This window comes from Burkholderia paludis (genome assembly GCF_000732615.1).
Lineage (GTDB): Bacteria > Pseudomonadota > Gammaproteobacteria > Burkholderiales > Burkholderiaceae > Burkholderia > Burkholderia paludis.
Genome location: NZ_JPGL01000059.1, coordinates 1 through 56,277, shown reverse-complemented (window position 1 = coordinate 56,277; position 56,277 = coordinate 1). Strand labels below are relative to the sequence as shown.

Here is a 56,277-nt window from a genome sequence, read left to right as displayed (position 1 = left end):
GCGGCCGCGACGGCGAGGGCGGCCGATACGGCAACGGCGGCGGGCCGCCGGCGAACGCGCACGGCGATCACGACTTCGCCCCCGCGGCGCCCGATGCGGGCTTGGCGGCCTGCGCGGCCACGATCACCTGGTCGCCGTTCGCGAGCGCATCGCTCGGGTTCGCGACGAGGCGGTCGTTCGGCGTGAGCGGGCCGTCGACTTCGAGCGTCTGCCCGATCGTGCGCACGACCGTCACCGGTTTCAGCCGGACCTGGCCGTTCGCGTCGACCGAGGCGACCGTCGGCCCTTCGGCGCGGAACAGCAGCGTGTTGGACGGCACCTGCAGGCGGCCGACCGGCGTCATCGGCAGCGTCGCCTGCACGTATGCGCCGGGCAGCAGCCGGCCGTCCGGGTTCGGCAGCGTGATCTCGATCTGCAGCGAACGCGTCGCGACGTCGATCGCCTCGGACGTGCGCGTGATCGTGCCGTCGAACGTCCGGCCCGGCAGCTCGGCCTGCGCGACGCTCACGTGCTGCCCGACCTTCACCTGCTGGGCGTACGCCTGCGGCACCTGCACGTACAGCCGCAGCCGGTCGGCCTGGACGACCGTGAACAGCGAGCGGCCCGCGTTGCCGGAGCTGACGAGATCGCCGACGTCGACGTTGCGCTGGGTGACGATCCCGTCGATCGGCGCGACGATCCGCTGGAAGCCCTTCAGCTCGGTGAGCCGGCGCATGTTCGCATCGGCCGCGGCGAGGTTCGCGGTGCCCTGGTTGAACGCGCCTTGCCGGTCGTCGAGTTCCTGCTGCGATACGGCGTCGCGCTGGCGCAACTGCTGCGCGCGGTCGAACGACGTCTTCGCGAGCGCGAGCGAGGCCTGCGCCTGTTGCCGTTGCGCGGTGGCCTGCGCAAGCTCCTGGTTCAGCTCGGGCGTGTCGAGTTCGGCGAGCAGTTGCCCCTGCTTCACGTGCGCGCCGATGTCGGCCTGCCAGCGCAGCACGTAGCCGTTCGCGCGCGCGAAGATCGGCGCCTCGACGAAGCCGCGCAGCGTGCCGGGCAGCGTCAGCTTGCCGCCGGTGGCGGCGTCGACCGGATGCACGACGTTGACGTACTGGCGCGTGTTCTGCTCGGCGATCGCGTCGAGCCGGTTGCGATTCAGCAGATCGACGACGATCGTGCGGGCGGCGCCGGCGGCCAGCAGCACGCCGATCACGATCAGCACGACCCGGCCGCGCCGCGACACCGACGTGCGGGTCGGCAGGTGCATGCCGTGTTCGTCCACCTGGATGCCGACGGAGCTGTGATGTTTCTCTTCCATGAATTCAACCAATTCAACCGGGTAATGGGGCGAAAGTCAGTGTCCGGCCTGGCGCGCCCGCCGGCGGGCCAGCCGCGCGTGCACGCCGCCGAACACCAGCGGCACGAACAGCAGGGTCGACACGGTCGCGAACAGCAGGCCGCCGATCACCGCGCGGCCGAGCGGCGCATTCTGCTCGGCGCCTTCGCCGAGACCGAGCGCCATCGGCACCATCCCGATGATCATCGCGAGCGCCGTCATCAGCACCGGCCGGATCCGCGTCGCGCCGGCTTCCAGCGCGGCCGTGAGCGGCGGCGCGCCGGCCGCGAGACGCTGGCGCGCGAACGACACGACCAGGATGCTGTTCGCGGTGGCGACGCCGACCGTCATGATCGCGCCCGTCAGCGCCGGCACGCTCAGGTGCGTGCCGGTGACGAACAGCATCCACGCGATGCCGGCAAGCGCGGCCGGCATCGCGCTGATGATGATCAGCGGATCGAGCCACGACTGGAAATTCACGACGATCAGCAGGTAGACGAGCACGATCGCCATCGCGACGCCCGCGCCGAGGCCGATGTACGACGTGCGCATCGTCTCGACCTGCCCGCGCATCGTCAGGTCGGTGCCCCGCGGCAGCGTCGCGCGCGCGTCGGACACGATGCGCTCGATCTCGCCCGCGACCGAGCCGAGGTCGCGGCCCTCGACGCTCACGTACAGGTCGATCGCCGGGCGGATGTTGTAGTGCGTGATCACGGCCGGATTCGCGGCGCTGTGCACCTGCACGAGGTTGCCGAGCAGTTGCAGCGGCGTGCCCGCGCGGCCGCTCGCCGAAATCGGCGTGCCGAGCAGATCGTCGACCGACGCGATGTTGTATTGCGGGGTCTGGATCTGCAGCGGGTACTGGACGCCGGTTTTCGGGTTGATCCAGAACGACGGCGTGGTCTGAGAACTGCCGGACAACGAGATCAGCATGTTCTGCGCGACGTTCTGCGCCGAGAGGTTGAGCTGCTGCATGCGCGTACGGTCCATGTCGGCCAGCAGGGTCGGCTCGTCGTTGCGCTGCAGGACGTGCACGTCGACGGCGCCGGGGATTTGCCTGACTTTTTTCATCAGGCTGCTCGCTATCGCCATGTTACTCGCGAGATCGTTGCCGAGCACCTGCACGTCGATCGCGGCCGGCTGCCCGAAGTTGAGGATCTGCGTGATGATGTCCGACGGCTGGAAGAAGAACTCGACGCCCGGGAAGCGTTCGGGCAGCAGCGTGCGCAGCGTCTGCACGTAGTGCTGGGTCGCGCGGTGGCCGGGCTTGAGCGCGATCAGCAGCTCGCCGTCGAGCGTGCCGATCGTGCCCGCGTTGCTGTACGACAGGTTGATGCCGCTCACCGGCAGCCCGAGGTTGTCGACGATCGTGCCGAGTTCGTCGGGCGGCACGACCTCGCGGATCGTGCGTTCGACCTGGTCGGCGAGCCGTGCGGTTTCCTCGATCCGGTAGCCGGTCGGCGCGCGCATGTGCAGCCGGATGTTGCCGGAATCGGCGTTCGGGAAGAAGTCGCGGCCGAGCACGAACACGAGGCCGGTCGACAGCACGCAGAAGCCGAGGAAGCAGGTCGCGTAGAAGCGCCGCCGCACCAGCAGGATGCTGAGCAGCACGATGTACCACGCGCGCAGCCGCTCGAACGAGTTGTTGAACGCATGATGCACGCGGGCGAAGTGCGACGTCGAATGATCCGGGCCGGTGCTCGCCTGCTGCGGGCGGAACAGCAGCATCGCGAGCGTCGGCACCAGCGTGCGCGACAGCACGTACGACGCGAGCATCGCGAACACGACCGCTTCCGCGAGCGGCACGAACAGGAAGCGCGCGACGCCGGTCAGGAAGAACATCGGCACGAACACGATGCAGATGCACAGTGTCGACACGAACGCGGGCACCGCGATCTCGCCCGCGCCTTCGAGGATCGCGTCGTGCAGGCCGGTGCCGAGGTGCAGGTGGCGCTCGATGTTCTCGATCGTGACGGTCGCGTCGTCGACCAGGATCCCGACCGCGAGCGCGAGCCCGCCGAGCGTCATGATGTTGATGGTCTCGCCGAGCGCGGCCAGCACGATCAGCGACGTGAAGATCGACAGCGGAATCGAGATCGCGATGATCAGCGTGCTGCGCCAGTTGCCGAGGAACAGCAGGATCATCATCGCGGTCAGCACGGCGGCGATCAGCGCCTCGTGGATCACCCCCTGCACGGCGGCGTCGACGAACACCGACTGGTCGAACAGCGGCGTGATCGTGAGCCCCTCGGGCAGCGTCGGGATCACCTTCGGCAGCAGCGCCTTCAGGTCCGATACGACCTTCAGCGTCGACGCGTCGCCGGTCTTCAGGATCGACACCAGCACGCCGCGCTGGCCGTTCTGGCGCACGACGTTGGTCTGCGGCGCGAAGCCGTCGCGCACGGCCGCGACCTCGCGCAGGTAGGTCGTCGCGCCGTTGACGGTCTGGATCGGCAGGTTGTTGATGTCGGCGACCGTGTCGGCCGACGCGTTGGTGTCGATCCGGTATTCGGTCGGGCCCATCTTCGCGGTGCCGGTCGGCAGCACGAGGTTCTGCGCATTGACCGCGTTGACGACGTCGGCCGGCGTGAGGCCCTTCGCGAGCAGCGCCTGCGGATCGAGGTCGATCGCCACCACGCGCGTGCGGCCGCCGTACGGGAACGGGATCTGCGCGCCCGGGATCGTGATCAGTTGCGGCCGCAGGAAGTTGAGCGCGATGTCGGCGAGCGACTGCTCGCTGAGGGTCGTGCTCGACAGCCCGAGCTGGATCACCGGGATGCTCGACGCGGAATAGGTGATCACGAGCGGCGGCGTGGCGCCCTGCGGCATCTGCCGCACGATCGCCTGCGCGGACGAGACCGTCTGCGCGATCGCCGTCTGCACGTTCGCGCCCGGCTGCAGGAATACCTTGACGACCGCGATGCCGGGCAGCGACGTCGACTCGATGTGCTGGATGTTGTTGACGGTCGTCGTCAGGATCCGCTCATGCACGGCCGTGATGCGGTTCGTCATCTCCGTGGCGGAGAAGCCGGTGTAATTCCAGATCACGCTGATCACGGGAATGTTGATCGCGGGCAAGACGTCGACGGGGGTGCGCATCAGCGCAAGCGGGGTGGCCAGCACGATCATGATGGCCATCACGATGAACGTGTAGGGGCGCCTGAGCGCAAGATTGACGATCCACATGGAGGCAGCGGGACAGGCGGTGATCAGGCGTCGGTGAACGGAACCCGAATGATAGGCGTCGGGGCGGAACGGGTTACTGGCGCGAAACTGGCAGATTTGTCAGGTAGGGGCGCGACCGCCGGACAACGATTCGGCAGAGGAAATGCACGGCGTCGCGGCGACCGGAAAACGGCCGCGATACCGGACGCAGGCGCTGCAGCGGCGACGCTTCCGTCCGTCGGTCCGCGCCGCGCTCAGATCTGCTCCATCCCGACGCGCGCGAGCGCCCCCAGGTCGACGACTTCGATCTGGTTGTACGCGAGCCGCAGCGCGCCGAGCTTCTCGAGCTGCTGCAGCGCCTGGTTGATCCGCTGCCGCGACACGCCGACCAGCATCCCCAGCTCCTCCTGCGAGATCGACAGCGACGGGCCGGTGTCCGGGTACAGGTCGGGGTTGAAGAGTTGCACGAGCGCCTGCGCGACGCGCGCGTCGACGTCGAGCAGCCGGCTGTTCTGGATCGACGCGATGAACTCGCCCATCCGGTTGTTCAACTGGTGGATCACGAAGCGCGTGAACGGCAGGCTCGTGTCGAGCAGCGCATGGAACGTGTCGACCGGCACGAACAGCACGGACGAGCGCTGGATCGCGACGACCTCGTACTTGCGCAGTTCGCGCTTGATCACGCTGCCTTCGCCGAACCAGCCGCCCGACGGCACGCCGGAAAACGTGCAGCCGCGCCCGGACACGTTGAAGATCGCGAGCTTCAGCAGCCCGCGGTGCACGCCGATCCAGTACTCGGACGGCGCGAGCCGGTGCGCGATCACGTCGCCGGCCTCGCATTGCGTGACGTGCGACTGTGCGAGCACGAGCGCCTGGTGTTCGGGCGCGAGTGTGCGGAACCACGCGCACTGGCCGAACAGCGTCGACAGCGCCGGCAGCGGGTCCGGTTCGGAGACGGCGACGGCCGGGCGGGCGGTCGGGTCGGGCGGGGCAACGAGAGGGTCGTGCATGGACGAGGGTTTGCGAGGATAGGGATAACGCGCAGCGCGCAGGCGGCACTCTGTCGTTTCGATGACAGACGGCTCACAATAGCGCCCGTTAGGCTGTCGGCAATTGAACCACATCAAAACGATCCGGGGTGGAGGCGCTCCGGTCGACGGAACATGGGAGACACGATCATGACGCAGATGTTCGAGGCCGGACTCGGCCGCCGCGACGCCAACTACGTACCGCTTACCCCGCTCGACTTCCTGGTCCGGACGGCCGAAGTCTACGGCGAACGCCTCGCGATCGTGCACGGCGACGTGCGGCGCACCTGGGGCGAGACCTATGCGCGCGCGAAGCAGCTGGCGAGCGCGCTCGCGCGGATCGGCGTCGAGCGCGGCGACACGGTCGCGGCGATGCTGCCGAACATCCCGGCGATGGTCGAGGCGCACTTCGGCGTGCCGATGGCCGGCGCCGTGCTGAACACGATCAACACGCGGCTCGACGTGCCGTCGGTGCTGTTCATGCTGCGTCACGGCGAGGCGAAGGTGCTGATCGTCGATACCGAATACGCGGAATTCGCGCATCGCGCGGCGCTGGAGATTCCGGGCCTGAAGATCGTCAGCGTGGCCGACGCGATGCCGGCCGATCCCGCGCGCTTCGCGGGCGCGACCGACTACGAGGCGTTCGTCGCCGGCGGCGACGCCGACTACGCGTGGACGCCGCCCGCCGACGAATGGGACGCGATCGCGCTGAACTACACGTCCGGCACGACCGGCGACCCGAAGGGCGTCGTGTACCACCATCGCGGCGCGTATCTCGCGGCGATCAGCAACCTCCTCGAATGGGACATGCCGAAGCACGCCGTCTACCTGTGGACGCTGCCGATGTTCCACTGCAACGGCTGGTGCTTTCCGTGGGCCGTCGCGGCGCGCGCGGGCGTGAACGTCTGCCTGCGCCGGTTCGACGCGAAGACCGTGTTCGACCTGATCCGCCGCGAACGCATCACGCACTACTGCGGTGCGCCGATCGTGCAGAGCGCGATCGCGAACGCGCCGGCCGAATTCCGCGAGGGGATCGACCACACGGTGCACGCGATGGTGGCGGGCGCGGCGCCGGCGCCGGCCGTGATCGCGAAGATGAAGGAGATCGGCTTCGACTTGCTGCACGTGTACGGGCTGACCGAGGTGTACGGCCCGGCGACCGTGTGCGCGAAGCAGTCGCACTGGGACGCGCTGCCCGACGACGAGCGGGCGCGCCTCAACGCGCGCCAGGGCGTGCGCTACCACCTCGAGGCCGGCGCGACGGTGCTCGATCCCGACACGATGGCGCCGGTGCCGGCCGACGGCGAGACGCTCGGCGAGATCATGTTCCGCGGCAACATCTGCATGAAGGGCTACCTGAAGAACCCGAAGGCGACCGACGAGGCGTTCCACGGCGGCTGGTTCCATACGGGCGATCTCGGCGTGCTGACGCCCGACGGCTACATCCGCATCAAGGATCGCCGCAAGGACATCATCATCTCCGGCGGCGAGAACATCTCGAGCATCGAGGTCGAGGATGCGCTGTACCGGCATCCGGCCGTCGCGGTCGCGGCCGTCGTCGCGATGCCCGACCCGAAATGGGGCGAAGTGCCGTGCGCGTTCGTCGAGCTGCGCGAAGGCGCGAGCGCGACCGAGGAGGAGATCGTCGCGCATTGCAGGCAGCTGCTTGCCGGCTTCAAGGTGCCGAAGGCCGTGCGGTTCGGCGAGCTGCCGAAGACGTCGACCGGCAAGATCCAGAAATTCCAGCTGCGCACCGCGGTCGGATCGGAGAAGGCGATCGACCTGGCCGGCGGCGATACGCCGGGCGGGAAGACGCGGTAAGCCGCAGCCCGCGGGTTGCATGCGCGCCGCGGCGGCCGGCCCGGGTCAGGCGCGGATCGTCATCAGCGCGGGCAGCGTCGAGACGTCCGGCTGCACGTCGAGGTGCCACAGCCAGTCGAGCGTGCGGCGGGTCTGCGCCGTCTTCCAGTAGGGCCGCACGCACCGGGCGAACTTGGTTTCGAAATCGGCGCGCGTCATCGGATGGTGCGGGAAGCCCGGCAGGTCGTCGACTTCGCGTGCGAACCGGCGCCCGTCGTCGGTCACGACGGTCACGCGGTTCGGCGCGTACTGCGGATAGCGCGCGGTCAACGCCGGATCTTCCACGACCGTGATCCGTTCGATCAGCGCATGCAGCTTCGGGTCGCGCAGTGCGGCCGGCGTGTAGCTCGCGGTCGTGATGTCGCCGTCGAGCATCGCACGCGCGACCACGTACGGCAGGCTGTGATCGGCGGTCTCGCTGGTCTCGGGCGCCCATTTCTGCCGGTCCTTCCCCGCGGTGACGTAGCCGACCTGCGTCGTCGCGATCTCGATGCTGCGAATGCGTCCGAGGTCGCCGACCTGCGCGGCGACCTCGATCGCCGCCGGAATCGACGTCTGCGTGAGCCCCTGGGCCGGGTAGTACTTCACGATGCAGTCGTTGATGCGGAAACGCCCGCCGCGTCCGCCGAACTGCGTCAGGTCGACGTCGAAGGCGCCCGAGATCTGCTTGAAGAAGCCGGCATTGCCCTCGAAGATCGGCGACGGCCCGGTCAATCCCTCGCGCGCCAGGCGCGTCGCGAAGATCGCGTTGCGCGCGGCGTCCGCGTCGGCCAGCGCCTTCCAGTTCGACAGTTCCTGGATGCGCGTCTGGTTGAGCGCCATGTGCCCGTTGATCGAGAGATTCACGGCCTGCACGAGCTGCGGCCGCGTCAGCGCCATCAGCCGGCCGGTCGCGAGCGCGACGGCCGGCAGGCTGTAGCAGGTGTGATCCCAGCCGCGCGGGCTGATCGCGGCCGCGTCCATCAGGCGGCAATTGATCTCGTAGGCCAGCGCGATCGCGAGGATCAGGTCGCGGCCGCTGCTGCGCTGCGATTCCGCCACGGCCAGGCACGGCGCGACGTTGTCGCTCGGGTGGCCGGTTTCCTTGCCCGCATACGCGTCGTTCAGGTCGAAATAGCGCAGCGCGGCGCCGTTCGCGAACGCCGCGAGGTCGGGCGTCGTGCGCTGCGCGGTGCCGAGCAGGGTCGACGCGCCGCCGCCCGTCGCAAGCGCGACCTGCCGGGCGATGCGGACCGGCGCTTCGTCGTGGGCGGCGATCGCGCAGCCGAGCGCGTCGATGAAGTGCGACTTGACGGTTTCGACCGTGGCCGCGTCGAGATCCTCGTAGCGCAGCGAGGCGGCGTAATCCGCCAGCCGCTGGGCGAGGGTGTCGGGCGTCGCGAGCGTCTGCGCGCGGGCGTGCAACGGCACGGCGGCCGCGACGGCGGCGCTCGTCAGGGTGGACAGGAAGTGGCGTCGGTTCATGGTGTGGATCATCGTGAAGAAAGGTCGTGAAACGGGCGGACGGAAGCCGGGCGGCGCTAGAACAGCTTGCGCATGCCGACGGCGACGCCGAGCGAGCTGTTGCGGTTGCTCGCGAGCGAATAGTTGAGGATGTGGTAGTTGTAGTCGTCGAAATCGAGTGCGGCGCGCCATGCGTAGCCGCCGGTGACGTAGAGCGTGGTGGCCTTCGACAGTGCGTAGTTGAGTTGCACCGTGACCTGCTTCGGGTTGTCGGGGTCGGGCGCCGGCTGGCCGGCCGCGGGATTCTGCTTGCCGATGTCCTCGTAGTAGAACGCACCGATCACCTGCAGCGCGGGCGTGACCATGTAGCGCGTGCCGAGCCAGTAGAAATTGAAGCGCGTGACGACGCCGGGCGTGGTGACGTTGCCGTTCGCATGGGCGAAGCCGGCGACCAGCTGCGCGACGCCCACCGTGTAGATCGCGGAGGCCGCGTAGCGCCGGAAATGGGTGATGTCGGCGGGCAGCGTGCCGTTGACGTTGTCGTAGGCGGCGGCCACCGACAGCGCCGGCCCCGCGTACTCGAAGCCGAACCCCGAGGCCGCGCCGCTGCGAAACGATCCCGGCGTGCCGCCGAACGAGTAGTGCGCCTGGATCGCGACCGGCCCGTAGGTCACGCGGTATTTCGCCATGTTGTTCTCGCGGAAGTTCTGCCCGACGATCGCGCCGGCGGGCTCGTAGATCGTCGAGTACGCGACGGTCGGCGAGTAGTGTTCCATCACGTCGAAGAGCGTCGTGTACTGGCGGCCCAGGCGCAGCGTGCCCCATGTGTCGTGCTGCAGGCCGACCCAGGCGGCGCGGTCGAAGCCGCCGGAGTTGGTGCCGTTGTTGAGGTTGATCGTGCTTTCCAGCCGGAACACGGCCTGCCAGCCGCCGCCGAGCGCCTCCGCGCCCTTGATGCCCCAGCGCGAGCCGCTTTTGCCGCCGGAGCCCATCCGCACGAGCGAACCGGAGCCGTCCGGCGTGGCGGCGCTCTGGTGCGTGAGGTACTCCATGTAGATATCGGCGACGCCGTACAGCGTCAGGCTGCCTTGCGCGCTCGCGGTGGCCGAGGCCATGCCGAGGCCGCACAGCGCGACCAGCTTCTTTTTCATCGTTGTCTCCTGATTTTCGGTGTTGTTGTTTGGGTGTCGGTCATGCGGATCTGCGCGACAGCCGGCGTGCGACGCGCCGTGCCGCGCCCGCGACGCGCATCGCCGCGGGGCCGCGCGGCCGCCGGCCGCGTGCGGCCACGAGGCCGTGCCGCGTGCGAACCGGTGCCTAGCGCGGCGCGGCCTGCGCGCGGCTCATGACCGCCCGGCGCCGCGCAAGCACGCGCCGCGCGCGCTCGACCACCGGCGCGTCGACCATCTTTCCGCCGACGCGCAGCGCGCCGAGCCCGTCCGCGCGCGCGGCGTCGTATGCGTCGACCAGCGTTTGCGCGGCCTGGATCTCGTCATCCGTCGGGGCGAAGGCGTGGTTGAGGATCGGCACCTGCGCGGGATGGATGCAGGTGGCGCCGGCGAAGCCCATGGCCTTCGAGCGTTGCGCCATGCGTGCGAACGCATCGAGATCGTCGAGCGAGTCGGGCGTGCCGGCGAGGCCCAGCGGCAGCACGCCGGCCGCGCGCGCGGCGATGACCAGCAACTGCTTGGGCACGTTCAGCACGTCCGCGCTCGCGTCGCTCTCGCAGTGCAGCGCGAAATCGCCGCCGCCGAGCATCAGCGCGGCGATGCGCGACGATGCGCGGGCGATCCGCGCTCTTGCCTCGAATGCGCCCGGCGTCTCGATCATCGCGATCACGCGGGTCGCGCCGTGTGCGATGGCGTGTTCGTCCTCCAGTTCGCCGAGCAGCGCGTCGACGGCCTCGAGGTGCGACGCGCCGAGAACTTTCGGGATCGCGACGCCGCCGGCTCCGGCGGCCACGGCCGCGCGCAGGTCGATCGCCAGGTGTTGTAGCGACCCGTTGACCCGCACCAGCACGTCGCTGCCCGCCGCCTTCAGGCGCGGCACGGCCGCCGCCAGCGCGTCGCGCGCGAGCGCCTTCCGGTCGGCCGGCACGCTGTCTTCGAGGTCCAGCAGCAGCGCGTCGGCGCCGCACGTCGCGGCCTTGTCGACGAAGCGCGGGACGTGGGCCGGCACGTACAGCAGCGAGCGCCAGTCGGGTGCGTGGGTGGCGAGGTTTTTCATAAGCGATCTTTAAAAATGAAAGTGACTTTCATTTTTTCGTGGATCGTGATGGTTCGTCAATATCGATGTTTACCCGGAAAAACAAGGCGATTGGGGGCGGGTTCAGAGAGCGACCTGTTTCGTTCCCTGTTGACACGGAGGTCGGCATCCATAAAAATGAAAGTCACTTTTGTTTTTTGTGCGGATGTGCCGCGGCGCCGTCCGGCCCGGTTTTTCTTTGCGAGGTAGGTATGAATGCTCAGGCAGATGGCGGCGTCTCGGCCGTCAATCGCGCGTTGTCGGCGCTGCTGGCGTTCGGCGATGCGCCGAACGGGTTGATGCTCGCGCAGGTCAGCGACGCGACGGGGCTCAACATGAGCACGTTGCTGCGCCTGTTCGAATCGCTCGAGATGTTCCAGTTCGTCAAGCGCATGCCCGACGGCCGCTATGTGCTCGGGCCGGCCACGTTTCATCTCGGCATGATGTACCGCGAGTCGTTCCAGTTGCGCGAACACGCGGTGCCGCTGCTGACGCGGCTGTCGGAGGAAACCGCCGAGACCTCGGCGTTCTACGTGCGCGACGGCAACGAGCGCGTCTGCCTGTTCCGAGCGTATGCGCAGCGCGCCGTCCACACCTACGTACGCGAAGGCGATCGCTTCCCGCTGGAGGCCGGGGCGGCCGGCCGGATCCTGCTCGCGTTCTCCGGCACGCGCGGCGGCGACTACGACAAGGTTGCCGAGCAGGGCTACGCGGTGTCGATCGCCGAGCGCGACCCGGAGAGCGCGGCCATCGCCTGCCCGGTGTTCGGCGTGGGCCGCTCGCTGGCCGGCGCGATCTCGCTGGGCGTGCCGCGCTACCGCTTCAACAAGAAGGTGCTCGCCGATTACCTGCCGCGCGTGCAGGCCGCGGCGAGCGAACTGACCCACACGCTGGGCGGCGATTTGCCGGTATCGGGCAGCGTGCCCGCGGCGATCGGCCCGCAGGGCGAATTGCAGGATTAATCCACCAGGAGAATCGTAATGTCGGAACCCTTGGCGCAAGCCGAAACCGAACCAACCGGCCACGCGGGCCGGATCGGCCCGCTCCACGGCCGCCAGTTCGACGTGGACGCCGAAGGCCCGCTGGCGGGCGTGCGCGTGGTCGACCTGTCGCGGCTGATGGCCGGCAACATGCTGAGCGTGCAGCTCGCGGATTTCGGCGCGGACGTCATCAAGGTCGAGCCGGAGCAGGGCGATACGCTGCGCGCGGTCGGCGCGGGCGGCATCAGCACCAACTGGAAGGTGTACGGGCGCAACAAGCGCAGCGTGTGCGTCGATCTGCACACGCCCGAAGGCATCGACATCGTCTTGGCGCTGGTGCGTGAGGCCGACGTGTTCATCGAGAGCTTCAAGCCCGGCGTGCTCGAGCAGATGGGTCTCGGCCCCGACGTGCTGCTGGCGATCCGGCCGAAGCTCGTGATCGCGCGCATTTCCGGATGGGGGCAGACGGGGCCGTACCGCCATAAGCCGGGTTTCGGCACGCTAGCGGAAGGCTATTCGGGTTTTGCCGCGATCAACGGCTTCGCCGACCGCGAACCGGTGTTGCCGCCGATGTTTCTCGGCGACATGACGGCGGGCCTGTCCGGCGCGATCGCCGTGATGGTCGGATTGTGGGCGCGCGACGCGAACGACGCGCCGGGCCAGGTGATCGACGTGTCGCTGTTCGAACCGCTGCTGTCGATCCTCGGGCCTTCTGCCGCGAACTACGCGATGACCGGCAAGGTCAAGCCGCGCACGGGCAGCCGTTCCACCAACACCGCGCCGCGCAACGCCTATCGCACGCGCGACGACCGGTGGCTGTGCCTGTCGAGTTCGACGCAGACGATGGCGGAGCGCCTGTTTCGCGCGATCGGGCGGCCCGATCTCGTGGACGATCCGCGCTATCGCACCAATGTGCTGCGCGTGCAGCATGCGCAGCGGCTCGACGAAATCGTCGGCGAATTCATCGCCGCGCGCGACCTGGCCGACAATCTCGCGTTCTTCGAGGAGGCGGGCGTGACGGCCGGACCGATCCACGATATTAGCCAGGTTGTTCAGGACCACTACGTGATTGAGCGGGAAGCGCTGGTGAATGTACCGGACGAGGACGTCGGCACGCTGCCGATGCACAACATCGCGCCGCGCTTCTCGCGCACGCCGGGCACGTTCCGGCGGCCGGCGCCGCGGCTCGGCGAGAACAACCGCGACATCCTCGAGCCGTTGCTGGGCGAACGCGAATTCGAGCGCCTTGCCGAACGCGGGGTGATCCGTCACGGATGAGGATGACCGGGCCCGCGCGTCAGCGGCCCGCGACAACGACAATCGAGGAGACTTTCGACATGAAACCGCGCTGGACACACCGGCCGCCCGGCTCGAACTGGGGCGATTTTGGCGACGACGACCAGAAGGGGCGACTGAACTGGCTCACGCCGCAGAAGACGCTGGAGGGCGTGCGCGAGGTGCGCGAGGGGCGCGTGTTCTCGCTCAGCCTGCCGCTCGACGTGCCGCACGGCGGGGGGCTCAACGCGCGGCGGCGGCCGCCCGCGATCATGCCCGCGCTGCTGCACGGCAAGCCGTACTTCGGCTATCGCGCGGACGAGCAGGTCGCGCATGCGACGGACGTCGTATGCGACGACGCATTCTGCCTGCATTCGCAATTCTCGACCCAGTGGGATGCGCTGTCGCACGTCGGCAGCCTGTTCGATGCGGATGGCGACGGCGATGCGGAAGCCGTGTTCTACAACGGCTACCGGATGGGCGAGCACGTGCGGGTGCCGGAGGACGGCGCGCCGGTAGGCGGCGCCCGCGCGCTCGGCATCGAGCACATGGCGGCGAGCGGCGTGCAGGGGCGCGGCGTGATGATCGACCTGCGGCATCATTTCGGCGATGCGCGCCGCAAGGTCGGCTACGCGGATCTGATGGCGGCGATGCGGGCCGACGACGTCGTCGTCGAGCGCGGCGACATCGTCTGCCTGCATACCGGCTTCGCCGACCTGCTGCTCGAGGCCCGGGGGCCGGGGCCCGCGCCGGACGTGCACGGCGCCTGCTGCGTGCTCGACGGCGACGATCCGCGGCTGCTCGAATGGATCGACACGTCCGGGCTCGCGGCGCTGGTCGCGGACAACCACGCGGTCGAGGAGCGTCCGCGGGCGCCGCTGCCGCGCGCCGAACGCGGGCCGCTGATGCCGCTGCACGCACTGTGTCTCTTCAAGCTCGGCATCCATCTCGGCGAGTTGTGGCACCTCACGCCGCTCGCGCGCTGGCTGCGCGAGCACCGGCGCAACCGCTTCCTGCTGACGGCGCCGCCGCTGCACCTGCGCGGCCTCGTCGGCTCGCCGGTCAATCCGGTCGCGACCGTCTGAGCGCGGCGCGACGCCCGAATTCCTTTCCGGAGACAGCAGCATGTCCAACTCAACCGCGCTTGCCGTGACGGCGCGCATCGACCGTCTGCCGCCGACGGCCAGCATCTGGGGCCTCGTGCTGATGCTGAGCGTCGGCGGCTTCTTCGAGGTCTACGACCTGTTCCAGATGACGTACCTGCCGGCCGGCCTCGTTAGCGACGGGATCTTCCACGTCGGTGCGAAGGGCCTGTTCGGCCTGTCTGACCAGGCGACGCTCGGCGCGGCGACGTTCATCGGCCTGTTCATCGGCGAAATCGCCGTGGCGCGGCTGGCCGACCGTTTCGGGCGGCGCGCCGTGTTCACCGGCTCGCTGCTGCTCTATACGCTGGCGAGCCTCGCGATGTGCGTGCAGCAAACCGCGATCGGCATCCACCTGTGCCGGCTGGTCGCCGGTATCGGCGTGGGCGCCGAGCTGATCACCATCGGCGCGTACCTCACCGAACTCGTGCCGAAGGGCATGCGCGGCCGCGCCTTTGCCGTGTGTTTCGCGATCGGCTATCTCGCGATGCCGGTGCTCGCGCTCGCGTCGTGGCTGCTCATCCCGCGCGCGCCGCTCGGCCTGTCCGGCTGGCGCTGGGTGATTCTCCTGGGCGGCAGCGGCGCGGTGATCGTCTGGTGGCTGCAATCGCGCATTCCTGAATCGCCGCGCTGGCTCGCGATGCACGGCCGCGCGGACGAAGCCGAGGCGGTGCTGGCGGCGATCGAGGCGCGCGTCGCGCGCGAGCACGGCCGGCCGTTGCCCGAGGTGCCGCCCGTCGCGGCGGGCGAGGCGGGCGCAGCGCGCGCGGTGTCGATGTGGGATGCCGGCCTGCGCGGCCGGACGCTGATGCTGATCGCGTTCAACGCGTGCCTGAGCATCGGCTTCTTCGGCTTCAGCCAGTGGCTGCCGAGCCTGCTGGCCGCGCGGGGCACGCCCGTGACGCAGAGCCTGCTCTATGCGTTCCTGATCGCGTTCGCGTATCCGCTTTCGCCGCTCGCGGCAGGCCTGTTTTCCGATCGCATCGAGCGCAAGTGGCTGATCGTGGCGGCGGCGTTCGGCGTCGCGCTGTTCGGGACGGCATTCGCGATGTCGTCGTCGGTCGCCGCCGTGATCCTGTTCGGCATCCTGATCACGTTCTGCAACACGACGCTCGCAAGCAATGCGACCGCGTATCAGGCCGAGGTCTTCCCGACCGCGATCCGCAGCCGCGCGCTGGGGTTCGTCCATTCGTTCGGGCGGCTGACCGGCGTGGCGAGCAGCTACCTGATCGCGCTGATCCTCGCGCATCTCGGCGTGCCGGCGGTGTTCGCGCTGATCGGCGCGAGCATGCTGGTCGTGATGCTGTCGATCGGGATCTTCGGGCCGCGCACCAACCGGCGTTCGCTCGACGAGATCGCGGCGCCCGCGGAAGTGTCGTCGGAGGCGTCCGGTGCGCCGGGCCGGTATCGCGGGCCGGCCGTGCGCGTGAGGCAGCGGTAGTCGGGCTGCGTGGGCTTGTGCACGCGTGTTGCGGGATCGGGTTCGCGTTCGGGCTTGAGATCGGACTCGGACTCGGACTCGGACTCGCGTTCGGAATCAGGCGCGCATTCAGCTCATGCTCAGGCGTAGCGCGTCAACCTGGAACGAGCCACACGATCACCAGATACCGGGCGACTTTCGCGACGGTGACGATCGCGAGGAACGACGGCAACGGCTCGCGCAGCACGCCCGCGATCATTGTCAGCGGATCGCCGATCACGGGCGCCCAGCTCAGCAGCAGCGACCAGCGGCCGTAGCGCGCATACCAGCGCTCGGCGCGCGCGAGGGCGGCGGGCTTGACGGGAAACCAGCGGCGTTCGCGAAAGTGCTCGATGCCGCGCCCGAGCGCCCAGTTGATCACGGAGCCGGCGACGTTGCCGATGCTCGCGACGAGCACCAGCGCCCACGCAGGCTCCCGCCCGGCGAGCAGCAGGCCGGCGAGCACGGCTTCGGACTGGAGCGGGAACAGGGTCGCGGCGACCATCGACACGGCGAACAGGCCGCCGTAAGTGAGCAATTCGGACATCGTGCGATTGTACCGGGCGTGCACCCGGCGCCCTGGCGCGCGGCACCACGAATGCGTCGATCGCGAGGCGGGCGGGACAGCCGCGCAGGCCGACTGGCGCGAGCAGGCGTTGCAGGCGTTGCAGGCGGCGCGTGACAAACTTCGTCAGGCAGACCGGCAGGCCGGCAGACCGGCGAAACGGCAGACCGACGAAACGACGAAACGACGAAACGACGAAACGACGAAACGACGAAACGGCCGCGAACCTCGCGCATTCGGCGATCGACTGCTTGTTCAAGGCACCTGACGGCTGCCGGGAAAAAGCCCGTTGATCCGGCCGTTCAGTTCCAGCCGACCATGATCGCGCCCATCCCGACCAGCAGCCCGCCGGTCACGCGATTCATCGCGCGCATGCGCGCCGGGCGATCCAGCGCGCGGCTCAGTCGGTGCGAGAACAGCGCCATCGACGCCACGCCGCCGGCGAACAGTACCGCGAACGTCGCCGCGAGCAGCAGGAACTGCTGGTTCAGGCTCCAGCCGGCGCCCGGGACGATGAACTGGGGAAAGAACGACGGAAAGAACAGCAGCGTCTTCGGATTCAGGCCCGAGGTCGCGACGCCGCGCCAGAACAGCGCGCGATGCGACTCGGTTGTCGGCGGTAGCGCGTCGGCCGGCCGGGCCGAGTTGACCGAGTTGACCGAGTTGACCGAGTCGGCTGAGTCGGCTGAGTCGGCTGAGTCGGCTGAGTCGGCCGACGCGACAGGGCCGACGGCCGGTGCACGACTGAGCCATTGCTTGCAACCGAGCCAGACGAGGTAGGCCGCGCCGGCCCAGCGCAGCACGGTCAGCGCGCGCTCGTCGAGAACCACCAGGGAATTGAGGCACAGCGCGGTCAGCGCGAGTTGCAGCAGCACGGCCAGCGTGCCGCCCCAGACGCATGGCAGCGCGCGGCGCCAGCCGGCGCGGAGCGCCTGGTTCATCGTGAGCAGGTTGACGGGGCCGGGGGCGTAGACGAGAACGGCGGAAGCCGCGAGGAACGAGAGGTAAAGCCTGAACGACATGACGGGTAGGGCAGGAACAGGAACACGGGCGCCGAGGCCGCGCGGCCGGATAGGCGCGCGGGCGGCGGGGAATCGCATGCCTGCTGGCCGGCTCCGCAACTCGTGATTGCGGTCGGGCGTCCCGGTGCGAAGGGGTTGTCGCGGGGAGCGTGCCGGGCAACGGGCATGGGAAAAATATATCAAGGGGTCGGATTAAAAGGCTTCCGCTTTTCCACACAAACCGACACAAATCCGGAATGTCGTTCAGATAGAATCCGGGTTTTCAGTAGAAAGTTCTTCTCGTCATGGCCACACGCGAACGCTCGCCGAAAACACTCGACAGCCAGGACCGCAAGATCCTCGGTGCACTGCAGAAGAATGCGCGCCTGTCGAACGCCGAACTGGCCGAACAGATCGGCATGTCGACCACCGCGTGCTGGAACCGCACGCGGCAACTGGAAATGGACGGCTACATCGACGGTTACGTCGCGCTCGTCAACCAGCGGAAGCTGGGCTATGCGGACATCGTGATCCTCGAGGTCACGCTCGATCGCCACGAGGACGACGCGCTCGCGCGCTTCGGCGAGGAACTCGCCGCGCTGCCCGAGGTGCTCGAGGCGTATCTGGTGTCGGGGGAGTACGACTACTGGATCAAGGTCGCGGTGGACGGCACGGCCGGCTACGAACGTTTCCTGCGCGAAAAGTTGTACAAGATTTCGAGCATCCGCCACAGCCGCTCGATGTTTGCGCTGCGGTGCATGAAGGACGTGCCGTCGATTCAGGTGTGATGCGGGCGGGAGCGGGTACGCGGCCGTTGTCGGAACGACGGCGCATGGAGGGCGATGGCGCGGCCCAAGCAGACGGTTTGCCGGGAGGCAACGCGCAGGATTGCGCGCTCCGGCGTCAGGGCCGGTAATACGGATGAATCTTCTTTGGGAAACGAGCCGACGCAACCGTTCGGCGGCCGATGACGGTGCGTAGCCCGCCCGGTCGAGCGGGGAACGAAGCCGCGCCGATGCCGATCGGCGTCGGCATCGACTTCAAGACGGTCCTGGCGTTACGCCCGATCGACTCCGACGCGCTCCAGACACTGCGAGCGCCGTCAACCGGGACGACTCCTGCCTGTTTTCACGTGACTTGCCCGTCATGCCGATGCCCGGACGCGGCGGCCTCATGGCGCGCGTTCGTGCAAGCGGAACCGGATGCTGGCCCGTGCCGCCGGCCGGCGGCCTGTACCGCTCAGTGCGGCAGACGTGCGTGTGCTTCGGCGATGACTTCGCAGTTCTCGAGGTGGAGCGCCCAGGCTTCCGCAAGCAGCTCGCCCATACGTGCGAGCCAGCCAGCGGATTCGGTGGAACGGTCGGAAATATTAGACGTTTTCATGACGAAGCCCCGTATAGGTGGCGAGTTAGGGATAACCCTAATCATAGCGAAACGTCTCCGCTTTGTGAAATGCGATTTCGTTATATGGGAATTACTGACACTTTATGTTGCTGCTTCGCAACATGAGGGCCAGATGCCCTTGCGCGATGCCCAGGCGCGACGAGGCCGCGCCGGCATGGCCTCGCATGGAATCGTCTAGGGAGTTCACGCCGCGCGGCGCGGCGCGACCGTGGTGACGGGTAGCGCTTAGCCGCCGATCCACCCGAACCGCCACGACAGGCGGCGCGTCACGGCGAGCAGGGTCTGCGCGAGTGCGCTGTCGGGCCCGCGCGGGAAGCCGCGCGACGAGCCGATGATCGCGATGACCAGCCGGATGCTGCCCGTGTGGTCGAACACGGGGGCGGCGACCGTCCCGATACCCGGCACCGGCGCGTCGAAGGCGAAATCGAGTCCGTCGGCGCGAATCGTCGCGAGCCGGGCGCGGAACGCGTCGTCGGCCAGCGCGGCGGCGTTGCCCGCGAGGCGCACGGGTTCGTCGGCGAGCAGGTCGGCCAGCACGTCGTCGGACATGCCGGCCGCGAAGATGCGTCCGATCGCCGTATTGACGAGCGACATCACCGTGCCGACCTGCAGGCTCACGTGCTGCGGCCGCGCCGATTCCTCGAGGCGGATCACGGTCGGGCCGAGCGGCCCGAGCGTCGCGGTCGCCACGCTCATGTCGGTCGCGCCGGCCAGCGCGACGATCTCGGCTTCCGCATCGCGCGTCGGCGACACGCGCTGCATCGCGATCAGGCCGAGCGCCTGCCCGAGCGGGCCGCCGCCGAAGCAGCCGGCGTCGTCGCGGCTCAGCAGGCCGATCTTCTGCAGGCTGACGAGATGCGGAAAGGCTTTCGCGGCCGGCATGCCGGCCGCCGCCGCCAGATCGCGCAGCGGCAGCGCGCGGCCCGCCGACACCAGGGCGAGCAGCAGCTCCCCGGTGCTGTCGAGCGCATGGATGCCGCGCTGCGCCTTCGCATCGTCGGCGAGCGCGGGCGGCACGCGCAAGGCGGCCGGAGCCGGGGCGGGCGCGGGCAGCCCGGCGTCGTGCGCCGCGCCGAGCGACGCGGTGGCCTGCCGTGCCGCGTCGCGCAGCGCCGCCGCGATCGGGCCGTCCCAGGCGACATCGATCGAGCCGGTCGAGCCGATCGCCGTCAGCGCAAGCTGCAGCCTGCCCGCCGCGTCGAACACCGGCACGCACATCGCACTGACACCGGGGCTCGGCAGGTCGACGCCGCGCTCGATGCCGCGCGCGCGGATCGCGTCGAGTTCGGCGGGCGGCACGCCGGCGTCCGGCACGGGCTGCTCCGCGCCGGCAAGCGTGTCGCCCGCGCCGGCCTGGCTGGCCGCCATCGCGTCGCATTGCGCGGGATCGCCGAACGCGCGGAACACGCGGCCGGTCGCCGTCGTGTCGAGCGACATCACCGAGCCGACGTGCAGGTTCACGTGCAGCGGATAGCCGCCGTGCTCGATGCGCACGATCGTCGGCCCGAGCGCGCCCGGCACCGACAGCGCGACGCTGAAGCCCACCGTTTCCGCGAGCCGCGCCGCGTGCGGCAGCGCCGCGCGATAGGCCGGCTGTCGCTCGATCGACATCAGCCCGAGCCGCAGCGACAACGGGCCCGGCTCGTAGTTGCCGGTGATCGCGTCGCGCTTCACGAGCGCGAGCCGCGTCAGGCTGACGAGGTAGGTGTGCGCCTGCGCGGTCGACAGGTCGGCCGCCGCGGCCAGCTCCGACAGGCCGAGCGGCTTGCGCCGGCGCGCGAGCGCGTCGAGCAGCCGGCCGCCGACCTCGACACTCTGGATGCCGCGCTGCGCCTTGGGCGGCGCGTCGTCCGCGCTGACTTCGTGATTCTGCACGCGATGATTCTTCCGTTGACGAAACCCCGCATGGTATCCGACGCCATTTCTCGCGCCAGCCCGCAGGTTTACCCGTATTAGACAATAGCAAGTGACTTTGTCATTGACAAATAATCGACGCGGGAAGATGATCCGCTCACTCCCCTCAACACATGGCTCGCAGCCACGGAACGCAACATGGCCAAAGCATTTGCCTCTCAAGCCGATCTGGAAGAGAAGAAAGTCACCTGGACGCAACTGTCCGAGAACGCCTACGCGTACACCGCCGAAGGCGATCCGAACTCGGGCGTGATCGTCGGCGACGACAGCGTGCTGATCGTCGACACGACCGCGACGCCCGCGATGGCGCAGGACCTGATCGCGAAGATCCGCAGCGTGACCGACAAGCCGATCAAGCATGTCGTGCTGTCGCACTACCACGCGGTGCGCGTGCTCGGCGCGTCCGCCTATTTCGACGAAGGCGCGCAGCACGTGATCGCGAGCCGCGGCACCTACGAAATGATCGTCGAGCGCGGCGAGGCCGACATGAAGTCGGAGATCGAGCGTTTCCCGCGCCTGTTCGCCGGGGTCGAGACGGTGCCGGGCCTGACCTGGCCGACGCTCGTGTTCGAGCGCGAGATCACGCTGTTCCTCGGCAAGCTCGAAGTGAAGATCATGCATGTCGGCTCGGGCCACACGAAGGGCGACACGATCGTCTGGCTGCCGTCGCAGAAGGTGCTGTTCTCGGGCGACCTCGTCGAATACGACGCCGCGTGCTACTGCGGCGACGCCCAGCTCGAACAGTGGCCGGCCACGCTCGAGGCGCTGCGCGCGCTCGGCGCCGAGAAGCTCGTGCCGGGCCGCGGCCCCGCGCTGCTGAATCCGGCCGACGTGAACAAGGGCCTCGACTACACGAAGGATTTCGTGACGACGCTGCTCGCGCAGGGCCGCAAGGCCGTCGAACAGAAGCTCGACCTGAAGGCGTCGATGGCGCTCACGCGCGAAGCGATGGATCCGAAGTTCGGCCACGTGTTCATCTACGAGCATTGCTTGCCGTTCGACGTGTCGCGCGCGTTCGACGAAGCGAGCGGCATCACGCACCCGCGCATCTGGACGGCGCAGCGCGACAAGGAAATGTGGGCCGCGCTGCAGGACTGACCGGCTGGCGCACGCGGGGCGTCCGGCACGGCGTCCCGCCGGTTTCCTGAAGCGGCGAGCGGCCGCGGCTTTCCGCCGTCATCCCGCTCGCCGTATCCGATCTCACAAGAAAGCAGGGCGCACGTACGCCCTGGGAGACGGCTGCGCGCCCGAATCGCGCGGCCTGTTTGGAGAGAGACATGCCCCAATCGCTTCCCGCCGAAGCGGCGCTCGCGCACGCGAGCGCTTCGGCCGGCGCGTCCGCCGCAACGGACGACGCGCTGCTGTTCCGCAAGATCGCCTGGCGGATCGTTCCGTTCCTGTTCCTCTGCTACGTCGTGTCGTTCCTCGACCGCATCAACATCGGCTTCGCGCAGTTGCAGATGAAGCACGACCTCGGCTTCAGCGATGCGATGTACGGCCTCGGCGCGGCCGTGTTCTACGTCGGTTACGTGTTCTGCGAAGTGCCGAGCAACATGCTGCTCGCCCGTTTCGGCGCGCGCCGCACCTTCACGCGGATCATGCTGCTGTGGGGCCTCGCGTCGACCGGGATGATGTTCGTGTCGCAGCCGTCGCATTTCTACGTGCTGCGCTTCCTGCTCGGCGTGTTCGAAGCCGGCTTCTTTCCCGGCATCGTGCTGTACCTGACCTACTGGTTTCCCGCGAATCGGCGCGCGGCGGCGATCTCGGTGTTCTTCGCGGGCGTCGCGGTGGCCGGCGTGCTCGGCGGCCTGATGTCGGGCTGGATCATGCGCGACATGAGCGGCGTGCTCGGGATGCACGGCTGGCAGTGGATGTTCGCGATCGAAGGCGCGCCGGCGATCCTGCTCGCGTTCGCCGCGTTCACGTTCCTGGTCGACCGGCCGCAGGACGCCGCGTGGCTCACGTCCGATGAAAAGGCGCGGGTCGCCGCGCTGTGCGCCGACGGCCGCAGCCACGGCAACGCGCACGATACTCGCAGCCTCGCGGCCGCGCTCGCGAACCCGCGCGTGTACCTGTTCGCGTTCATCTATTTCTCGCTGACCTGCGCGTCGCTGACGCTCAACTTCTGGATGCCGCTGATGATCCGCGACTTCGGCGTGACCGACGTCGTCGCCGTGAGCCTCTACACGGTGGTGCCGAACGCGGTCGGCGCGGTGGGGCTGGTCCTGATCGCGCGCCGTTCGGATCGTACCGGCGAGCGCCGCAGGCACTTCGCGTGCTGCACGATCGGCGGCGGGCTCGCGCTCGCGGCGCTGACGCTGCACCTGCACAGCTTCGCGGCGATGCTCGCGTGCCTGTCGATCGCGGCGACGCTGATCTTCGCCGCGCTGCCGATTTTCTGGGCCGTGCCGACCCGCTACCTGTCGGGCAACGCGGCCGCGGCCGGGATCGCGCTGATCAGCAGCATCGGGATCACGAGCGGCATCGTCAGCCCGTGGGTGATCGGGATGATCCGCACGCGCACCGGCAGCATGGATCTCGCCGTGTATCTGCTGGCCGCGCTGCTGGTGGTGAGCGGTATCGCGCTGATGCTCGGCGTGAAGCCGGAGCCGGCCGGCCGCGACTGAACCCCGGCCGGGCGCCGCTCGCGGGTGGCGGCGCCTGGCACGTCACGTTTCATCCCGCCTGCCAGACAATCCATCGAGGAGACGATCGATGTCAGCCCCTCTTCAAGCGGACGCGGCGCATGCCGTCGCGTCCGGCGCGGCGTCAACCGGCGACGATGCGCTGTACCGCCGTATCGGCCTGCGGATCGTGCCGTTCCTGTTCATCTGCTACATCGTGTCGATCCTCGACCGCAGCAACATCGGCTTCGCGCAGTTGCAGATGCGGCAGGATCTCGGCCTGACCGACGCGATGTACAGCCTCGGCGCGGTGCTGTTCTTCGTCGGCTACGTGCTGTTCGAGGTGCCGAGCAATGCGCTGCTGCGCCGCTTCGGCGCGCGCCGCACGTTCGCGCGGATCATGTTCCTGTGGGGCGCCGTGTCGGTCGCGATGATCACCGTCGACAGCGCGAAGCATTTCTACGTGCTGCGCTTCCTGCTCGGGCTGTTCGAGGCCGGCTTCTTTCCGGGCGTGGTGTTCTACCTGACGTACTGGTACCCGGCGCGGCGCCGCGCGTCGGTGCTGTCGATCTTCTACGCGGGCGTCGCGGTGGCGGGAATGGTCGGCGGGCTGCTGTCCGGCTGGCTGATGCGCGGGATGTCGGGCGTGCTCGGGCTGCACGGCTGGCAATGGATGTTCGCGATCGAGGGCGCGCCCGCGATTCTGCTCGGCGTGATCGCGTGGTTCTGGCTGTGCGATCGTCCCGAACAGGCGCACTGGCTGTCGGACGCCGACCGTCAACGGCTCGCGGCCGACCTGTCCGCCGACCGCGCCGCTGCCGAGGCGCACGCGCCGCGTTCGCTGCGGCAGGTGCTGGCCGAACCGCGCACGTACCTGTTCGCGTTCATCTATTTCTCGCTGACCACCGCGCTGCTGATGCTGCTGTTCTGGATGCCGCTGATGATCCGCGAATTCGGCATTCACGACGTCGTGCAGATCAGCCTGCTGTCGGTGGTGCCGAACGCGATCGGCGCGGCCGGCCTGATCGTGATCGCGCGGCGCTCCGACCGCAAGCGCGAACGGCGCCGGCACTTCGCCGCGTGCGCGTTCGGCGGCGCGGCGGCGCTCGCGCTGCTGACGCTGCATCTGCCGAGCATTGTCGCGATGATGGCGCTGCTGTCCGTCGCGGCGATGCTGATCTTCGCCGCGCATCCGGTGTTCTGGGCCGTGCCGTCCGCGTATTTCTCGGGCGCCGGCGCGGCGGGCGGGATCGCGCTGATCAGCAGCATCGGCGTGTCGAGCGGGATGATCACGCCGTGGCTGGTCGGGTTGATCCGAACGAAAACCGGCAGCATGGACCCGGCGATGCTGATGATCGCCGCGTTGCTGGCCGCGTGCGCGGTCGCGATGCTGCTGGGCGTGCGGGCAGCGCCGCGTGCGCAAGCGGCGTGACGCCGGCGGTGACGGCGCGGTTCAATGGAAGGACAGAAACAGCCCGGGCAGGACCAGCAGGCCGTGCAGCACCAGCGCTCCGTGGATCACGCCGCCGCGCGCCTGCAGGTCGATCGACAGGCAGGCGATCGCCGAGATGAGCCCGATGGCGGACAGGCCTGCCGTCCAGAACAGCGCGGTCATGAGCACGCGAACGCCGGTGTACGGATCGTCCATCGAACTGGCGTACAGGTAGCCGACAACAAGCGCCAGCAGCTCGACGAGCGCGACGACGAGAAGGCCTGACGCGATTCGCGCGGTTCGTTTGGCATTGTCCATGGCAAGTCGAGGTGAGCAGGGCCCGGGGCGCGAGCCTACACGATCCGGCGCGCAACGGGTGGGGCCGGAAGCAGAGAGCGGGAAGCCGGAAGCGGCCCGCCCGAGATCGCGCCGGCTACGCCCGATAGACCTCGATCCGGTTGCGGCCGCGTTCCTTCGCGAGATAGAGCGCCTTGTCGGCGCGCGACAGCGGCTGGTATGCGCCGAAGTCCGACGCCCGCATCGCGTCGATGCCGATGCTGACGGTCAGCGTCACCTGCTGATCCTCGTGCATCAGCCGCGCCTGGATCGCGCGTTGCTGCACGCGCTGCGCGAATGCCAGCGCCATGTCGAGATCCGACCTCGGCAGCACGATCGCGAATTCCTCGCCGCCGACCCGGCCGACGATGCCGTCCGGCCCGGTTTCCGCGAGCAGCAGCCGTGCGAAATGGCGGAGCGCGCGGTCGCCGACCGGGTGGCCCCAGCGGTCGTTCAGCGCCTTGAAGTGATCGAGATCGAGCATCAGCACCGCGGCGGTCCGGCCGGTCGTGCGCACGTCGCGCAGCGCGGCTTCGCTTTGGCGCATGAACGCATGGCGGTTCGACAGGCGCGTCAGATGGTCGGTCGTCGCCATCCGGTGCAGCTCCGCCTCGATGTGCTTGCGCTCGGTCGCGTCGGTGATGAAGCCGTGCCATACGGTGCCGCCGTCGGCCGTGCGCTGCGGGCGCGCGTCGCCTTCGCGCCAGCGCAGGCCCTGGCCGGGCAGCAGCACGCGATATTCGAGGCGCCACGGCGTCAGTCGCGCCGACGATTCGTGCAGCGACTGCCGGTACGCGGCCAGGTCGGCGGGATGGATGCGCGTCTCGACGGCTTCCGCGCCGCGGGCAATCTGCTCGGGCGTCAGCTCGTAGATGTCGCGTACTCCCGCGCTTGCGTAGGAAAAGAAGCGGCGCCCGTTGGGCGCCTGCTGCAACTGGAACACGAGCCCGGGCACGTGGTCGGTGAGGTCCGTGACGAGCGCGGCCGCGTCGCGCAACCGCGCGGCCAGCTCGCGCAGCGCGGTGATGTCCGTGGTCGTGCCGACCATGCGCAGCGCGCGGTCGTTGCGGTCGCGGCTGATCACCTTGCCGCGGCTGCGGATCCACTTGTACGTACCGTCCTTGCAGCGGACGCGATGCTCGACCTCGTAGCAGCCGGTGCGGCGCTCGAAGTGCGCGAGCATCGCGGCCTTCACGTCGTCGCGGTCGTCCGGATGCAGCCGCTCGTACGCATCCTCGATCCGCGTGCTCAGCTCGTGCGGCGCGTAGCCGAGCATGGCCTTCCAGGCCGGCGAGTAATGGATCTCGCCGCTCTCCACGTTGCGATCCCATACGCCGGTGCCGCTTTCGGTGAGCGCGAGCGTCATCAGCGAGCTGTGCTCCTCGACGGCGGCGAGCCGTTCGCGCAGTGCGGCGGCTTCGGCGGTACGGGCCAGCGCGGCTGCGGCCAGCGCGGCGAGGTCGCGCAACTGCGCGCATTGCGCGGCGTCGAGCGGCGCGCGCGCGCCGTCGACGATGCACAGCGTGCCGAGGTGCGCGCCGTCGGGCGCGGCCAGTTCGCACGATGCGACGATTCGCGGAGCGTCCTGCGTGCCGCCGTTGCGCCGTACGTTCCCGTTGGCCTTCCGTACGACGAGCGGACTGCCGGTGGACGCTCCGCATGCGTCGTGCGGCGGCGGGCACCCGTCGGGAAGCCGATCGGGAAGTGATTCGACAGACGGTTCGAGATGCGGATCGGGCAGCGTGCCGTCGGCCGCGAGCACACGTTGCGCACCGGCCGCGGTGCGCGCGACGAACGCGCCGGCGGCGCCGAAATGCGCGCGCGCGAGACGGCAGACGGCTTCCAGTTCCGGCAGTGGCGGGAGCGTCGGCTGACGATCGGCCGGCGCGTGCGCGGAGGACGGCGCATCGCCGGTCTCGGTGATGAACATACGGACCCGCATGGTCGAATTCCGCTACGGACGATGGCCCTCGTGACCGGACGCATGCCGGTCGGACGAGGCGGCTTGAGGACTGCAATCGCAGAGCTTACTGTCGCGCGGAATGCATGGCAAGCCGGCCGCAATCGGCTGGCGGCCCACGTCATTTGCGCCGGTCGGGAAAGAATCCGGTGGCGTCTTTCCGCAGATGAATGACGCGATCGATGCCCGCCCGGAAGCGGGCGGCGGAGCCCCGGATGACGGCGGCCGACCGGCCGCGCGTCATCGTGTCGTACCGCATGTCGCCAGGCGCGCGGGTTGCGTTCGAACGACGGGGCGATCCGTGCTCAGCGTGCGGGCGCGTAGCGCGGCGCGGGCGTGGCGGCGGACAGGTGCGGCATCATCGTGCGGCGTGCGGCCTCGTACGCAGCCCATTCGTCACCGGCATGCAGCGACGGGATCGTCACGAGTTCGCCGCGATCGAAGCCGACCAGCGCCGCGTCGACCATGTCGGACGCGGGCATCACGATTTCCTTCGGCAGATGCGCGAGCGGCAGGCCGCCGGTCTGCCAGAAATCGGTGGCCGTCGCGCCGGGCAGCACGGCTTGCACCTGCACGCCCTTGTCGGCGAGCTCGTGATGCAGCGACTGGCTGAACGCGAGCACGAACGCCTTGCTGCCGCCATAGACGCCGTTCAGCGTTTCCGGCGAGATCGCGACGATCGACGCGATGTTGATCACGGCGCCGCGGCCGCGCGCGACGAAGCCGGGCACCGCCGCATAGGTGAGGCGCGTGAGCGCGGTCACGTTCAGGTCGATCAGCCGCGTCATCGCGTCGACGTCGCTGTCGAGCAGCGGCGTGTGCGTGCCGACGCCCGCATTGTTCACGAGCAGCGTGATGCTCGCGTCTTCTTTCAGCTTCGCCTCGACGGCGGCGAGCGCCGCGCGGTCGTTGAGGTCGGCGTCGACGATCTCGACGCTGCGCTGCGTGTCATTGGTGATGCGGTCGGCGAGGGCGGCCAGCCGGTCGCGGCTGCGCGCGACCAGGATCAGGTCGTAGCCGCGGCGCGCGAGCCGGTCGGCGTAGATCGCGCCGATGCCGGACGAGGCGCCGGTAACGAGGGCGGTACCGCGATGTGCTTGCGTCATGATGTGCTCCGTTTCGATGTAGATGGCCGGACGGCGTGAAGCCATTCTGGTCCCGGTTCGTCGCGACACAAATGACGTAGATGGGTATGATTCAGGCCATTGGCATGGCCGACGGGCCCGGGACGGGAGAACACGCATGCATCGAATCGGTTTTCTGATCAGCGACGGGTTCCAGATCATGGCGCTCGCCGCGCAGTCGGTGTTCGAATACGCGAACCTGGGCGCGGCCGGGCCGTTTTACGCGATGAACAGCTATTCGGTCGACGGCGGCGAGGTGCGCTCGTCGCTCGGGCTGCCGGTCGCCACGCGCGCGCTGCGCGGGCGGATCGACGTCGATACGTGGATCGTCGCCGGCGTCAACGATCCGCTCGCGTCGCCGGCGCCGGCCGGCGTCGTCGCGTTCCTGCGGCGCGCGCATGCGCGGGCGCGGCGGGTGGCGGGCATCTGCACGGGCGCGTTCGTGCTGGCCGAGGCGGGGCTGCTCGCGCAGCGCCGCGCGACGACGCACTGGGCCTACGGCCGCGACATGCAGCGGCATTACCCGGAGATTCGCGTCGAGGAAGACCGGATCTACATCGTCGACGGTCCGGTCTGGACCTCGGCCGGGATGACGGCCGGCCTCGATCTCGCGCTCGCGATGGTGGAGAAGGATCTCGGCGCGGACGCCGCGCGCTCGGTCGCGCACAAGCTCGTGATGCCCCAGCGGCGGGCAGGCGGCCAGTCGCAGCATTCGGAAATGCTGGATCTCGCGCCGAAATCCGACCGGATCCAGAACGCGCTGAACTACGCGCGGCAGAATCTCGGCCAGGCGCTGACCGTCGAGAGTCTGGCCGAAGCCGTGCACCTGAGCCCGCGTCAGTTCAGCCGCGTGTTCACGCTCGAAACGGGGCAGTCGCCCGCGAAGGCGATCGAGCGGCTGCGGCTCGAGTCCGCGCGGCTGATGATCGAGCAGAGCCGCCATCCGCTCGACGTGATCGCGAAGGAAAACGGCTTTCGCGACCGCCGGCACATGCGCGAGGCGTTCGTGCGCGGGTTCGGCGTGCCGCCGCAGGCGATGCGGCGCGATGCGCGGGCGGACGAACGCGAGCTGGCCTGAACGCGTCAGGCGCAGCCAATCGGCAGATGGGCATGGAACTGCGTACGACGATGATCCGGGCGTCGGTGAACGCGCAGGTCACGATCGGCGCGGCCATCCGCGCGACGGTCGCGGCGGCGATGCGGCAGTCGGCAGCGACAACCTGGGGTTGTGCGCGGGCCGGCTTTCCGGAAGGCGGGGATGCAGCGGCGGATGGTGTCGGCGCGTGTCGGTGGGCACGGCATGCCGCCGGCAAGGTTTGCCGCCGGGGCGATCGGGACGATCGGGGCGCGTGCCGTCAATCGCGCGGTTCGCCGGCCGACTTGGCGGCGCGGGGTGCGATGCGGCAAGCGGATGAACGCGTGCGCCAGCGGCGCCCGGATACCCGGCCGACGCTCAGCGTGTGACGAACGGCGCGGCGTCGCCCGGCGCCGTGCGCGCGTGCTTGCGCTGCCGCAGCAGTGCGACGCGGCAGTTCTCGCGCGCGGTTTCGCGGCCGTCGTCGTCGAGCAGCACGAGATCGCCGCGCATCACGTTGAGCGTGATCACGTCCTCGCCCGGTGCGCCGAGCGTTTCCGGCGTATGCACCGAGCCGGCCGGTTCGAGCACCGTCGAGCCGGCGTGCGCGACCCAGTCGTATTCGAGGTAGCGCCACGCGCCCTGCAGCGTATGGACGAACACTTCCCCGTCGTGACGATGGCGCGGCAGCGTGCCGCCGGCCGGCATCTTCAGCAGCGCGGTCAGCGTGTCCTCGGCCGCGTTGATGTGCAGGTACTTGATCGCCAGCCCCGGCAGCCCGTCGCTCATCGGCAGCCACGGCAGCGCTTCGCCGGGCAGGCACGAGATCGGCGGCAGGTCGGTGGGGAGCGGGGCGGACGGCTGCGTCATGGCGGGAGCGGAGCGGAAATGAAGAGCCCGCATTATCGCAGAGCCCGGTTGCGCGGCCGAATGAGGGACGTTTTGCACCGGTCGTCGGCAGGGGGCGCTTCGGTAACCGCATGCCGGTTGCTCATCGATATCTACAGTAAAACTGTACAGTTTTTCTGTAGATGAACTATCATCCAGCCATGAATACGCCATCCCCGCCCCCCGAAGCGCTCCCCCTGGCCGTTCTCGCCGGAGAACTCCGCATCTCGGTCGGCAAGCTGATGCGGCGCATGCGGGAGCAGACCCACCCGAACGACCTCACGTCCTCGCAGAAATCGGTCCTGCTGCGGCTCGATCGCGACGGTCCCGCGACCGTGTCGGCGCTTGCGCGCGCCGAAAGCGTGCGCCCGCAGTCGATGCGCGTGACGGTCGCGACGCTCGAGTCGCTGGGCGCCGTCAGCGGCGCACCCGACCCGAGCGACGGGCGGCAGACGCTGATCGCGCTCACCCCCGCCTTCCGCAAGGTGCTGCAGGCCAACCGCGCGGCCAAGGACGACTGGCTGTTCCGCGCGCTGCACGCGCAGTTGTCGGCGCGGGAACAGGCCGAACTCGGCTCGGCCGTGAAACTGCTGCAGCGGCTCGCCGAATTCCAGGAAGCCGCGCGTCCGTAACCCCCTCGATCCGCCTGACGGAAGGAAAGCCCGTACATGAACCTCCTGCATCTCGCGTCGTACTTCCTCGGCGGCGCGTTTCTCACGAACGCCGTGCCGCATCTCGTGAGCGGGCTGCGCGGCGAGCCGTTCCAGACGCCGTTCGCGAATCCGCCGGGGCGCGGGCTGTCGTCGTCGACCGTCAACGTCGTGTGGGGCTGCGTGAATCTCGCGATCGGCTATGTGCTGGTCGGCCGGGTCGGCGCGTTCGACCTGAAGCTCACGGCCGATGCGGCCGCGCTCGGCGCCGGCATCCTCGCGTTCGGCCTGTTCATCGCACGGCGCTTCGGCGCGCTGCACGGCGGCAACGATCCCGAGCGGGAGCGGCCATGAGCGTGCCGGCGGCAGGCGTGTTCCGCTCGCTTCGCAGCTTCAACTACCGCGTCTGGGCGATCGGCGCGCTGGTGTCGAACATCGGCACGTGGATCCAGCGCACCGCGCAGGACTGGCTGGTGCTCACGCAACTGACGCATCACGACGCGTCCGCGGTCGGCACGGTGATGGCGCTGCAGTTCGGGCCGCAGCTCCTGCTGTTGCCGTGGACCGGCTATGCGGCCGATCGTTTCGACCAGCGCAAGCTGCTGATGGTGACGCAGGGATTGATGGGCGTGCTGGCGCTGGGGCTCGGCGTGCTGACCGTCACCGGCGTCGCGCGGCTCGAACATGTCTACGTGTTCGCGTTCCTGTTCGGTTGCACGTCGGCGTTCGACGCGCCCGTGCGGCAGACTTTCGTCGCGGAACTGGTCGGCGACCGCGAGCTTGCGAACGCGGTCGCGCTCAACTCGACGTCGTTCAACGCCGCGCGGATGATCGGCCCGGCGGCGGCCGGCTTCCTGATCGCGTCGGTCGGCACCGGCTGGGCGTTTCTCGCGAACGGGCTCAGCTTCTTCGCGGTGCTGGCGTCGCTGCTGCTGTTGCGCGAGGACGAGCTGCGACCGAACCTGCGCGCGGGCCGCTCGCGCGGCGGCCTGCTCGACGGGTTCCGCTACGTGTGGCGGCGCGACGACCTGAAGGCGATCCTCGTGATGCTGTTCCTGATCGGCACGTTCGGGCTCAATTTCCAGCTGTTCATCTCGACGATGGCGGCCAGCGTGTTCCATGTCGATGCGCGCGGTTTCGGCGTGCTGTCGTCGATGATGGCGGTCGGCACGGTGTCCGGCGCGCTGCTCGCCGCACGCCGCGAGCAGCCGCGTTTCCGGCATCTGTGGTTCGGCGCGGCGCTGTTCGGGCTCGGCTGCACGCTCGCCGCGCTGGCGCCGGGCTACTGGCTGTTCGGCGCCGCGCTCGTGCTGACCGGGATTGCCGCGATCACCTTCATGAACTCGACCAACAGCCTGATGCAGCTGTCCACCGAGCCGGCGATGCGCGGTCGCGTGATGGCGCTGCGCCTCGCGGTCGCGCTTGGCGGCACGCCGCTCGGCGCGCCGGTCGCGGGCTGGGTCGCGAACCATCTCGGCCCGCGCTGGGCGCTCGGCGTCGGCGCCGCGTCGGGCTTCGCGGCCGCGCTCGTCGCGACGCATTTCGTGAAGCGCAGCCGCGCACAGGCCCAAGCCGACGGCGCGCTCGACCGGTTTGACGGCGGCTGAACGGTGACCCGGCAGGGCCGCCGCTGCGCTTGCCTGTTCCGTCACCGCGCGTAGGCTGCCGCACCGGCCACCGGCCACCGGCCACCGGCCACCGGCCACCGGCCATCGGCCATCGGCCATCGGCCATCGCACCACGCACCACGCACCACGCACCACGCACCACGCACCGCCAGGGCACCGGATGCCTCCCGCGAATCGCCTACGCTCCCGGCTGCACCGTCGCCGCATGCGCGGCTTCCAGGCACGACTGGAACAGCAGCGCGGCCCGCGACGGCCGCGGCGAGCGCCGCAGCAGGCTCACGAACCGGCACCGGTAATTGAACCGGTGCGGCGCGATCGGCTGCATCAGCCCCTTGTTTTCGAAGCTTTCCGCGTAATGATCCGGCAGGAAGCCGAGGTAGCGGCCGGACAGGATCAGCGTCGCGATCGACTCCTGATCCGACGCGGTCGCGCCGCGCGTGAGCTTCGCGCGATGGCTCAGCTCCATGTTCGGCGAATGGAAGCCGAGCCCCGCGAACGCATGGTGACGGATCGTCGTCCACGTGAGCTTGCCGTGCGGCGCATCGTAGAGCGGATGCTGGCGGCCGCAGTAGAGCAGCATCCGCTCGTCGAACAGCTCCGCATACACGAGGCTGCCCGAACTGCGGTGCGCGGGAATGATCCCGACCTGATAGCTGCCGTCGATGATCCCGCGCTCGACCTCGTTGATCGACGCGACATGCAGGTTCAGCGCGACGCCGGGCGCCTCGTCGGCGAACCGGCGGATCGCGTCGCCGAGCCGCGCATTCGCGTTGGTGGCCGTCTTGTCGAATACCGCGATGTGCAGTTCGCCGCCCATCCGGTCGTGAATGCCGTCGATCCTGCTGCGAAATGCCTCCATCGACGCGAGCAGCCGCAACGTCTCCTCGTACACCGTCTGGCCCTCGGGCGTCAGCGTGAAGCCCGCGCGGCCGCGCCGGCACAGCACGAGGCCGAGGCGCGTTTCGAGATCCTTCACGTGCCGGCTGATCGTCGAGATGCCGATATTCAGTTCCAGTTCGGCCGCCGCCATCCCGCCGCACTGCACGACGCCCTTGAAGACCCGCAGCAGGCGGAGATCCATGTCGCTGAGCTGCCCGAGCAGCGCGCGGCTCTTCGGTTTGATTGCTTGCATAGATGCGCAAGTGAACATTGATATTGCGATATTGAAGAGACTAATTGGCCTCCCGACAATGCGCAACATCATCACAAGAAGGAGGGGCGCGCCGCGCCGACCGACATGACCGACATCACCACCGCCGCGCAGCAGGACGACACGACCATCCGTACCGACGCCGCGTGGCTCGACGCCCACTGGATGCCGTTCACGGCCAACCGCCAGTTCAAGGCCGATCCGCGCATGATCGTGTCGGGCAAGGGCGCGTATTACACCGACGCCGAAGGCCGCAAGATCTTCGACGGCCTGTCGGGCCTCTGGTGCACGGGCCTCGGCCACGGCCGCACGGAGATCGTCGAGGCGGTGAGCCGCCAGGTCGCGCAGCTCGACTACGCGCCGGCATTCCAGTTCGGCCACCCGAAGTCGTTCGAGCTCGCGAACAAGATCAAGGCGCTGACGCCGGCCGGCCTCGACTACGTGTTCTTCACGGGGTCGGGCTCGGAAGCGGCCGACACGTCGCTGAAGCTGGCCCGCGCCTACTGGCGCGCGAAGGGCAAGGGCACGAAGACGCGCCTGATCGGCCGCGAGAAGGGCTACCACGGCGTGAACTACGGCGGCATTTCGGTCGGCGGGATCGGGCCGAACCGCAAGCTGTTCGGCCAGGGCATCGAGGCCGATTTCCTGCCGCACACGCAACTCGCCGAAAACAAGTTCTCGCGCGGGATGCCCGAGCACGGCGCCGAGCTGGCCGACCGCCTGCTCGACCTGATCGCGCTGCACGACGCATCGAACATCGCGGCCGTGATCGTCGAGCCGTTCTCCGGTTCGGCCGGCGTGGTCGTGCCGCCGAAGGGCTATCTGAAGCGGCTGCGCGACATCTGTACCGCGCACGACATCCTGCTGATCTTCGACGAGGTCATCACGGGCTTCGGCCGCGCCGGCGCGATGACGGGCGCCGACGCGTTCGGCGTGACGCCGGACATCCTGAACTTCGCGAAGCAGGTCACGAACGGCGTGCAGCCGCTCGGCGGCGTGGTCGCCACGAAGGAAATCTACGACACGTTCATGGCAGTAGGCGGCCCCGAGTACATGCTCGAGTTCCCGCACGGCTATACGTATTCGGCGCACCCGGTCGCCTGCGCGGCCGGCGTCGCGGCGCTCGACCTGCTCGTGCAGGAAGACGCGGTGGCGCGCGTGCGCGATCTCGCGCCGCATTTCGAGGCCGCGGTGCACGGGCTGAAAGGCCAGCGCCACATCACGGACATCCGCAACTACGGGCTGGCCGCCGGCCTGACGATCGCGGCGCTGCCGGGCGAGCCGGCACGGCGCCCGTACGAGATCGCGATGCGCTGCTGGGCGAAGGGCTTCTACGTGCGCTACGGCGGCGACACGATCCAGCTCGCGCCGCCGTTCATCTCGGAGAAGCGCGAGATCGACAATCTCGTCAACGCGCTGTCCGACGCGCTGAACGAAGTGGATTGAGCCGCGGCTCGTCCTCACGCGACCACCGAATTCACGAAAGAGCCTCAACGATGAAACACGACAGCAATGTGACCTCCACCGTCGGCCACCTGATCGACGGCAAGCGCGTCGACGGCGGCAGCCGCGTGCAGCCGGTGTTCGACCCGGCCACCGGCGAATCGAACAAGAGCGTCGCGCTCGCCGACAAGCCGACCGTCGAAGCCGCGATCGCGTCCGCGCAGGCCGCGTTCCCGGCGTGGCGCAACACGCCGCCGCTGAAGCGCGCACGCGTGATGAGCCGCTTCAAGACGCTGCTCGAGGAGCACGCCGACGAGCTGTGCGCGCTGATCACGGCCGAGCACGGCAAGGTGCTCGCCGATGCGATGGGCGAACTGCAGCGCGGGATCGAGAACGTCGAATACGCGACCTACGTGCCCGAGCTGCTGAAGGGCGAGCACAGCAAGAACGTCGGCCCCGCGATCGATTCGTGGAGCGAGTTCCAGGCGCTCGGCGTCGCGGCCGGCATCACGCCGTTCAACTTCCCGGTGATGGTGCCGCTGTGGATGTGGCCGATGGCGGTCGCGTGCGGCAACACGTTCGTGCTGAAGCCGTCGGAGCGCACGCCGTCGTCGACGCTGCGCATGGCCGAACTCGCGCTCGAAGCCGGACTGCCGCCGGGGGTGCTGAACGTCGTGAACGGCGACAAGGAAGCGGTCGACACGCTCCTGACCGACCCGCGCGTCAAGGCCGTGAGTTTCGTCGGCTCGACGCCGATCGCGGAATACATCTACTCGACCGGCTGCGCGCACGGCAAGCGCGTGCAGGCGCTCGGCGGCGCGAAGAACTTCGCGGTCGTGATGCCGGACGCCGACATCGGCAACGCGGTGAACGCGCTGATGGGCGCCGCGTACGGCTCGTGCGGCGAGCGCTGCATGGCGATTCCGCTGGTCGTCGCGATCGGCGACGAGACCGGCGACCGGGTCGTCGCGGGGCTGAAGGCCGAGATCGAGAAGATGAAGGTCGGCCCGGGCAACGGCGCGGGCGTCGACATGGGCCCGCTCGTCACGCAGCAGCATTTCGAGAAGGTGACGGGCTTCGTCGAGGCGGGTGTGGCGGCGGGCGCAACGCTCGTCGTCGACGGCCGCGGCGTGAAGGTCGACGGCCACGACGGCGGCTACTACCTCGGCCCGTGCCTGTTCGACAACGTGAAACCCGGCATGCCGATCTACCAGCACGAGATCTTCGGGCCCGTGCTCGGCGTGATCCGGCTGAAGTCGCTCGACGAGGCGATGGCGCTGATCGACGCGCACGAATACGGCAACGGCACGTGCCTGTTCACGCGCGACGGCGAGGCCGCGCGCTGGTTCAGCGACAACATCCAGATCGGCATGGTCGGGATCAACGTGCCGCTGCCGGTGCCGGTTGCCTACCACTCGTTCGGCGGGTGGAAGCGTTCGCTGTTCGGCGACCTGCATGCGTACGGTCCGGACGCCGTGCGCTTCTACACGAAGCGCAAGACGATCACGCAGCGCTGGCCGTCGGCCGGCGTGCGCGAGGGGACGGTGTTCAGCTTCCCGTCGAGCCGCTGACGCGTCCCGGCCGCCTGCCCGAACCCTGCGGCGCGGCCGGCGCAACGCCGCGCAAGCCCGCCCCGATCGGCGATCCGGGCGGGTTTTTTCATGTCCGCGCGCAATGCGCGGCAAACGGCGGCCGGCTACTTACGGCATGACGACGTGCCACATGTCCTTGAAGTTGTCGCCGTTGCGGTCGCCCTGTTTCATGTCCTTCGAGAAGAAGTACAGCGGCATGCCCTTGTACGCCCACTGCGGGCTGCCGTCGTCGCGCTTGACGATCGTGTAGGGCCCGACCGGAACGTCGGTCGCGCTGGCCTTGTAGGGCGGCCAGAAGGTTTCGCACGGGCCGGTGCACGCGCTGGTGCCGGCGTTGGCCTTGTCCTTGTCGAACGTATAGACGGTCATCCCGTTCGCGGCGACGAGCGAACCGTTTTCGACTTTCGTGATCGAGTCCTGGGCCGACGCCGACGCGGATGCGACGACGAGCAGGGCAGAGCTGACGAGCAGCGCGGCTTTCATGAGTGCCTCCTGATGATCCGGTGGGCGGCCGCGACCGGGCACGGGCGAGCGTGCGCGGGGATCGCGGTGAAGGGGGCCGGAACGCGATGCCGCTGCCGCCGGTGCGAGCGACGCAGGGTCGAATGACGGCAGACGGAGCGCTTCATTCACGATAGGCGGTTTTTGGCCGTGCTGCGAGAAGATCGGGGGCGCATCGGCCGGGCGCCGCCGTCGTGCAATCGCGCGGCGGGCGCTGCCGCGATGCGGGAACCGGTATCCGTCCCCGGGCGCAGCGCGCGTGCCGATGCGTCAGCGCCGCGCGCGGTTGGTCAGCGCGACGCCCGCGATCACGAGTGCGCCGCCGGCCAGCATCGACGGCGACAGCGGCTCGCCGAGCAACACGACCGACAGCAGCACGCCGAACACCGGTACCAGGTTGGTGAATACGGCCGCGCGGGCCGGCCCGAGTTCGCGGATCCCCTGCGAATACCAGACGAACGCCACGACGGTGCCGATCGCGCCGAGGTAGATCATCGACGCGACGGCCTGCCACGTCAGCGGCGCTGCGCTGCTCGCGTGCGTGTCGAACAGGTTCGCGACGAGCAGCAGCGCGAGGCCCCACAGCGTCGCGTAGGTCGTGGCCGTCAGCGGCGACAGCCCGTCGAGCGCGCGCCGGCCGATCACCGTATAGGCGGCCCAGCTCAGGACCGCGCACAGCATGTAGCGCTCGCCGGCGCCGAACGTGTTGCCGAGATCGGTGAGCACCCGCAGCAGCTCGCCGCGGCTGATCACGACCAGCGCGCCGAACAGGGCGACGCCGATGCCGCCCCAACGCGCCGCCGACAGCCGTTCGCCGCGCACGAGGAGCGACAGCAGCACGGCGGTGGCGACCGGATTCAGCGCGACGAACAGCGCGGTGCGGCCGGCCGGCATCCGCGCCAGCGCCGCGAAAAAGCACACGTTGTACAGGAAGATGCCGGTCGCGCCGAGGCCGAACGTCGCGACGATCTGGCGCCCGTTCAGCTTCGGCAGGCCGCCTTCGATCTTCCACGTCAGCGTGACCAGCAGCAGCGCGGCGATCGCGAAGCGGCCGGTGGCCGCGGAGGTCGCGGCCATCGTCGCGGCGAGGATCCGGCCCGCGATGAAGGTGCCGCCCCAGAACAGCGCGACGAGCGTGAGTTTCACGTAGATGGCCGCGTGCGGGCGGGCGGCGACGATGCCGGCGGAGGAAGCGGGAGCGTTCATGTAACGGGGTGTCTCGTAAGGCGCCTGCGGCAACGCGTGCGCGACCGCGCACGGCTGACGGTACGGGACCCGCGCAATGGCCGGCCCGCAGGCTGATTCAGGGGAGAGGAAGCGGGCGCGGCGCCGTCAGCGAAACGCGGGCGCCGCCGCGAGCGCGGTGAGCACGACCGGCATCGCGAGCGCCGCGGCTATCGTCTGGAACGCGGTGATGCCGGCCATCAGCGGCGCGTCGCCGCCGAGCTGGCGCGCCATGATGTACGACGCCGACGACGTCGGCAGCGCCTGGAACAACAGCGCGACCGTCAGCGCCGCGTCGCCGAGCCCGAGCAGGCGGCCGGCCGCGAGCGTGATGAGCGGCATGGCCATGAACTTGAACGCCGACGCGACGCAGACCGGCTGCAGCCACGCACGCGCCGCATCGAATTGCAGCGCCGCGCCCACGCACAGCAGGCCGAGCGGCATCGACGCGAGCCCGAGCGCGCGCACGGCCGGCGCGACGGCCGCCGGGAAGGCGACGCCGCCGACCTGCATCGCGATTCCGAGCGAGCACGCGACGACGAGCGGATTCGACAGGATCTGGCGTGCGAGCGCGCCCGCGCCGAGCCGCGTGTCGCCGTAGCGTGCGAACACCAGCACGCACATCAGGTTGACGGTCGGAACGATCGCCGCGACGCACACGGCCGCGAGCGCGACGCCTTGCGCCCCGAACAGCCCGGCCGCCAGCGCGGTGCCGACATAGTTGTTGAAGCGCACGGCGCCCTGGAACACCGACGTGAAGCCGGCGCCGTCGACCCGCACGAACGGGCGGACCAGCAGGAGAAGCGCCGCGGCGAGCGCGGTCGAACCGACCAGCGCCGCCGCGAGCGGTAAAACGGGCAGCGCCTGCAGCCGTGCATTCGCGAGGCCGTCCGCGAACAGCGCGGGCAGCAGCACGTAGTAGCACAGCCGCTCGGCCTGCGGCCAGAACGCGCCGGCGATGAAGCCCGTGCGCCGCAGGCCGTGGCCGAATGCAACCAGCAGCGCGACCGGCGCCAGCGCGAGCAGGACCGGGCCGATCATCGGCGCGCCTTCAGGCGGGCTGCGCGAGAGGCACGGCGGGGCCGGCAGGCAATGCAGCGGAACGAGGCGGGAATCCATCCGGCGGGCAACATGGCGGCACGCAATCGAAAGAGTGACGATGGCACCAAGTTAACACGCGCAAGCAGCAGGAATAATTGTTAATTATCGGGTGTTCAATGAGAAATTCTTATCGATGACGCGGTGATTTCGGCGGCCAGCGCGCGTGCGAAACGTTCGGCCGGACGCGACTGGTGTTCGAGCAGCACCACCGCGCGCCCCATCTGCGGCTGGCCGAACGGCAAGCGCGTGACGGGCGGCAGGCGCGCGAGCGTCGCGTCGGGGAGCGCGACGATCGCCGCGCCGAGCCCTCGCGCCACCATGCGCGCGATCGTCTCCGCGCTGTCCAGCACCATTTCCTCGCGCACGCGCACGCCGATGCGGCGCAGTTCGGCGGCGATCATGCGGCCGGCCCACGCCTGCGCATCGAAGCGGATGAACGGCAGCGCGTCGAGCAGTGCGACCGCGTCGCGTTCCGCGTGGTCGGGCGGAGCAAGCAGCCAGAAGCGATCCTCGTACAGCGTGGTCCACGTCAGTTCCGCCGGATGCGGGCGCACCGGGCGTGTCGTGATCGCCGCATCGAGTTCGCCGGCCGCGACGCGGTTCGCCAGTTCGGCCGACATGCCGGCCGACACGTGCACGCGCAGCCCCGGATGCGCGGTGCGCAGCGCGAGCAGCGCGTCGGGGAGCGGGCCGGACAGCGCGGTCTGGATCGCGCCGATCCGCAGGCGGCCGACGAGCCGCTTCTCGTCGCTGAGCGCATCGGGAATCCGGTCGACCATCGCGAGCACCTGCTCGGCCTGCGCGAGCAGGATGTTGCCGGCCTCGGTGAGCACCGGCTGCCGGCGCGAGCGGTCGAACAACTGCACGTTGTATTCGCTTTCCAGCGTCTTGATCTGCAGGCTCACCGCCGATTGGGTGAGGCCGACGGCTTCGCCGGCGCGCGCGAAGGTCCGGTATCGGGCGATCGCGACCAGCGTTCTGAATGCGCGTAGTGACATGAGCGGACGGAAGTAGGCAACGGCGGCCGTACGCGAAGCGTCTCCCGGCCGGCACGGGGGCCGGTGCGATTCGGGAAACGGTCCGCACGGCCGCCGTCGGGGTTCGCGACATCATGCCCGCGCGCCTCGAATCGGGCAACCGGCCGGCGGGCAAGCGCCGCCGGCCGCGCGACCATTCGCCGGGCGATGCCGGGAGCGATCCGGTCGCGAAGCCGGCGCCGGTCGGTCGCTTCGAACATGTTTCCGCATCGGGACGACGCCCGATCGGCTGTCGCGCTCGGCATTCAGCGAGGGGGTATCCGGGGCCCGGTTGCGCCGTGACACGGGACTTCGCCACCATGACGCAGCCATCGCCGCATCGGCGGCATACGCGAAGCGGCGGGGCGCTCAGAGGCGTGCGTGGTTCGTCACACCCACAGTCGATACATCCAGAACGATTCGTCCTCGATGAAACGTTGCGTGAATTCGCTCGGCGAGAATCCGGTGATGCGCTTGACCTCGCGGCTCAGGTGCGCCTGATCGGCAAACCCTTCGTCCAGCGCGAGCGAGGCCCAGTTGACCGCGTTGCCGGCTTCGAACCGGTCGCGCGCCGCAAAGAACGCGCTTTCCGTTCTGACCAGCGTTTGCCATTCGCGCAGCGATCGGCCGCTGTAGGTCTTGATCCGCCGCTCGACCTGCCGCGGGCTGTACGTGTGCCGCCATTCGCGGGCCTGCAGCGCGAGGCGTTCGACCCAACCGCGCCCCGCGTTGCGGAGCGACGACAGCGGCGTCGGCGGCCGCAGCGCCCGCCAGCGCGGCGCGAGATGACGCTCGATCGCCGCCAGCGCGTCGGTGTCGCGATCCGCGGCGAGCAGCGCATCGAGCAGCGGCCGCCAGTCGTCGCCGAGGCAGGCGTACGCGTCCTGGACGCGGTCGTGGAGGTCGGCCAGCGCGATGCCGAACAGCACGCGCGCCGCATCGGCGGTGAAACAGATGATGCCGATCTGCCCGCTGGTCGGCGTCCAGGCGACGGAGGGCGCCGAGTGACTGCCCGCCAGCGTTGCCGCCGCGCCGAAGGGGCGCCATCGCGGGCCGTCGGCGGTGTCTTCGATCAAGCCGGCGTCGAGACCCCGAAACCACGACAGGGACACGAGCGGCGTAGCCGGAAAATGCGAGAGTCGCTGGGCGTCGCTCAGCACGAAACCGCGCGTGTCGGACAACGCGATCGCGACGACCGCGCCCTGCAGCGCGGCCGGCGCGGCGTGCAGCCGCGTACGCGGCGACCGGCCGCCGACGACCGCGCGCGGCGCGCGCGCAAGCGGATGGGGGCACGACGACGGAATGGGAGGCGGGCCGGAGCACATGACGCCGGAGTATAGGGACGGTCCGCAGGCCTGTCGATGTCGTTTGCGTTCAAGACGGCCCGCGGGCCGGCACGGACAATCCTGCCCATGAACACGCGATCCACTTCCCAATGTCCATTCCATGCGGACGCCGCGGCTTCGGCGCCCGTGCTTCACCCGCCCGGCGTGTGGCCGCCGGGGCCGCCTGCCGGCCTGACGGGTTGGGGGCTGTTGCGCGCGATGTCGCGCGACCTGCTCGGTACGCTCGCCGGCTGGCAGCGCACGTACGGCGACGTCGTGCACTTGCGCATGTGGCCCGAGCACGCGGCGGTCGTGACCGATCCCGCGCTGGCCCGCGAGCTGCTGGTCACGCATCACGATGCACTCGGACGCTGGGAGCGCGGCGTCCGGGTGTTCGAGCAGGTGCACGGCCATAGCGTGCTGGTTGCCGAGGGCGACGCGTGGCGCGACAAGCGGCATGCGCTGCAGCCGAGCTTCATGCCGAAACCGGTGCAGGCGTTCGTGCCGTCGATCGCGGGGGCGGCCGGTCGCGGGCTCGGGCAGTGGCCCGCGCGCGATCGGGACTGGCCGGTCGAAAGCGCGCTGACGTCGCTGGCGATGGACGTGATCATGCGCACGATATTCTCCGATGCGATCGGCGACGATGCGCGCGCGGCGGAGGATGCCGTGCGCGTGGTGAGCGCCGCCGCCAACGCCGCGTTCTACCAGCCCGCAAGCATGCCCGACTGGATGCCGTGGAAGCGCGGCAAGGTGCGCGCGATGGCGATGCTGAACGGGCTGATCGACCGGCAGTTGCATGCGCGTCTCGATCAACCCGAGCGCGGCTGGCCCGACGACCTGCTGTCGCGCCTGCTGCGGCTGCATCGCGCCGATTCGCGCGCGTGGCCGCTGCAGGCCGTGCACGACGAATGCATGACGGCGTTCCTGGCCGGGCACGAAACGGCCGCGGCCACGCTCACCTGGTGGGCGTGGTGCATGGCCGCGAATCCGGCCGCACAGGCCGCCGCGCGCGACGAGGTCGTGCGCGTGCTGGGCGGGCACGCACCGACCACCGACACGCGTCCGGCGCTGCGCTACCTGACGCAGACGATCGAGGAAACCATGCGGCTGTACCCGGCCGCGCCGATCCTGATCAGCCGGCGCGCCACGCGGCCGATCGCGCTGGGCGCGTGGCAGTTTCCCGCGCGGACGCTGTTCATGCTGCCGGTGCAGCTCATGCATCTCGACGAGCGATGGTTTCCGCAGCCGCATGCGTTCCGGCCCGAGCGCTTCGCCGACGATGCGCCGGCGTTGCCGCGCGGCGCATACATGCCGTTCGGCACGGGGCCGCGCGTCTGCCTCGGGCAGCATCTGGCGATGACGGAGATGACGGTCGTGGCCGCCATGGTGCTGCAGCGCTACGTGCTGTCGGTGCCGGCCGGGGCGGTGGCGCCGAAGCCCGTCCTGAACGTCACGCTGCGGCCGGATCGGCCGTTGCACCTCGAGATCGAGCCGGCCGGCGCGTCGAGACCCTGAGCGCGGCGGCGGTCGTGCTGCCGGCCGGTCGGGCGGTCGGCCTTGCCGGCGCGCGACGCGGGCCCGCCGGCAGCGGGGAGGGCGGCATGGCGGGCAAGCGGCTGCCGGCTACCGCACGGACCGCGACGGTTCGGCGTCCGCCGCTTTCCCGTCTTTCGGCCGAAGCAGCAACAGCAGGCCGCACACCGCGGCCGCGCCCGCGAACACGAAAAAACACCGTTCGTTCCATTGATGCAGGCTGTCGGGCGCCACGCCGCCCGCATTGCCGGCCGCGGCGCCGGCTTCCAGCAGGAACGTGAAGACCGCCGGCACCGGCGCCGATCCCAGGTAGGCCAGGAACGCGAACTGCAGCCGGCCGCGGGTCAGCATCGTCCAGACGTTCTTGCCCATCAGGCAGGCGACCAGCACCACGGGCGGCACGAGCACGATCGACGCGGCGCTGAGCGCGCACAGCAGCAACCAGCCAAGTCCGACGAGCGGAATGAGCGACATGGATCGGGATTCCTGTTTCCGGGCAGCGTTGTAGTCGACCGCGCATCCGCGCCTGCGTCAACGGACGAGTGCGGGGCGCGGCGCTACCCGGATAGTGCCCGATTCCGCGCCCGTTGCCATCCGCGCCGGGGCCTGGGCGGGGCGCGCTCATCCGGCCGGATTTTCCCCCAGCGCCTGGATGAACCGCGAAAACAGCTCGGGCTGCGACGCAATCCCGAGCTTGGCATACAGATGCCGCCGGTGCACTTTCACCGTTTCCGGTGAAATCGCGAGCCGCTCGGCGATCGCCTTCGACGAGTTGCCGCGCAGCACCATTCTCGCGATCGACATCTCGCGATCGGTCAGCACACCCGCGCCGAAGCGGGCGAGCGCCTGCTCGACGCGCGCGCCGAGATCCGCATCGGGCGTCGCGCGCGCGGCGTCGCCCACCAGCCGCCAGTGCTGCCGGATCGCCGCGAGCACCCACGGCATCGCGGCCGTCAGCTTGCCGAGCGGCTCGACCTCGAAGCGCGTGCCCGCGCCGAGCGACAGCGACAACAGCGTGTCGGCGTTCGGCCGCACGAGGATCTGGATCTCGTCGTCGCCCACCGCGTCGCGGAAGTAGCTCAGGAAATATTCGCTCTGCCGGAACAGGTCGGGCGCGACTTCCTCGAGCCGATAGCAGCCGTCGGCGAGCCCGTCGTGCGCGGCCTGCAGGAACGGGTCGAGCAGATATAACCCGTTCAGGTAAAGCGGCACCGGCGAGGCGGCGTCGGTGCCGCCCGTATCGTATTCGTCGAGCACGAGCGGCACGCCGTCGCGCCCGATCGCGGTCGCGAGCGCGTTGTCGAACGGCGCCATTTCATTGAGCAGCAGCACCAGGAACCGCCAGAAGCGCGGCTGGCCGAGATGATCGATTGCGCGGCCGAGCGCCTGGTGCATCGCGATTTCGGAAAAGAGACGATCCATACCACCACCGGAAGGGCGTAACACGAAGGGGGAATAGCGGTCCTGAAATTGGCTTCCTAGACTGCCACGCAATCAATCGGGCCCGAGTATGGGCGTTCAAAAAAAACCCGGATAGGAGCACAGGAGAACGAAATGGCGATGATGTCGGAATCGACGGGCACGCTGCAAGCGGCGCCCGAAACGCAAGACGCGCCGCGCGCGCTGTCGCAGACGCTCAGCGTGCGCGATGCGGTGATGATCACCGTATCGGGCGTGACGCCCGCGAGCTCGATCTTCGTGATCGCGCCGTTCGCGATCCAGCAGGCCGGCAGCGGCGCGGTGCTGTCGTTCCTGCTCGGCGGCGTGCTCGCGCTTGCATTCGCGCTGTGCTACGCGGAGCTCAGCGCCGCGCACCGCAGCGCGGGCGGCGAATACGTGATGGCCAAGCGCGTGTTCGGCACGCTGCCCGGCTACCTGACCTTCGTCACGGTGCTGTCCGTCAGCGTGTTCATCCCGGCCGTACTCGCGAGCGGCGCCGCGCCGTACCTGAACAGCGCGCTCGGCACGCACTTCGGCAACCAGTCGGTCGCGTTGACGATCGTGCTGCTCAGCTACCTGCTCGGCATGCTGAACATCAAGACGAATGCGTGGATCACCGGCGCGTTTCTCGTGGTCGAGATCGGCGTGCTGATGCTGATCGCGGGCCTGGGCTTCGGTACGCCGCATCGCGGCGCCGACGCGCTGATCGCGCCGGTCGTCGCGAGCGGCAACGCGCTGGTGCCCGCAACGCTCGCGGCGATCGTGCCCGCGATCGGCACGGCGATCTTCTGCTACAACGGCTTCGGCTCGGCCGCCTATCTCGCGGAAGACCTGCGCGGTGGCAACCGCAACGTCGCGAAGGCGGTGATCTATTCGCTGCTCGTGATCCTCGTCGTCGAACTGGTTCCGCTCACCGCGATCGTGCTCGGCGCTCCGTCGCTGACGGAGCTGACGAAGAGCGCCGACCCGATCGGCTATGTCGTGCGCTCGCTGAGCAACCCGGCCGTGTCGCGCGTGGTCAGCGGCGGGATCTTCCTGTCGGTGTTCAATGCGATCATCGCGATCGTGATCGCGATGGGCCGCCTGCTGTACAGCAGCGGCCGGCACGCGCTCTGGTCGCGCACCTGCAACCGCGTATTCTCGACGATCCATCCGCGCTTCGAATCGCCGTGGCTGGCGACGCTCGCGCTCGCGGTGCCGTCGGCGGGGCTCGTGTTCGTGTCGAGCCTCGACGAGCTGACCGCGTTCACCGTCGACCTGCTGCTGCTGATCTACCTGGTCGTCGGGCTCGCCGCGCTCGCGAGCCGGCTCGTGCGCCGCGACGTCGAGCATCACTACCGGATGCCGCTGTGGCCCGTGACGCCGCTCGTCGCGGTCGCGGGCGCCGGGTATACGCTCTATACGACGCTGGCGACGGCAACCAAGCCGACCGACCTGATCATCATCGCGGGGCTGCTGGTTGCCGCGCTCGTGATGTATGCGGTCTGGGCGCGCCACAGCGAAGCATTCCGCACGCTCTGAGCGCCGGATCGTCACCATGCAGCACCGAAACACCGAACCATTGAAACACTGGAGGAATTGCATCATGCGCACGAGGGATCTCGGCATCCGCATCGGACTCGGCACGCCGGGCCGCTTCAACGCGATCACGGACGTACCGGGCGTGCGGGTCGGGCATTGCACGCTGAACGTCGCGAACGGCGACGCATCGGTCCGCACCGGCGTTACCGTCATCGAGCCGCGCGCGGGCGCGGCGCACGATTCGCCCTGTTTCGCGGGCGTGCACGTGCTGAACGGCAACGGCGACGCGACGGGGCTCGAATGGATCCGCGAGGCCGGCCTGCTGACGACGCCGATCGCCTATACGAACACGCACAGCGTCGGCGCGGTGCGCGATGCGCTCGTCGCGAACGAGCGCGATGCGGCGGCCGGCCGCGTGTACTGGTGCATGCCGGTCGTGATGGAAACCTACGACGGGCTGCTGAACGACATCTGGGGGCAGCACGTGAGCGCCGCGCACGTGCAGCGCGCGCTGGCCGCCGCGCAGTCGGGGCCGGTCGAGGAAGGCGGCGTGGGCGGCGGCACGGGCATGATCTGCCACGAGTTCAAGGGCGGCATCGGCACCGCGTCGCGCGTGCTCGCGGCCGAGGCGGGCGGCTGGACCGTCGGCGCGCTGGTGCAGGCCAACTACGGCGTGCGCGAGATGCTGCGGGTGGCCGGCTACCCGGTCGGCGAAGTGCTGCGGCACGTACCGTCGCCGTTCCGCGCCGCGCAACCGCAAGGCGAGGCCGGCATGGGCTCGATCGTCGTGACGATCGCGACCGATGCGCCGCTGCTGCCGCATCAGTGCACGCGCCTCGCGCAGCGTGCGAGCGTCGGGCTCGCGCGCGTCGGCGGCGGCACGGAGGATTCGAGCGGCGACATCTTTCTGGCGTTCGCAACGGGCAACGACGGCGTGCCGGCGGCGAACTACGGCACCCGGGGCGCACCGGTCACGGCCGTAAAGATGGTCAACAACGACCATATTTCCGCGCTGTTCGTCGCGGCGGCGGAAGCGGTGGAGGAAGCGATCGTGAATGCGCTCGTCGCGGGCGGCGACGTCGAGTCGCGCGGCGTGCGGGTCGAAGGGCTGGGGCAGGCGCGCTTGCTGGATGCGTTGCGCGAAGTGGGCTGGCGGCCGGGGCGCGGCGCCTGAAACGGCATGCGCCGCTTCAATCGAAGCGGCGTGGATCGGAGCGGCGATGCGGCGATCGGCCGGCGCGCCGCTCGCCCGCGCATGCAATGCGGGCGACGCGGGCCTGACCGTGACGACGCGGCGTCATGCTCAGCTGCCGAAGTAGATGTTGCAGAAGCTGACCGGGCCGACACAGGCGTTCGGGTCGTCCTGCTTCGATTGCGCATGATCGACGCGGCCGGCGGCCTGCACGGCTTCGGCGCGGTTCGCCTGTTGCTGGGCGGCGTCGGTCTGCGCCGGCTGTGCATGGGCGACAGCGGCGGTGAGCGACAGGGCAACGAGGGCGAGGTGCAGCGGCTTCATTTCGGTTTCTCCTGGTGAATGCCAGTCTCGCTGGCAGTGAGGAAACTATAGGCTCGCACTGCTTAAAGATTAATCACCGGGTCTGTAGAGCATATTTCCATCCGGAACAAGGATCCCGTTGCGGGCGCATCGATCGTCAATGACGGTGGCGGTTGAACGGCGCGTCCTTGTCCAGCAGCGCGCTGCGCATGAAGTGCAGGCAGCCGACGATCCGCTGCATGCTGCGGCGCGCGTCCGGCACCGCGTACCACGCCTGCAGCGTGTGCTGCGCCGCGCGGATCGCGAGATTCACCGATTTCAGCGTGCGCGCGTGATGGCCGGGCGTCGGATCGTCGAAAAAGCGCGGCAGCTCGTGCAGCACCTCGTCGATCGAGCCGGTCCAGCGCAGCGTCTGGGGCGGCTTCGATGCACAGAACGCGTCCAGCTCGTCGCGCAAATCGATCACCGCGTGGCCGACCTCGAGCGTCGACAGCATCCAGCGCATCGCGTCGCGATGCTGCCGCGTGCGCCGGACGAGCAGCGTGCGCAGTTGCGCCATCAGGTCGTGCGTGCTCGACTGGAAGCGCTGCGCGAGGCCGTCCCGCGCGCCTTCGCACGCCAGTGTGACCTGGCGGCGCAGGTCGTGCGCGATACGGCCGGTCAGCCAGGGCATGTGGGTGGGGAACACGACCGCGAACACGATCGAGCAGGAGAGCAACGCAACGACGATGGCCAGCCCGTTGTTGATCAGCACCTCGGGCGTGTACGCGATGGTGTTGTCGGGGCCGGCGAGCAGGCAGAAGAACACCGCGAAGCCGATCCCGTAGCCGGACAGGCCCGGCCGCATCGCGAGGAACGCGCCGATGCCGAGCACCGGCGCGAGCGCCGCGCACAGCAGCGGGAAGCCGTCGATGTTCGGATACACGTAGCACAGGAACAGGTAGCCGACGGCGGTCGCGAACGCCGCGCCGACGCCCATCTGCGCGACGAACTTCGGTGCGCGCGGCGACGTCGAGCTGAGCGCGCAGGCCATCGCGGTGGCGATCACGGCGAGCGGGCCGCTCGACCACTCCGACGCGATCCAGAACGCGCTCATCGCGCCGACGGCGACGATCGTGCGCAGGAAGGCGAAGCCGACGAAGAACGTGTTCGTCTTCAGCGCGTAGTGCGTGACCGAGCGTTCGAACGCGTGATCGTCCTGGTCGAGCGACGCGTAGGTGTCCGCGTAGCCGAGGTATTCGCCGATGAAGCGGTACAGCAGCTCGATCGCGGTATCGAAGTCGAGCAGGCCGCCGGCCGCATGGTCCTCGAGGGGGCGTCGCGACGCGCGCGCGGCCTTCGGCAGCGCGCTGTGAAAGCGGCGCAGTTCGAGCAGCGCGCCGGTGGCCGGCGCGATGCCGCGCTGCCGCTCGTCGCGCAGCGCGGCGAACCGTTGCGCGAGTGCGTCGATGTGCGGCGCCAGCGCCTCGAGCACCGCGTCGGCGCCGGTCGCGCGCAGCCGCTTGACGAGCTGATGCAGCGCATGCAGCCGCGTGCACGCGTTCATGAATTCGCTGTTCAGGCGTGCGAGCCGGCGGCTGCGCGCGCGAATGTGCGGATCCTCGAACGACGCGAACGCGCGGTTGGCCTCGAAACCCACGATGTCGTCGACGAAGTCGGCGAAGCGCCGCTCGAAATCGCCGCGGGCGACGTCGCCCGAGAGTGCGCCGGCCGTGAAGGCCGCGAACGTCGCGTGGCGCGCGCCGAGCGAGCGCATCAGCGCCTTGGCCGAACTGAGCGGCAGGATCAGCGCGCTGACCGCGCCCGAGCACGCGATGCCGAGCGCCACTTCGGCGGCGCGCGTGAGCGCGGACTGGAACAGCGTCTCCGGCGTCATCACGGCCGGCAGGCCGATCAGCGCCGCCGTGTAGCCGGCGAGCACGAAGCCGTACCAGCGGAAGTGGCGGTTGCGCACCGCGAGCGCGATGCAGCCGCCGATCCACAGCGTGATGCCGGCCGTGTACAGCTCGGGCTGCTGCGCGAACAGCCCGCCGAGCGCGAGCGCGGCGACGAGGCCGGCCGCCGTGCCGAGCACGCGGTAGAAACTCTTCGCGAACACCATCCCCGACAGCGGCTGCATCAGCACGAACACGGTCGTCATCGCCGTGCGCGGCTGCGACATCTCGAGGCGCATCGCGATACCCATCGCCAGGAGCGCCGCGAGTACGGTTTTCGCGAGGTGCAGCCAGATCAGGCCGTCGCTGGCGGCCCAGTCGCGCGCCGCGTCGCCGAGCGGATCGAGCCAGGTCCTCCATCGTGCCGGTTCGACGGAAGGGTGCTCGATCACAGGTTGTGGCTTCATGACTGGAGGTGGCCCGTGCGGCGACGGGCAGGGTGCCGCGGCGCGTCCGGACGGGGCCGTTCGACTGGTGAGGCGCCGATTGTAGGAGGGCCGGGCCCGGGCATTAACGTAGTTGCGGGGAAACGATAGTTGCAGCCGGAGTAACAATCTGTCGCATGCAGTAGAGGAAAATAGCGGCTCCGCTACAGGTTGCTCACAGGAATGGATACCCTACAAAACATGCGGGTGTTTTCGCGCGTCGTCGAGACGGGCAGTTTCACCGCCGCCGCGCAATCGCTGAATTCGACGACGGGCGCGATGTCGCGCGCGGTGTCGGAACTCGAGGCACGCCTGCGCACCCGTCTGATGAATCGTTCGACGCGCCGTCTCGCGCTGACGTCGGCCGGCGAAAGCTACCTGCGGCGCTGCCGCCAGATCCTCGCCGACGTCGACCGCGCGGAAGAGGAAGCGAGCTGCGCGCACGAACGGCCGGCCGGCGTGCTGCGCATGCACAGCTTCGCGAGCGTCGGTCATCACTATGTATTGCCCGCGCTGACGCGCTATCACGCGCAATATCCGGACGTGTCGATCGAGCTGTCGCTGTCGCAGCGCATGCCCGACCTGTTCGACGGCACGAGCGACATGGCCGTCGTGACCGCCTCGTCGCTGCCCGATTCGGAACTCGTGTCGCACCTGCTCGGCTCGACCTTCAGCATCCTGTGCGCGTCGCCCGATTACGTGAAGCGGCACGGCGTGCCGGCCCGTCCGCAGGATCTGGCGGCGCACGCCTGCCTGACGCTGTGCACGCCGGCCTTCCCGACGCACGAATGGGTGCTCGAAGGGCCCGAGGGCGTCGAGCAGATCCACGTCGCGGGGCCGGTGCAGACCAACACGGCCGAATCCCTCGCCCTTGCGATCCGCGACGGCATCGGGATCGGCATGCTGCCGTTGTACTCGGCGATCGACGCGCTGCGCGACGGCACGCTCGTGCGCGTGCTCCCCACCCACATCCTGCAGAAGATGAACGTATATGCGCTGTATCCGTCGCGCCGCTTCGTCGATGCGAAGGTGCGGACCTGGGTCGAGATGCTGCGCGCGCAGGTGCCGGGGATGATCGCCCGCGACGTCGAGATGCTGAACACGATCGACCGCGAGCCGCAGGCCGCCTGAGCGCCGGACGCGCGCCGGCGCATTGCCGGGCCGCCGGCCGTTTCGTGCCGGCCGCGCCGCTCGCGCAGGCACGACGCGCGCCGCGCCCGCGGCCCATCGATGTCGCGGGCGGCGCGCATCGTCATGCCGTTTACAGCGCGGGCCGAACCGGTGCGCCCGATTCCGTCGCAGGCGCGCCGGCCGGGCCGTATGCGGCGTGCGCGGCCTTCTGTTCGGCGAGACGCTTTTCGCGGAGTCGCTCCTGCGCCGCCATGATGTCGTCCGGGTAGTTGTTGGATTCACCGCGCGCCGGGTTGAAGCCGACCGATTCGAGATCGGCCAGTTCCTGCAGCACTTGCGCGCGCGTGACGGGCGACTGTGCCTGTTGGGCGAACGACAGGGCCGGTGCGACAAGCAGGACGGCAGCGGCGGCGGTAACGACGAGCGATTTCACGAGGTTCTCCTGGGTACGGGGTAGGCGGCCGGGGTTCGCACGTACTGCGTGTGCCCCGGACCTTCGAAGGCAGTCTACGCAGCGCACGCATGCGTAAAAACCCCGATTCCAGGCAGGCTGCCTTCCAGATGGCACAACATTGGGGCACGTCGCGCGCGGCGCACGAACCCGGCGCGGATTCGCTGCCGGCGGGCGACGTTGCCTCGCGCCGGTCAGAAGCGCGTGCGCATGCCGATCGTGCCGACGATCTGGTTCGCCGTGCTCGATGCGCCGCCCGAGCCGTTGATGAACGCCTGGTAGCCGCGGCCCGACGCGTGCTGGTACATCGCCTCGGCGTATACGTCCGTGCGGCGCGACAGCTTGTAGACGGCCTGCAGGTCGACCTGGTGCCACTTCGGGTCGGTGCCGTGCTTGCTGTCGGGATTCGATACGCTGGCGTCCGTGTACACGTAGGCCGCGCCGAGACTGACGGCCGGCGTGACCGCATAGCGCACGTTCACGTCGTAGTTGTTGAACGCGACCTGGCCGGTCGAGCCGAACGCGCCCGAGTTGTCGTATTGCGAGCGCGTATAGACGAAGCCGACGGTCGCCGGGCCGAACACGTAGCTGGCGCCGCCGCCGTACGAACGCATGCGGTCCGCGCCGACCGACCAGCCGCCCTGGTTCAGGCTTTTCGCTTCGGCGACGTCGGTCGCGCCGGCGCTGGCGCTCGTCGAGCCCTTCGTGCCGTTCATCTGCAGGTAGGCGCCGGCCAGCTTCAGCGGGCCGTTCGCGTAGCTCGCCGCAACGCTGTACGCACGGTTCGCGCCGAAGCTGGTCGCGTTCGAGAACGCGTACATCGTGCCGATCCTGAAGCCCGCATAGTTCTCGCTCGTGTACTTGACCGCGTTGTTGATGCGCAGCGAGTGGTTCAGGTTGTCGTTGTCGAACGGATGCGCGAAGCTCGCGTCGCCGAAGTCGCCGGCCGTGGCCGACAGCGGCGCGACGAAATCGACCATCGTGTCGTACTGGCGGCCGAGCGTCAGCGTGCCGTAGCCGTTCTGGCTCAGGCCGACGTACGCATGGCGGCCGAACAGCTTGCCGTCCTGCCCGAGCCCGCCGTTGTTCACGTTGAAGCCGTTCTCGAGCACGAACAGCGCCTTCAGGCCGCCGCCGAGATCCTCGGTGCCGCGAAACCCGACGCGGCTGCCGTTGACGGTGCCGCTGTTCAGGCGCCACAGCGACGCGCCGCCGACGTTGTTGGTGTAGACGATGCCGGCGTCGATCAGGCCGTACAGCGTGACCGAGCTTTGCGCGTGGGCGAGCGGGGCGAACAGCACGGCGGTGCATGCGCCGGCGACGAGGGTTTTTTTCATGTAGAGGCTCCTGCGTGTGGATGCGGGTACGAAAGTTCGGCGCAAGTATAGGAATGCGCCGCACGCACAAGGCCGCCGGGCGCCGCGAGCGCACCTTTCCGGAACCGGCAAGAGTCCTTCACAAAACCGACACGACACGCCGCGCGCGTGTCACGCTGGCGGTTTCCGCGCGATCGCGCGCGGGCGGCCTCCGTGCGGCGCGGGCCGGACGTCGCGCCGTTGCAACAGGTGCGGGATGCGGCGCGGCGCCCGGTCGACGCGGGGCGCGCGTGGAGAACGGGCCGCTCGCACCCGGGATCCGGGGCGCGGGCATGTGAATGGCGGCGGCGATGCAATGCGATGCGCGTGCGCGCAGCGCCGCTTTTCGTCCATACTCGTCAACCGGATCGCACGGCCGCCGACACGAATCGCGCGGCCGTCTTCATGCATGCCACGAGGGGTCTCCACATGAATCTGTTCAACGTACGCCTGCGCGGCCGCGACGGCCTGTTCACGATCGGCATCGACGGCGGCGCGATTGCGCGGGTCGATGCGCAGTCGGCGCCGGCCGCGCCCACCGGGCACGACGATATCGACGCGGGCGGCCGCCTTGCGATTCCCCCGCTCGTCGAACCGCATATCCACCTCGATGCCGTGCTGACGGCCGGCGAGCCGGCTTGGAACATGAGCGGCACGCTGTTCGAGGGCATCGAGCGCTGGGCCGAACGCAAGGCGACGATCACCCGCGAGGACACCAAGGCACGCGCGCATGCGGCGATCGGCATGCTGCGCGACCACGGGATCCAGCACGTGCGTACGCACGTGGACGTCACCGATCCGACGCTGGCCGCGCTGAAGGCGATGCTGGAGGTGAAGGACGAGGCGCGCGGGCTGATCGACCTGCAGATCGTCGCGTTTCCGCAGGAGGGCATCGAGTCGTTCGACGGCGGCCGCGCGCTGATGGAGCAGGCGATCGACCTGGGCGCGGACGTCGTGGGCGGGATTCCGCATTTCGAGAACACGCGCGAGCAGGGCGTCAGCTCGATCCGCTTCCTGATGGATCTCGCGGAACGCACCGGCTGCCTCGTCGACGTGCATTGCGACGAGACCGACGATCCGCATTCGCGCTTTCTGGAAGTGCTGGCGGAGGAGGCGCGCGTGCGCGGCATGGGCGCGCGCGTGACGGCGAGCCACACGACCGCGATGGGCTCGTACGACAACGCATACTGCTCGAAGCTGTTCCGGCTGCTGAAGCGCGCGGGCCTGAACTTCGTCTCGTGTCCGACCGAGAGCATTCACCTGCAGGGGCGCTTCGACGCGTTTCCGAAGCGGCGCGGCGTCACGCGCGTCGCGGAACTCGACCGCGCGGGCATCAACGTGTGCTTCGGGCAGGATTCGATCAAGGATCCGTGGTATCCGCTGGGCAACGGCAACATCCTGCGCGTGCTCGATGCGGGCCTGCATATCTGCCACATGATGGGCTACCAGGACCTGCAGCGCTGCCTCGACTTCGTGACCGACCACAGCGCGACAACGATGCATCTCGGCGATCGCTACGGCATTGCCGTCGGGCGTCCGGCGAATCTCGTCGTGCTCGACGCGGAAAGCGACTACGAGGCGGTACGCCGGCAGGCGAAGGCCACGCTGTCGGTGCGGAACGGGCGGGTCATCATGCGGCGCGAACCGGAGCGCCTCGCTTATCCGGAATGACGGGCCCGGAGGCCGGCCGTCACGGCAGGCCGGTGTGATGTATTCACAAAATGCATGAGTCGATTCGAAAAATACGTTTGTCTCATGAGAGCGGCGAGCCTACGATGCGATCCTGACGGCGGCGTGCGTGCTGCGCGTCGCCCCATCGATCTCCGTCCGCCGAGCCCATGCGTCCCGATCTTCCGTCCGCCCCCGCAGCCTCTTCGCCCGCCGCCAGCCCGTTTTCGCGCATGGCCGCCGTCACGATCCTGACCGGCCTCGGCGCGGGCCTCGGCGGCATGCTGCTCGCGCTGCTGCTGCATGCGATCCAGCACGTCGCGTACGGCTACAGCGTCGCGCACGTGATCGGCAACGAGAGTTTCCTGTCCGGTGTGACCGACGCCGATCCGCTGCGCCGGCTCGCGGTGCTGATCGTCTGCGGGATCGTCGCGGGCGGCGGCTGGTGGGCGCTCTACCGCTACGGCCGGCCGCTCGTCAGCATTCGTCGCGCGGTACGCGCGGCCGATCCGCGGATGCCGGTCGTGAGCACGACGGTTCACGCGCTGCTGCAGATCGTCACCGTCGCGCTCGGCTCGCCGCTCGGCCGCGAGGTCGCGCCGCGCGAGATCGGTTCGCTGCTCGCCGGCCGGCTCGCGCATGCCGCGGGGCTCACGCCGGACGATTGCCGGTTGATGGTCGCGTGCGGCGCCGGCGCGGGGCTCGCGGCCGTCTACAACGTGCCGCTCGGCGGCGCGATCTTCGTGCTCGAAGTGCTGCTCGGCACGTTCGAACGGCGCGCGCTGGTCGTCGCGGTCGTGACGTCGGCGATCGCGGCGGCCGTCGCGTGGATCGGCCTCGGCAACGAACACCAGTACACGGTGCCGCCGTTCGTGCTGAGTGCGCCGCTCGTCGCGTGGTCGATCGTCTGCGGGCCGCTGTTCGGTTTCGCCGCGTACGGGTTCGTGCGGCTCACGACCCGGGCGCGGGCCGATGCACCGAAGGACGGGCGGCTGCCGGTGCTCGCGCTGGTCAACTTCGCGGTGATCGGCCTGCTCGCGATGCGGTTCCCGCAACTGCTCGGCAACGGCAAGGGCCCGGCGTCGCTCGGTTTCGACGGCACGCTGACGATCGGTCTTGCCGCCGCGCTGCTCGTGCTGAAGGTGCTGATCGAGGCCGGCAGCCTGCGGGCCGGCGCGGAGGGCGGCCTGCTGACCCCGGGCCTCGCGAACGGCGCGCTGCTCGGCATCGTGCTCGGCGGGCTGTGGAGCCTCGTGTGGCCGGGCGCGTCGATCGGCGGGTGCGCGCTCGTCGGCGCGACCGCGTTCCTTGCCGCGTCGATGCAGATGCCGATCACGGCGGTCGTGCTGCTGCTCGAATTCACGCGCGCGAATCACGACAGCCTCGTGCCCATGCTGCTCGCGGTGGCCGGGTCGCTCGTCGCGTACCGGGTTGCGCAGCGGTGGGGCGAGGGGCGGGAG

50 protein-coding genes (1 of these 50 only partly in view) are annotated in these 56,277 nt (G+C 69.4%); 23 read left to right on the top strand and 27 right to left on the bottom strand.

The window, feature by feature from the left end; all coding sequences use genetic code 11:
• The 4 genes from GQ56_RS0129700 to GQ56_RS0129685 form a co-directional block, all read right to left on the bottom strand.
• Positions 1-62 carry the 5' portion of an efflux transporter outer membrane subunit gene (locus GQ56_RS0129700; protein WP_034196841.1) on the bottom strand. It extends 1,450 nt beyond the left edge of the window, so 62 of the gene's 1,512 nt are visible here — the first part of the coding sequence; its start codon is at positions 60-62; its stop codon lies beyond the left edge, outside the window.
• Positions 63-67: 5 nt separating this feature from the next.
• The gene (locus tag GQ56_RS0129695) at positions 68-1,297 is read right to left on the bottom strand and encodes an efflux RND transporter periplasmic adaptor subunit (protein WP_031402121.1); all 1,230 of its coding nucleotides are present in this window, start codon (positions 1,295-1,297) and stop codon (positions 68-70) included.
• Positions 1,298-1,333: 36 nt separating this feature from the next.
• The gene (locus GQ56_RS0129690) at positions 1,334-4,501 is read right to left on the bottom strand and encodes an efflux RND transporter permease subunit (protein WP_031402120.1); all 3,168 of its coding nucleotides are present in this window, start codon (positions 4,499-4,501) and stop codon (positions 1,334-1,336) included.
• 233 nt (positions 4,502-4,734) lie between these two features.
• Positions 4,735-5,490, bottom strand: coding sequence for a Crp/Fnr family transcriptional regulator (locus GQ56_RS0129685; protein ID WP_031402119.1), 756 nt, complete (start codon positions 5,488-5,490; stop codon positions 4,735-4,737).
• Between the two features lie 168 nt (positions 5,491-5,658).
• On the opposite strand from GQ56_RS0129685, the gene GQ56_RS0129680 reads away from it, so the two are divergent.
• Positions 5,659-7,329: an acyl-CoA synthetase gene (locus tag GQ56_RS0129680; protein WP_031402118.1), complete on the top strand. Its 1,671-nt coding sequence runs from the start codon at positions 5,659-5,661 to the stop codon at positions 7,327-7,329.
• A gap of 45 nt (positions 7,330-7,374) precedes the next feature.
• On the opposite strand, the gene GQ56_RS0129675 is transcribed toward GQ56_RS0129680, so the two are convergent.
• The 3 genes from GQ56_RS0129675 to GQ56_RS0129660 all read right to left on the bottom strand — a co-directional run bounded on the left by GQ56_RS0129675 (position 7,375) and on the right by GQ56_RS0129660 (position 11,037).
• Positions 7,375-8,832, bottom strand: coding sequence for an MmgE/PrpD family protein (locus tag GQ56_RS0129675; protein ID WP_031402117.1), 1,458 nt, complete (start codon positions 8,830-8,832; stop codon positions 7,375-7,377).
• Positions 8,833-8,888: 56 nt separating this feature from the next.
• The gene (locus GQ56_RS0129670) at positions 8,889-9,962 is read right to left on the bottom strand and encodes a porin (RefSeq protein WP_031402116.1); all 1,074 of its coding nucleotides are present in this window, start codon (positions 9,960-9,962) and stop codon (positions 8,889-8,891) included.
• A 166-nt stretch (positions 9,963-10,128) separates the two neighbouring features.
• Positions 10,129-11,037 carry an HpcH/HpaI aldolase/citrate lyase family protein gene (locus GQ56_RS0129660; protein ID WP_031402115.1) on the bottom strand — a complete coding sequence of 303 codons (909 nt, stop codon included), beginning with the start codon at positions 11,035-11,037 and terminating at the stop codon, positions 10,129-10,131.
• A gap of 230 nt (positions 11,038-11,267) precedes the next feature.
• Between GQ56_RS0129660 and GQ56_RS0129655 the strand changes: the two genes are divergently transcribed.
• Genes GQ56_RS0129655 through GQ56_RS0129640 form a run of 4 tightly spaced genes read left to right on the top strand, consistent with a single transcriptional unit; the run spans position 11,268 to position 15,893 of the window.
• Positions 11,268-12,017 (top strand): IclR family transcriptional regulator, encoded by a 750-nt coding sequence (locus GQ56_RS0129655; protein ID WP_031402114.1) that lies wholly within the window; start codon positions 11,268-11,270, stop codon positions 12,015-12,017.
• 18 nt (positions 12,018-12,035) lie between these two features.
• Positions 12,036-13,313 (top strand): CaiB/BaiF CoA transferase family protein, encoded by a 1,278-nt coding sequence (locus GQ56_RS0129650; RefSeq protein WP_034196713.1) that lies wholly within the window; start codon positions 12,036-12,038, stop codon positions 13,311-13,313.
• A gap of 59 nt (positions 13,314-13,372) precedes the next feature.
• The gene (locus GQ56_RS0129645) at positions 13,373-14,395 is read left to right on the top strand and encodes a cyclase family protein (protein ID WP_031402112.1); all 1,023 of its coding nucleotides are present in this window, start codon (positions 13,373-13,375) and stop codon (positions 14,393-14,395) included.
• A gap of 40 nt (positions 14,396-14,435) precedes the next feature.
• On the top strand, positions 14,436-15,893 hold the full coding sequence (locus tag GQ56_RS0129640; RefSeq protein WP_063962877.1) for an MFS transporter: 1,458 nt from the start codon (positions 14,436-14,438) through the stop codon (positions 15,891-15,893).
• A gap of 133 nt (positions 15,894-16,026) precedes the next feature.
• On the opposite strand, the gene GQ56_RS0129635 is transcribed toward GQ56_RS0129640, so the two are convergent.
• Positions 16,027-16,458, bottom strand: a complete 432-nt coding sequence (locus tag GQ56_RS0129635; protein ID WP_031402110.1) for a YqaA family protein — start codon at positions 16,456-16,458, stop codon at positions 16,027-16,029.
• Between GQ56_RS0129635 and GQ56_RS44855 the strand changes: the two genes are divergently transcribed.
• A complete protein-coding gene (locus tag GQ56_RS44855) occupies positions 16,442-16,744 on the top strand; it encodes a hypothetical protein (RefSeq protein WP_152601898.1) in 303 nt (100 codons plus the stop codon). The two genes, GQ56_RS0129635 and GQ56_RS44855, sit on opposite strands and share 17 nt — an antisense overlap.
• A 34-nt stretch (positions 16,745-16,778) precedes the next feature.
• On the opposite strand, the gene GQ56_RS0129630 is transcribed toward GQ56_RS44855, so the two are convergent.
• Positions 16,779-17,498, bottom strand: coding sequence for a LysE family translocator (locus GQ56_RS0129630; RefSeq protein ID WP_031402109.1), 720 nt, complete (start codon positions 17,496-17,498; stop codon positions 16,779-16,781).
• 284 nt (positions 17,499-17,782) lie between these two features.
• Here GQ56_RS0129630 and GQ56_RS0129625 point away from each other — a divergent pair, with 284 nt between their 5' ends.
• Entirely contained in the window at positions 17,783-18,265 is a 483-nt protein-coding gene (locus GQ56_RS0129625) for an Lrp/AsnC family transcriptional regulator (protein WP_031402108.1), read from the top strand.
• A 451-nt stretch (positions 18,266-18,716) separates the two neighbouring features.
• On the opposite strand, the gene GQ56_RS39625 is transcribed toward GQ56_RS0129625, so the two are convergent.
• Complete coding sequence (locus GQ56_RS39625; RefSeq protein ID WP_235212790.1) at positions 18,717-18,860, bottom strand: hypothetical protein; 144 nt, start codon at positions 18,858-18,860, stop codon at positions 18,717-18,719.
• Positions 18,861-19,106: 246 nt separating this feature from the next.
• Positions 19,107-20,756 (bottom strand): IclR family transcriptional regulator, encoded by a 1,650-nt coding sequence (locus GQ56_RS0129615; RefSeq protein ID WP_031402107.1) that lies wholly within the window; start codon positions 20,754-20,756, stop codon positions 19,107-19,109.
• 177 nt (positions 20,757-20,933) lie between these two features.
• Here GQ56_RS0129615 and GQ56_RS0129610 point away from each other — a divergent pair, with 177 nt between their 5' ends.
• From GQ56_RS0129610 to GQ56_RS0129600, 3 genes are all read left to right on the top strand, one after another.
• Positions 20,934-21,893: an MBL fold metallo-hydrolase gene (locus GQ56_RS0129610; RefSeq protein WP_031402106.1), complete on the top strand. Its 960-nt coding sequence runs from the start codon at positions 20,934-20,936 to the stop codon at positions 21,891-21,893.
• 179 nt (positions 21,894-22,072) lie between these two features.
• Positions 22,073-23,422 (top strand): MFS transporter, encoded by a 1,350-nt coding sequence (locus GQ56_RS0129605; protein ID WP_031402105.1) that lies wholly within the window; start codon positions 22,073-22,075, stop codon positions 23,420-23,422.
• A gap of 88 nt (positions 23,423-23,510) precedes the next feature.
• Positions 23,511-24,851 (top strand): MFS transporter, encoded by a 1,341-nt coding sequence (locus GQ56_RS0129600; RefSeq protein ID WP_031402104.1) that lies wholly within the window; start codon positions 23,511-23,513, stop codon positions 24,849-24,851.
• Between the two features lie 21 nt (positions 24,852-24,872).
• Here GQ56_RS0129600 and GQ56_RS0129595 read toward each other — a convergent pair whose 3' ends face one another.
• From GQ56_RS0129595 to GQ56_RS0129580, 3 genes are all read right to left on the bottom strand, one after another.
• Positions 24,873-25,169, bottom strand: a complete 297-nt coding sequence (locus GQ56_RS0129595; protein ID WP_031402103.1) for a hypothetical protein — start codon at positions 25,167-25,169, stop codon at positions 24,873-24,875.
• A 115-nt stretch (positions 25,170-25,284) separates the two neighbouring features.
• Positions 25,285-27,129 (bottom strand): sensor domain-containing diguanylate cyclase, encoded by a 1,845-nt coding sequence (locus tag GQ56_RS0129590; RefSeq protein WP_235212789.1) that lies wholly within the window; start codon positions 27,127-27,129, stop codon positions 25,285-25,287.
• Positions 27,130-27,452: 323 nt separating this feature from the next.
• Entirely contained in the window at positions 27,453-28,253 is an 801-nt protein-coding gene (locus tag GQ56_RS0129580) for an SDR family NAD(P)-dependent oxidoreductase (RefSeq protein WP_031402101.1), read from the bottom strand.
• Positions 28,254-28,389: 136 nt separating this feature from the next.
• Between GQ56_RS0129580 and GQ56_RS0129575 the strand changes: the two genes are divergently transcribed.
• Positions 28,390-29,349: a GlxA family transcriptional regulator gene (locus GQ56_RS0129575; RefSeq protein WP_031402100.1), complete on the top strand. Its 960-nt coding sequence runs from the start codon at positions 28,390-28,392 to the stop codon at positions 29,347-29,349.
• Between the two features lie 32 nt (positions 29,350-29,381).
• Positions 29,382-29,735 carry a hypothetical protein gene (locus tag GQ56_RS0129570; protein ID WP_152601897.1) on the top strand — a complete coding sequence of 118 codons (354 nt, stop codon included), beginning with the start codon at positions 29,382-29,384 and terminating at the stop codon, positions 29,733-29,735.
• Here the strand turns inward: GQ56_RS0129570 and GQ56_RS0129565 are convergent.
• Positions 29,725-30,216, bottom strand: a complete 492-nt coding sequence (locus GQ56_RS0129565) for a 2,4'-dihydroxyacetophenone dioxygenase family protein (protein ID WP_031402098.1) — start codon at positions 30,214-30,216, stop codon at positions 29,725-29,727. The two genes, GQ56_RS0129570 and GQ56_RS0129565, sit on opposite strands and share 11 nt — an antisense overlap.
• A 161-nt stretch (positions 30,217-30,377) precedes the next feature.
• On the opposite strand from GQ56_RS0129565, the gene GQ56_RS0129560 reads away from it, so the two are divergent.
• Genes GQ56_RS0129560 through GQ56_RS0129550 form a run of 3 tightly spaced genes read left to right on the top strand, consistent with a single transcriptional unit; the run spans position 30,378 to position 32,491 of the window.
• Complete coding sequence (locus GQ56_RS0129560; protein WP_407638611.1) at positions 30,378-30,866, top strand: MarR family winged helix-turn-helix transcriptional regulator; 489 nt, start codon at positions 30,378-30,380, stop codon at positions 30,864-30,866.
• A gap of 36 nt (positions 30,867-30,902) precedes the next feature.
• Positions 30,903-31,238: a hypothetical protein gene (locus GQ56_RS0129555; RefSeq protein ID WP_031402096.1), complete on the top strand. Its 336-nt coding sequence runs from the start codon at positions 30,903-30,905 to the stop codon at positions 31,236-31,238.
• Entirely contained in the window at positions 31,235-32,491 is a 1,257-nt protein-coding gene (locus GQ56_RS0129550; protein ID WP_031402095.1) for an MFS transporter, read from the top strand. The genes GQ56_RS0129555 and GQ56_RS0129550 overlap by 4 nt, the downstream gene beginning before the upstream one ends.
• Positions 32,492-32,690: 199 nt before the next feature.
• Here the strand turns inward: GQ56_RS0129550 and GQ56_RS0129545 are convergent, their stop codons facing one another.
• A complete protein-coding gene (locus GQ56_RS0129545) occupies positions 32,691-33,644 on the bottom strand; it encodes a LysR family transcriptional regulator (RefSeq protein ID WP_031402094.1) in 954 nt (317 codons plus the stop codon).
• A 105-nt stretch (positions 33,645-33,749) separates the two neighbouring features.
• On the opposite strand from GQ56_RS0129545, the gene GQ56_RS0129540 reads away from it, so the two are divergent.
• Both GQ56_RS0129540 and GQ56_RS0129535 read left to right on the top strand, forming a co-directional pair.
• Positions 33,750-35,108, top strand: coding sequence for an aspartate aminotransferase family protein (locus GQ56_RS0129540; RefSeq protein ID WP_031402093.1), 1,359 nt, complete (start codon positions 33,750-33,752; stop codon positions 35,106-35,108).
• 50 nt (positions 35,109-35,158) lie between these two features.
• On the top strand, positions 35,159-36,676 hold the full coding sequence (locus GQ56_RS0129535) for a CoA-acylating methylmalonate-semialdehyde dehydrogenase (protein ID WP_031402092.1): 1,518 nt from the start codon (positions 35,159-35,161) through the stop codon (positions 36,674-36,676).
• 129 nt (positions 36,677-36,805) lie between these two features.
• On the opposite strand, the gene GQ56_RS0129530 is transcribed toward GQ56_RS0129535, so the two are convergent.
• The 5 genes from GQ56_RS0129530 to GQ56_RS0129510 form a co-directional block, all read right to left on the bottom strand.
• Positions 36,806-37,180: a COG4315 family predicted lipoprotein gene (locus GQ56_RS0129530; protein WP_031402091.1), complete on the bottom strand. Its 375-nt coding sequence runs from the start codon at positions 37,178-37,180 to the stop codon at positions 36,806-36,808.
• 288 nt (positions 37,181-37,468) lie between these two features.
• The gene (locus tag GQ56_RS0129525; protein WP_031402090.1) at positions 37,469-38,404 is read right to left on the bottom strand and encodes a DMT family transporter; all 936 of its coding nucleotides are present in this window, start codon (positions 38,402-38,404) and stop codon (positions 37,469-37,471) included.
• 126 nt (positions 38,405-38,530) lie between these two features.
• Positions 38,531-39,463 (bottom strand): AEC family transporter, encoded by a 933-nt coding sequence (locus GQ56_RS0129520; protein WP_043301692.1) that lies wholly within the window; start codon positions 39,461-39,463, stop codon positions 38,531-38,533.
• 173 nt (positions 39,464-39,636) lie between these two features.
• Positions 39,637-40,521 carry a LysR substrate-binding domain-containing protein gene (locus GQ56_RS0129515; RefSeq protein WP_031402088.1) on the bottom strand — a complete coding sequence of 295 codons (885 nt, stop codon included), beginning with the start codon at positions 40,519-40,521 and terminating at the stop codon, positions 39,637-39,639.
• A 407-nt stretch (positions 40,522-40,928) separates the two neighbouring features.
• On the bottom strand, positions 40,929-41,864 hold the full coding sequence (locus GQ56_RS0129510; RefSeq protein ID WP_031402087.1) for a helix-turn-helix domain-containing protein: 936 nt from the start codon (positions 41,862-41,864) through the stop codon (positions 40,929-40,931).
• A gap of 87 nt (positions 41,865-41,951) precedes the next feature.
• On the opposite strand from GQ56_RS0129510, the gene GQ56_RS0129505 reads away from it, so the two are divergent.
• The gene (locus tag GQ56_RS0129505; RefSeq protein ID WP_034200380.1) at positions 41,952-43,379 is read left to right on the top strand and encodes a cytochrome P450; all 1,428 of its coding nucleotides are present in this window, start codon (positions 41,952-41,954) and stop codon (positions 43,377-43,379) included.
• A gap of 108 nt (positions 43,380-43,487) precedes the next feature.
• On the opposite strand, the gene GQ56_RS0129500 is transcribed toward GQ56_RS0129505, so the two are convergent.
• The gene (locus tag GQ56_RS0129500; RefSeq protein ID WP_031402085.1) at positions 43,488-43,871 is read right to left on the bottom strand and encodes a hypothetical protein; all 384 of its coding nucleotides are present in this window, start codon (positions 43,869-43,871) and stop codon (positions 43,488-43,490) included.
• Positions 43,872-44,018: 147 nt separating this feature from the next.
• Positions 44,019-44,819 carry a helix-turn-helix transcriptional regulator gene (locus tag GQ56_RS0129495; RefSeq protein ID WP_031402084.1) on the bottom strand — a complete coding sequence of 267 codons (801 nt, stop codon included), beginning with the start codon at positions 44,817-44,819 and terminating at the stop codon, positions 44,019-44,021.
• Between the two features lie 132 nt (positions 44,820-44,951).
• On the opposite strand from GQ56_RS0129495, the gene GQ56_RS0129490 reads away from it, so the two are divergent.
• Together GQ56_RS0129490 and GQ56_RS0129485 are read left to right on the top strand one after the other, a co-directional pair.
• Entirely contained in the window at positions 44,952-46,358 is a 1,407-nt protein-coding gene (locus GQ56_RS0129490) for an APC family permease (protein WP_031402083.1), read from the top strand.
• Between the two features lie 64 nt (positions 46,359-46,422).
• The gene (locus tag GQ56_RS0129485) at positions 46,423-47,532 is read left to right on the top strand and encodes a P1 family peptidase (RefSeq protein ID WP_031402082.1); all 1,110 of its coding nucleotides are present in this window, start codon (positions 46,423-46,425) and stop codon (positions 47,530-47,532) included.
• A gap of 129 nt (positions 47,533-47,661) precedes the next feature.
• Here the strand turns inward: GQ56_RS0129485 and GQ56_RS0129475 are convergent, their stop codons facing one another.
• The gene (locus GQ56_RS0129475; RefSeq protein ID WP_031402081.1) at positions 47,662-47,874 is read right to left on the bottom strand and encodes a hypothetical protein; all 213 of its coding nucleotides are present in this window, start codon (positions 47,872-47,874) and stop codon (positions 47,662-47,664) included.
• A gap of 136 nt (positions 47,875-48,010) precedes the next feature.
• Positions 48,011-50,194 (bottom strand): FUSC family protein, encoded by a 2,184-nt coding sequence (locus GQ56_RS0129470; RefSeq protein WP_031402080.1) that lies wholly within the window; start codon positions 50,192-50,194, stop codon positions 48,011-48,013.
• A 201-nt stretch (positions 50,195-50,395) separates the two neighbouring features.
• Here GQ56_RS0129470 and GQ56_RS0129465 point away from each other — a divergent pair, with 201 nt between their 5' ends.
• On the top strand, positions 50,396-51,343 hold the full coding sequence (locus GQ56_RS0129465; protein WP_031402079.1) for a LysR family transcriptional regulator: 948 nt from the start codon (positions 50,396-50,398) through the stop codon (positions 51,341-51,343).
• A gap of 130 nt (positions 51,344-51,473) precedes the next feature.
• Here GQ56_RS0129465 and GQ56_RS0129460 read toward each other — a convergent pair whose 3' ends face one another.
• Both GQ56_RS0129460 and GQ56_RS0129455 read right to left on the bottom strand, forming a co-directional pair.
• Positions 51,474-51,776 carry a DUF4148 domain-containing protein gene (locus GQ56_RS0129460; RefSeq protein ID WP_031402078.1) on the bottom strand — a complete coding sequence of 101 codons (303 nt, stop codon included), beginning with the start codon at positions 51,774-51,776 and terminating at the stop codon, positions 51,474-51,476.
• Positions 51,777-51,988: 212 nt separating this feature from the next.
• Complete coding sequence (locus GQ56_RS0129455) at positions 51,989-53,131, bottom strand: porin (protein ID WP_031402077.1); 1,143 nt, start codon at positions 53,129-53,131, stop codon at positions 51,989-51,991.
• A gap of 447 nt (positions 53,132-53,578) precedes the next feature.
• Here GQ56_RS0129455 and codA point away from each other — a divergent pair, with 447 nt between their 5' ends.
• Positions 53,579-54,820 carry a cytosine deaminase gene (codA, locus tag GQ56_RS0129450; protein WP_031402076.1) on the top strand — a complete coding sequence of 414 codons (1,242 nt, stop codon included), beginning with the start codon at positions 53,579-53,581 and terminating at the stop codon, positions 54,818-54,820.
• Positions 54,821-54,987: 167 nt separating this feature from the next.
• A partial coding sequence (locus GQ56_RS0129445) for a chloride channel protein (RefSeq protein ID WP_043301691.1) occupies positions 54,988-56,277 on the top strand: 1,290 nt, incomplete at its 3' end.

Coding starts and splice junctions, on each gene's coding strand:
- GQ56_RS0129695 (WP_031402121.1), bottom strand. CDS start 1,297: ATGGAAGAGAAACATCACAGCTCCGTCGGCATCCAGGTGGACGAACAC.
- GQ56_RS0129690 (WP_031402120.1), bottom strand. CDS start 4,501: ATGTGGATCGTCAATCTTGCGCTCAGGCGCCCCTACACGTTCATCGTG.
- GQ56_RS0129685 (WP_031402119.1), bottom strand. CDS start 5,490: ATGCACGACCCTCTCGTTGCCCCGCCCGACCCGACCGCCCGCCCGGCC.
- GQ56_RS0129680 (WP_031402118.1), top strand. CDS start 5,659: ATGACGCAGATGTTCGAGGCCGGACTCGGCCGCCGCGACGCCAACTAC.
- GQ56_RS0129675 (WP_031402117.1), bottom strand. CDS start 8,832: ATGAACCGACGCCACTTCCTGTCCACCCTGACGAGCGCCGCCGTCGCG.
- GQ56_RS0129670 (WP_031402116.1), bottom strand. CDS start 9,962: ATGAAAAAGAAGCTGGTCGCGCTGTGCGGCCTCGGCATGGCCTCGGCC.
- GQ56_RS0129660 (WP_031402115.1), bottom strand. CDS start 11,037: ATGAAAAACCTCGCCACCCACGCACCCGACTGGCGCTCGCTGCTGTAC.
- GQ56_RS0129655 (WP_031402114.1), top strand. CDS start 11,268: ATGAATGCTCAGGCAGATGGCGGCGTCTCGGCCGTCAATCGCGCGTTG.
- GQ56_RS0129650 (WP_034196713.1), top strand. CDS start 12,036: ATGTCGGAACCCTTGGCGCAAGCCGAAACCGAACCAACCGGCCACGCG.
- GQ56_RS0129645 (WP_031402112.1), top strand. CDS start 13,373: ATGAAACCGCGCTGGACACACCGGCCGCCCGGCTCGAACTGGGGCGAT.
- GQ56_RS0129640 (WP_063962877.1), top strand. CDS start 14,436: ATGTCCAACTCAACCGCGCTTGCCGTGACGGCGCGCATCGACCGTCTG.
- GQ56_RS0129635 (WP_031402110.1), bottom strand. CDS start 16,458: ATGTCCGAATTGCTCACTTACGGCGGCCTGTTCGCCGTGTCGATGGTC.
- GQ56_RS0129630 (WP_031402109.1), bottom strand. CDS start 17,498: ATGTCGTTCAGGCTTTACCTCTCGTTCCTCGCGGCTTCCGCCGTTCTC.
- GQ56_RS0129625 (WP_031402108.1), top strand. CDS start 17,783: ATGGCCACACGCGAACGCTCGCCGAAAACACTCGACAGCCAGGACCGC.
- GQ56_RS39625 (WP_235212790.1), bottom strand. CDS start 18,860: ATGAAAACGTCTAATATTTCCGACCGTTCCACCGAATCCGCTGGCTGG.
- GQ56_RS0129610 (WP_031402106.1), top strand. CDS start 20,934: ATGGCCAAAGCATTTGCCTCTCAAGCCGATCTGGAAGAGAAGAAAGTC.
- GQ56_RS0129605 (WP_031402105.1), top strand. CDS start 22,073: ATGCCCCAATCGCTTCCCGCCGAAGCGGCGCTCGCGCACGCGAGCGCT.
- GQ56_RS0129600 (WP_031402104.1), top strand. CDS start 23,511: ATGTCAGCCCCTCTTCAAGCGGACGCGGCGCATGCCGTCGCGTCCGGC.
- GQ56_RS0129595 (WP_031402103.1), bottom strand. CDS start 25,169: ATGGACAATGCCAAACGAACCGCGCGAATCGCGTCAGGCCTTCTCGTC.
- GQ56_RS0129590 (WP_235212789.1), bottom strand. CDS start 27,129: ATGCGGGTCCGTATGTTCATCACCGAGACCGGCGATGCGCCGTCCTCC.
- GQ56_RS0129580 (WP_031402101.1), bottom strand. CDS start 28,253: ATGACGCAAGCACATCGCGGTACCGCCCTCGTTACCGGCGCCTCGTCC.
- GQ56_RS0129575 (WP_031402100.1), top strand. CDS start 28,390: ATGCATCGAATCGGTTTTCTGATCAGCGACGGGTTCCAGATCATGGCG.
- GQ56_RS0129570 (WP_152601897.1), top strand. CDS start 29,382: ATGGAACTGCGTACGACGATGATCCGGGCGTCGGTGAACGCGCAGGTC.
- GQ56_RS0129565 (WP_031402098.1), bottom strand. CDS start 30,216: ATGACGCAGCCGTCCGCCCCGCTCCCCACCGACCTGCCGCCGATCTCG.
- GQ56_RS0129560 (WP_407638611.1), top strand. CDS start 30,378: ATGAACTATCATCCAGCCATGAATACGCCATCCCCGCCCCCCGAAGCG.
- GQ56_RS0129555 (WP_031402096.1), top strand. CDS start 30,903: ATGAACCTCCTGCATCTCGCGTCGTACTTCCTCGGCGGCGCGTTTCTC.
- GQ56_RS0129550 (WP_031402095.1), top strand. CDS start 31,235: ATGAGCGTGCCGGCGGCAGGCGTGTTCCGCTCGCTTCGCAGCTTCAAC.
- GQ56_RS0129545 (WP_031402094.1), bottom strand. CDS start 33,644: ATGCAAGCAATCAAACCGAAGAGCCGCGCGCTGCTCGGGCAGCTCAGC.
- GQ56_RS0129540 (WP_031402093.1), top strand. CDS start 33,750: ATGACCGACATCACCACCGCCGCGCAGCAGGACGACACGACCATCCGT.
- GQ56_RS0129535 (WP_031402092.1), top strand. CDS start 35,159: ATGAAACACGACAGCAATGTGACCTCCACCGTCGGCCACCTGATCGAC.
- GQ56_RS0129530 (WP_031402091.1), bottom strand. CDS start 37,180: ATGAAAGCCGCGCTGCTCGTCAGCTCTGCCCTGCTCGTCGTCGCATCC.
- GQ56_RS0129525 (WP_031402090.1), bottom strand. CDS start 38,404: ATGAACGCTCCCGCTTCCTCCGCCGGCATCGTCGCCGCCCGCCCGCAC.
- GQ56_RS0129520 (WP_043301692.1), bottom strand. CDS start 39,463: ATGATCGGCCCGGTCCTGCTCGCGCTGGCGCCGGTCGCGCTGCTGGTT.
- GQ56_RS0129515 (WP_031402088.1), bottom strand. CDS start 40,521: ATGTCACTACGCGCATTCAGAACGCTGGTCGCGATCGCCCGATACCGG.
- GQ56_RS0129510 (WP_031402087.1), bottom strand. CDS start 41,864: ATGTGCTCCGGCCCGCCTCCCATTCCGTCGTCGTGCCCCCATCCGCTT.
- GQ56_RS0129505 (WP_034200380.1), top strand. CDS start 41,952: ATGAACACGCGATCCACTTCCCAATGTCCATTCCATGCGGACGCCGCG.
- GQ56_RS0129500 (WP_031402085.1), bottom strand. CDS start 43,871: ATGTCGCTCATTCCGCTCGTCGGACTTGGCTGGTTGCTGCTGTGCGCG.
- GQ56_RS0129495 (WP_031402084.1), bottom strand. CDS start 44,819: ATGGATCGTCTCTTTTCCGAAATCGCGATGCACCAGGCGCTCGGCCGC.
- GQ56_RS0129490 (WP_031402083.1), top strand. CDS start 44,952: ATGGCGATGATGTCGGAATCGACGGGCACGCTGCAAGCGGCGCCCGAA.
- GQ56_RS0129485 (WP_031402082.1), top strand. CDS start 46,423: ATGCGCACGAGGGATCTCGGCATCCGCATCGGACTCGGCACGCCGGGC.
- GQ56_RS0129475 (WP_031402081.1), bottom strand. CDS start 47,874: ATGAAGCCGCTGCACCTCGCCCTCGTTGCCCTGTCGCTCACCGCCGCT.
- GQ56_RS0129470 (WP_031402080.1), bottom strand. CDS start 50,194: ATGAAGCCACAACCTGTGATCGAGCACCCTTCCGTCGAACCGGCACGA.
- GQ56_RS0129465 (WP_031402079.1), top strand. CDS start 50,396: ATGGATACCCTACAAAACATGCGGGTGTTTTCGCGCGTCGTCGAGACG.
- GQ56_RS0129455 (WP_031402077.1), bottom strand. CDS start 53,131: ATGAAAAAAACCCTCGTCGCCGGCGCATGCACCGCCGTGCTGTTCGCC.
- codA (WP_031402076.1), top strand. CDS start 53,579: ATGAATCTGTTCAACGTACGCCTGCGCGGCCGCGACGGCCTGTTCACG.